This window comes from Pedobacter sp. KACC 23697, from assembly GCF_045348445.1.
GTDB lineage: Bacteria > Bacteroidota > Bacteroidia > Sphingobacteriales > Sphingobacteriaceae > Pedobacter.
On the sequence record NZ_CP157485.1, the window covers coordinates 3863990 to 3921660 of the forward strand.

The window sequence follows — 57671 nt, forward strand, 5'->3', positions numbered from 1 at the left end:
ATTGGTAATTAGTTTTTGATGATTGACAACGGCTAACTGTCTACTGCTCTATCGCATTCCGTAAAAATGCAACTAATGGTTGTACTGTTTTAAAAGAACTTATCAACTTATTAACGAGGTTTGCTTTTAAAAATTCTTCATCATCGATTTTTTGAGTGGCTTCGAAACTCTTCAGCTTTAAAAATTCGATGTTTGGATCTGCAGGATCGTAGCCTTTCGGAGCATTTTTAAGGGCATTATCAAATCCCAGTTTAAAGTTTTTCTTAAAATCCTTTTCACTGATAATTTCTTTAAAATCGCCTATATTATAATCAATCTCTTGTCTGATCAATTTTAAATGCGGTGCATCAGGCATCCAGTATCCACCGGCAATAAAGCTCTTGCCTGGCTGTATATGCAGATAATAACCCGGCTCGTTGCCTCCTCTGCTTTTTGCAGAAAACCAGATACCAAAGTTATTTTTATAGGGATCTTTATTTTTACTGAAACGGACATCACGGTAAATGCGCAACAGGCTTTTTTTAGGATCTGCCTCTGCAGAAAGCAATGGATCAATCTTCGCCAGTTCGGGAATAAGCGTACCTACCAAAGCCAAAACATCAGCTTTTGCTGCCTCATAAAACTCTTTATTCGCAGCAAACCATTCGCGGTTGTTATTTTCCGCAACATCTTTTATAAAGTTTAACGTTTCTTTTTTAAGCATATCTTGAGGTTCATTCGTTCAATGGTCATTTGTTAATTGGTAACTGCAAATTGCGAACTGCCAATTGGTTATTTCCCGCCAAACGCTTATTCGCTAACCGTTAAAAAACTGCCTATTTGTCGTAATAAGGCTTATACTTAATATTTGGCGACAAAACATGAAGCAATATGATCCTCGAATAACGGTAATTAAAGGGATAAAGTACAAAACAACCGCTAAAAATAACAATCAGGTAAGGCCAGAAAGTTTCATCGGTAAGCGGGCCAAAAATTAAATAGGTGAGAAAACTTGCGAAAAGCATTTCAATCACATTCATGGCATAGCTAACATACATGGCTGCGTAAAAGTAACCCGGTTCAATTTCTATCCGTTGTGCACAATGTCCACAGATTTCTTTGGTGTGCTGAATGTTCCAGCCGTACATACTGCCTGTAAAAATATCTCCCCTGCGACAATGCGGGCATTTACAATGTACAATGGCATAGAGTTTTGAGGTGGTTTGAACAGACATACTTTTAATTTAAATTAAAAGGTTCTTTCTTCATGTTGAGCTGGATATTTTTTTTTCGGTATTTTTTATACCACACCACCCCCACAATTACCGCCATTAAATAAGGAAGAGATAAAAGATACAATACCCCAGTATTTAGTCCTGCAGTTTGCGTATTGCCGTTTTTTACCCCCTGTTCGGCATTAATGGTACACATGGAACATTGTGCGTTAACATTAGGACTTACAGCAAAGGTAAATACCAATACAAACAGGATCAAAATGGCTTTCTTCTTCATGGTTTACAAATATAGGAATAAACGCATGGAGGGGTTTAAAAATTATGTCATAAAAAAACCTCACTTTTTTAAGGTGAGGTTTTAACAGTGTATAAAACCGCAAATCCCTACGTATTTCAATTTTGATGTACATAGGGATTTATAGTTTTATGCAGGGGAAAGAAATTTTGGTCTTCTATAACTTTATTCCATCCGTATTTATTACAAATGCATTTTACTCTAACTTATTTATCTGCAACTATCCTTGCACCTTTCCAAACACTACCATATTTAGCGATTCCAAAAATCGAAGCTCTCGTTATCGTAAACTTTAAAGGTGCATAACCTACACTTGGCGGCCCCTCAAAACCCCATGACACTTTAAATCCGACTGACCAATCCAGTGTTTTATTGATACCTTCGGTATTATAAGAGATGATTTCATCTCGATCTAAAATTGTACTAATACTGTGTAAAGCTCTATTACTCCAAACCCTGTATGCATAATTTTCATCCCTATCCGTTTTCGGTTTAAGCCCTGGAACACTAGGCAGAAATTCATGTATTTTTTTTATCCCCTTCTGTAAGTTTTCATTTTTATCAAAAGTTATATTATAGCCTAGAAGATCGACCTCAACATAATCCTTGGTTAATTTAGGTAAGTCTAATTTTGAAAATCTTTGAGGAACTGATGATACTGGAGCACTTGGAGGAGCTGGAGCATCTCCACAATAATATTCCATAGCGTCCCATCCCAATCTCAATTCATTTGCTTCAGTTCCCGACCAACCAATCCAATTTTTCTTCTGCATTTGAACTGAAATTCCAACTGATGAATACACCACCCACGATGAATTATAAAATGTAACCCTAACACGTCTTTTCGATTCAAAGTTATCCGTGTAGATTTCATCGCGTCCCCTAATAGATTCGAATAGTTTTCCAAACCAAGTTTTACCTCCATACTGGATAGTGGGTATACCATCATATATCCATGCATCAGCATCTGGCCTATATTGATATATAGAGCTGTAAGTTACCGGATAGTCTTGAACATTTATTCTATCATCTTTTTGATCATTTACCGCTCCATAAGTGTCGTATAACCGAATAGGCTTGCCAGAAATTTTGAAAAATGATTCGCCATCATTTATAACCATATCATCTAGGGTTAATATTCCATTATTTAGTTGATCAACTAAATAATCAACTTCGGGTTTATCTTCTGGTGCTGACATAAAAGTACCGTAACCAGTAACTTTGTAGACGGTATTCTCAACCTCTATTTCCCCTTGCGGATTAAGCATGCTCGCAAAGTATGGGTCTTGGACTAAGCTGTCTAGGGGAGTCTCTTCTAATCCAGGCCCAGCAGGAGGGGAAAGATCATCATTATTAGATTGCAATGGAATTCTACCGGGAAAAAGAGACATTGAAAGTGATTTTTTTAATGAGACTGCACTTAATTTTCCCGTTTTAGAAAAAATAATAGCCTCCTGTCTTAATGAGATAAAACTCTCATGTCCAGTTAAATTGCTGACAAAGTTATTTATTAAATCAGTTGATTTGCGTTCATGAGCCCTTTGCATTAAATCCTTAAATGAATTTTGATGTGCAAAGACTAATCTGCCATCTTTAATACTGACCTCTTCTTTATCAGCCGTTTTAGAAGAATGATTGCTTTCTTTTTTACAACCACTTAATATTAAAAAAATTGTGATTGTAAGAATTACTGGTTTGATAAGCGCTTTTTTTAGACTGTTTTTTTTCATTATTATAAGATATTTACGTTTTAACAATAGGATAGCTTTAGGGTATGCTTATTTACAAAGTAAGCTTTATATCTTTTTAAAGCTGATCTTTACGTAACTTAAAAATTAAGTAAAGCCTCCAATCTATCGGAGGCTTTGAGAATACTTAAATAAAATTACTGTAATGCACCTGTAAAGGTAAACCCAGGATTTTCTACACTTTTAAACTGACCAAGTAAGGCTCTGGTAGTAGGGTGTGTAAAATAATCAATTGTAAAGTTATCTGAATTTAATCGCTGAGTGGTTAGTGGCGCCATATTACCAACAATTAACGCAGCATTACCAGTAGGTGTTCCGGCTGTAAATTTAAATACTCCTGCCGTTGTTTTGGTATACGTATAAGGGAAATCTCCCACGAACCTAGATGTACCTTGATAGATATCTACCGTAAGTACCATCGTTTTTTGAATAGAATTGAATTTGAAAGCCATCCTATCAAGTCTTAATCCATATGGTCCTGCCAGCATTGCCGCTGCCGCAGCTGCTCTTCTAGTTTGAAAATCAGTTGACCAACCCGGATAAGTTGCCGCGTTTGGTGCGGTTATGGTACTGTATTGAACACCAAGGATGGTATGTAAAGGCAAAATAGGGGTTACCGAGGTTTTGATTTCAATACGGGTTCCATTTACCATAGTAAAATAAACTTGCTTAGCTGTATCCCAGGTGAATTCACTGAAACTTTTACCTTTATAAATCAATGGTTCCTTGAGAACAATTCCGGTAAGGGTAAAAGCAAAACCTGTAGAAGTTGTTTGTACCTCCCCGTTTTCTTCCCAAACCAAACTAAAAATTTTGTTATTGTAATCAAAAGAAGTTTGGATTCGGGTTCCAGAGTCATCAGGCTGGATGTATAAATTTGGATTGGCATCCAGATAATTTACCTGCGCCATAATAGAATTTAATAATCCTTTTTCGTTATATGATTTTTGTTCAGCCTGCGATGCTTTTACTAAAATCAATTTACTTTTTAGCAATTTACCTGTAAGCATAATGGAATCACCAGAAAGTTTATCGAAAGTAAACTCAAAATCTGAGTATACGCCCCAACCCGCAGCACCGCCAAAGGTTGCCGGATTTGGATCGGCAAGTATATGCATATAGCTGTAAGTATCGAAAGATAGTGTTGGGTTTTGCAACGCTCTTACCTTATAGGTGCTTTCCTTACTGGTTTGGGCAGGATCTATATCAAGGTCGGCATACATGGTTACTTTGTTATCTTTACTGAAGTTCAGATAAAAAGAGTAACCGCCACCACCATCAGGGTATAAAAAAGCTTTCCAACCAGTTGTACTTCCTGTTAACGCATTGGTGTATTTTGTTACTGCTTCAGTAATCCGCTCTTCCGGTCTTTGTCCATCAACCAAAACCTCTTCTTTTTTACAGGCAGCAAATAGGGTTAAAGACAATAATGAATATAATAATATTTTTTTCATGTTGGTTTCTTTTTAATTAATTACCCATTGTTCCATAAAAGTATGAGTTGGCATTTGTGGTTTTATAGAATGCACCCAATGAACCCAAAAATCCAATTTCTCCCGGGATAATCTGATTGATCCAGTTTATTCTAAAGGATCCTGTCGAAAAATAACTATTTACACCAGCCATTCTTGCATTAATTACACCCATGTTAGAATACGTCGTACCAGTAGGTTGAGTAGTTAATAAAGTAAATGTAGTAACACCAGTTGTAGTATTTAAGGCCATATTATAATCTGCATCTGCAAAGTATGTTGTTGTGCCGGCAGCATTCGTAAATGTATATCTTAACGTCATCACACTATTCGCTTTAAATGTCATTGCAAAATCTTTCAAAACGAATCCTCCCGCTGTCATTGACGTTTTTGCAGTATTCCATAATCCCAAAAATTCTGCAGATTGGTTTGAATCTGTTGATGGGTTAGCATAAAGCGTTGTGTAACCTACACCTGGTCCAATCATTCGATGTAATACTGGAGCAGAAACTTTAAACAATGCCAATTGTACTTCTTTTTGCAGTTTGTAAAAGTCAATGTTGAATGCTGTTTTAAAGTAATCCACTACATACTGTTCTTTTTTCTTTAATTTCACTTGTGCATCAGCTGGTACAGTAGCAACAATACTGTTGTATTGTACCCGGCCCATCATCAACATGTTTGATGACTGCTCTGCAAAATCTTCAACAGGAGATACCCTGGCATATTGCGTAATGAATCCTAATGAATAGGCTTCTGATAATGGTCTTTGCGTCCAGTTGGCTTCATAACCACCACGCGATACGGTTTGATACTCAGGTGTAAAATCGACAGTCTGGTTTAGAATGTGCGTATACTCATGCTGTATTACCTGAATCATTTGCTTCACCGATGAGATGTTTGTTTTATCAAAAGAATTGATCACATAAAGCACAATTTTACGTCCGCCCTCTGCCGTACCCAACGTGATAGATCCGTTACTGTTATACTCGGCACTACCTGCCAATACAAACTGCCTTGGCGCAATACGCTTTATGAAATCGGCACCACCTGCTGCTTCGTATGGCTTAATCCATACATCGCGCACCATTTCCATCGCCGGAATAACCTGATCTACCAATGGAGGCGTAATATTTTTTCCAGATGGAAGCTCAAAACGGTCAAATCTATATTTCGTTTCGATATTATATGGGTTCAAAAAATTCTGATCTAACCAGATATCTGTAGAATTTTTATTTTTAATAATGTTCTGATCGATGGCATCTAAATTTGCATTTAATGTACCCTCTCTTTTGCAAGATGCCAGAATTGTTAGCGCACACATTGCTACAACTCCCTTATTGAATAGTTTTCTCATAACAATCATCTTAATTATCTTGGATTTTGTGCTACACCGGAAAGTGTAACTTGTGAAGGAAGCTGAAATAATTTACGGGGATCTTCTGCGGCAAGTGTAATCGTTTTAAATGAGCCGTTTACCGCGAAAATTTTATGCTCTACCGGTAATTTATATCTTAAGATATCAAACCACCTCAAACCTTCCTGGGTAAATTCTTTCTTTTTGAAATCTAATACAGTAGCAATTAGTCCGGCCTTTGGATCTGTTGTGCCATAAAAGGCAGCAATTTTAGCTAAAGTAACAGCATGTGTGGTGGGGCTATAGTTTAATATACGTGTACTGCAATAGGTGTTTAAATCAGCAAGTGCCAGGGTGTTCTGTCCTAAAGCAGCATAAGCTTCAGCCCTGTTTAACAAAGTCTCATCAGCCGTTAGCACGGGCACGATTGTATAAGGAAAACCAATCGTGGCATTAGGACTGGTTTTAACAAAATACTCATTCCATTTTAGCATACTGTAATGTGGCTGACCATAATATGCTGATTTGTAACACCAACGTGCTCCCGTTACATTAGTGGTAAAAACTTCGTTATTGATCACCTGGCCATAACCATAGCGCGGGGTACGTGTTCTAGCCCATGATGAAGCAGTTTCTATCAGAAGCAGGGTTGAAGGTTCTGATGCCTGCGTGAAATATACATACATTTCATCCAATGTATAGGTATTGTACCTGGTATTCCAGGGCCTTAAAATTGTGGCGAATGAATTGCCAGGCGACACTGCACTTGCATATTCAATTACTTTCTCGTAATTCTTTTTGAAAAGATAAAACCTGGCTGCAAACGCATTAGCTGCCGCCACAGTAAAATGGTATTTTTGTACCCTGTAAGATGAGTTTTTAATTAAGGGCAATCCTTCTAAAAGATCTTTCTCAATGCTAGCATATACAGAGGCAACCGTACCTCTACTATATTGACCAACAACAACTTTTTCAGGATCAGTCATATATGGTATTCCCGGCGAATCGTTACTGGTAGCGGGATCATATACTTTAGAAAAAAGGTTCACTAGCATAAAATGCGCATAAGCCCTGGCCAGCAATGCCTCTCCTTTGTAGGGCAGCGCAGCATTACCAAAGTTATGCGTATTTATGGCTTCGAGCGCTGCATTTGCCGCCGCTATCGCTTCATAACTCGAATTCCAGTAAGCTGTTGGAGTATCACTATCGTTGTCATCATTATCCAACCAGTAATAGGGCTGCGTAATGGTACGTGATTCGTTGCCAATCCCAGGCCCTTTATCTTCCACATTGTCGGAAGAAGTTTCAATAAAAGGAATATAATTTGATTCTGGATAAGCGCTTGTGAGTAGTTCTGCAACTTTCTCTACACTATTTAATTGCGTTCTCTGGTCAGGGGCTTTCTCCAAAAACTTTTTACATCCTGAAGTGGAGATGAGCGCCAATGCAAAAATTGATATATATAATTTTTTCATGATATAAAATTTAGAATCCAACTTTTAGTGATAAGGTAAATTGACGTGGAATTGGCAATGCCACACCTCCAGACCCAAAAAATTCAGGATCCTGGCCATTTAATTTTTTGTCAGAATAGATCAGGAATAAGTTGTTGCCAACAGCACTGATGGATGAATTTGTTAAGCCAAGTTTCTTGGTATACTTAGCTGGTATGTTATAACTTAAGATGATCTGTTTCATTCTTACAAAGCCACCATCTGCAACACGTTCAGTTGAATAATTGTAGTTATTGTAAGCATAGTTACTGCCAAAAGCCTGTGCCTCTAAAACATCTAATATAGATGGAACATTGGTTTTCAGTTCATCACCCTGCATTTCCCAACGACTTAAGAATGCTTTTGGCATAGCATCAAGATCGGTATAGCTGGTTTTGAAAGATGGTGATAATCGAACTTTGTTACCCGCTGCAAAAGTGACTAGTGCAGACAATGTAAAATCCTTATATTTAAAGGTATTGGAAAAACCTCCGGTATATTTTGGATCAATAGGGCCCTCATATTTGAGATATTTAACCACATCGCTCTGTAAATATACATCTCCACTAACTTCACCTTTATCGTTAATAAACCTAGGCGAACCATTCTTTGGATCTAATCCCTGAAAATCAAGTGAGAATAAACCACGTTGTGCGTAACCCTCTAAAGGCCCACCATCCGCACCGATTAAACCGAAAATAGATGGCTGATTTTTAAGATTGGTGATCTTATTTTTATTGAAACCGAAAATAAGTTGGGTTGACCAGTTAAAATCTGTGGCTTTCAAAACCTTTGCACCCAAAGAAGCCTCTACACCGTCAGATTTCATATCAGCATAATTGGCAAATTTAACCGCTTCACCACCTATACCACCATTTCTAAAAGCTCCGATCAAATCAAAGCTCTTTCTTTTGTAAGCATCAACAGTTAAAGTTAATTTTTCATTAAACAAACCTAAATCTAAACCTACGTTTAACTCGTTCAGTTTCTCGAAAGTAAGCTCAGAGTTTTCTAAACCAGAGATGTAAAGTTTTGTTTCTTTTTCTCCAAGATAAGGTCGGCGTGTACCCATGCTTTGTAAAACCAGGCTAGAATTGGTGGCCGAACCCATACTCGCAACTAAACCATAAGTGGCGCGTAACGTAGCACGGTTTACAATTCTTTTTACCCTTTCACCCTGCATGAATTTTTCGGTATCGATGTTCCAAGCTCCCGAAACGTTCCAGGTTGGCAACCACCTTGCGGTTGGCGATTCTCCCAGTAAATTAGAACCATCATAACGGCCTGTAGCATTGATACTATATTTGCCTTTGTATGAATAGGCTGCTCTCAATGAATAGTTTAAATAACGTTCATAGCGATAGCCCATACTGTAGTAGTTAAAACCACTCTCTACATTCGATTTTACAATATTCGGATCAATAAAAGGAACTCCCCCTTTATCATACTGATAACCATATCCGTCAAATACCTTATTCTGACGGTCGATATAGCGCATTTCCTGGGTGGCGAAAAAGTTTACCAAATGATCTTCGTTAAACGTCTTATCATATTCTAAACTGTTACGTACATAATAGTTCACAATATTGTCATCATTTGTTTTATAAAAACCGCCATAAGGTAGAACTGAAACTGGAAGTGCATTCGGATCATCCGGATTGCGATATAAAAATTTATTATTTCCCCTGATAGTGGCGTCATTTGGGCTTATACCAGCACGGTAAGCCTGAGCCATATTAGAATTTTCGGTAATTTTATGTTCCTGGCTCGTTTTTGCGTAACGATAAGCACCATCAAAAGCGTATTTCAGGTCTTTTGTAATTTTATATTTTAAACCACCCTGTACTTTAAAATCTATTAAATTCAATTCTAAAGTATTGTTTTCTAACTCGTTTAAGATATTGAAAGGCGCATAGTTTTGGGTAAAAAACTCTCTATTACCATTTGCATCATAAGCGGTTAAGGTACGGCTTGTATTAAGGGCATAACTAAATGGATTGATATCAAAATCACGATCATATGTACCGTAAACCGGGTTTCCGTTTCTACCTAAGGTACCTGGCGCTCTTTGATCGCGGATAGAACCCTGGGTTATCAACTCTAAACTTAATTTATCGCTGATATCGAAATTACCCCTAACGTTCCCTGTAAAACGCTTTACATTATCTCCAACAGTCCAGCCATTATCCTGAAGATAACTGGTAGATGCATAAAATTTTGATTTTTGTGTTCCGCTCGACACACTTAAGGAGTGCTCCTGCATGAAAGACTGCTTAAACAAAATATCAAACCAATCCGTATTACTATCAGCATAGCGCTGTAAAAATTGCTTCTGGCTCTGCGCATCATTTCTTAAAGCATAGGTACCGGTTGCAGGATCATAAATATACATTTGATTGTACATTTTGGTAAAAACACCACCATTGGCACTGCGTGAAGAGCTGGAGTGATTTAACCAACCTTTATTTTGCATCTCCAGATAAACATTCATCTGATCAGCTGAATTAAGGATATCAAAGTTATTGTAAGAAGGTTTCATGTAACTCGAAAAGTTCCCGGTATAGGAGAAAATCGGTTTACCATCTGTATTCCTTCCTTTTTTGGTGGTAATAATCACAACACCGTTCATTGCCCTTGCTCCATACTGTGCAGTTGCGGCTGCATCCTTTAAGATATTGAAGCTTTCGATATCATCAGGGTTTAATCCGGCTACTGATGATCCAACTAAAGTTGATGGATCTCCTGTTGATAACTGCTCGTTGGAAATATTCACAACATCCTCTAAAATAATACCATCCACAACCCATAAAGGTTTGTTATCGCCTGAAATAGAAGTAGCACCACGTACACGGATTTTAGGAGCAGCTCCAAATGTTCCTGAAACGTTTTGTACAGAAACACCGGCAACCCTTCCTTCAAGCATCCTGCTTACATCGTTAATACCATCGCGTTTTACATCGGATGCTTTTAAAGAAGTTGCTGCACCAGTAAAAAGTTTTTTATTCAGCTCCTGATAACCTGTTGATACAACGTTTACCTCTTTAAGTTGGGCGGCATCTTCCGCCAAAGTAACATTGATAGTGGTTTTAGTTCCTACCTCAATTTCCATTGTTTTATAGCCAACATAGCTAAAAACCAAGGTAGCACCTTCTTTAACCGAGATCGTAAAATCTCCGTTACCGCTGGTGGATACCGCATTAGCAACTCCTTTCTCTCTTACACTTACTCCAGGTAGTGCCACTCCGTTTTTATCGCTCACTTTTCCGGTTACCTTTACAGCGGCAAAATAGCTCAGCATTTTATCAAATACCGATTTTTCTTTTAAAGTAATCAGGACCGTTCTATCTTCAATAGTATAGTTAAGATCTCCGCCTGAAATAATTTTGTTCATTACCTCTTCAATTGTTGAGTTGTTAAAATCAACATTTAAAGTGGTTGAAGTTTTAATTTTGTTGGTAGATAAAAGAACATCATAACCCGATTGTCTCCTTATCTCTTTAAAAACTTTTTCTAATGTTACATTTTTTTCTTTCAATGTAACCAATTGTCCGAATGAAGCTGCACTCACCTGCATTAACGAGGCCAGCAGAACAACCGTAATTAACTTCATCATGAGTAGCAATTTAGGTATGTAGCGTCGATGCGTACATAAAATTTCAATATAAATTTTGTACATTTAATAGTCTGTTTTTGTGCGAATCGCAATGAAGTTTGGACGCTAAAGAGCGTTTCGCGGGTTATCCAAGAAATAATTGATTTTAATCGATTCCGGTTTACGGAATAGCTAAACAGATATAAAAGGGGTGTTAGAAGCACTCCTTTTTTATGCGCTCAACTTTGGATCGTCAGGAGTGTTGTCGAAGTTTATTCATGGCTGTTAGGTTATGGTTGATTAATTAGTTGTTTCTTTTTTATAGATAAAGGTTAGTTACTTCTTCATCTTTTTCCCTTTATTCTTTGTAGACAATTACTTTATTGCCCTTAATGTCAAAGCGTACTTCACCAGTTTGCTCAAATTTTCTAAGCACTTTTGATATTTTTTCGAACCGGCTTACTGTACCATAGTACATTACATCTTTGGCTTCAGGATTGGCATACTCTATTTCTACATTATACCACCGGGCCACCTTGCGTAAAATGCTTTCCTGCTTTTCGTTGTTAAACATGAAATAGCCCTTTTTCCAGGCAATAGCTTCATCAACATCTACTTCTTTTACGTCCATGCCCGAAATGGTTACCAGCGATTGTTCTCCAGGCTTAAGCACTTCGCTCTCATTGGTATTTTTATGAGAAACCCGCACACTACCTTCCAATAAAGTCGTTCGGGTTACCTTTTCATCTTTATAGCTATTAATGTTAAAGTGCGTACCCAATACCTCAACCGCCTGTCTATCGGTTTCTACAATAAAAGGATGTGCTGCATTTTTAGCCACTTCGAAATAAGCTTCCCCTTCCAACTTGACCACACGCTGTTTTGCAGTGCCCATATTTAATCCGTATTGAAGTGAAGAAGCCGCATTTAGCCAAACTGTAGAACCATCAGGTAACCTGATCTGCCACTCACCACCATTTGGGGTCGAAATGGTATTTAACCGGTTATCGTTTACATTTTCAGATTCAGCAACATTGTAAACCAACTGGCCATCGTCAGTTTTGGTAATGGAGAAACCAGCTTCTTTTGCCACATTGCCTTTCATGGCATCAGAAAGAGAAATTTTCCGCCCATCAGCGAGCGTAAGAACAGCTTTGTTTTTTCCAGGGGCTATATCGGTGGTAAAAACATGCTCTTTCTTTTTCTGTAGAGAAAGGTAAGCCGTTAAAGAAAATACAACAAACACCACAGCAGCGGCAGCCCATTTAAAGCTATTCATCACGATCCGCTTCGGCGACCGGATTGGTTTATCTACCATCAGAATTTTATCGAGAACCGGATTCCATTTTTCCACATTAACACTAAGCGCGTTTTCTTCTTCTGATGTAATCATTTTCACAATTTCATCAGAAAGTAACGAGGTGCTGTTTTCTACCAAAACTAAAAGTTCTTCCTTTTCGGCCTGACTTAAAGACTTTGCTGTAAACTGCTGTAATAGATAATGTATACGTTCTTCCATAAAGATTCTGATACTAAGAAGCAACAGAAGAAAATTAGGACTATCGGAAAAGCATTTTTTTCTATTTTATTTTCAAAAAGAAAAAAACAATAGGAAAAAGAAACACAATACCATGCTGATCAAGGTGTATACGGATCGATTTTAAGGCAATTACAAGCGCATTTTTAACCGTATTGGGAGAAATGTTGAGTATTTCGGCAATTTCCGGAATAGTTTTACCATCACGTCTGCTTAATTGATATATATTTTTCCTTTGTTCAGGTAATTTATCTATTGCAACAGCAATAATTCTCGTTACTTCATTTAAATTAATAGTTTCAATGGTACTGTTATGGCTATTTTGTTGTTTGGCGGTAAATGCATCAACTACCCGTTCTTCTTTTAATTTTTTACGCACGAAGCTTAAACATTCGTTAGAAACATATTTATATAGATAGGCCTTTACGTTCTCCACTTCAGCCAATTTATCACGATTTAACCAAACTCTTAAAAATGCATCCTGGATAATTTCTTCGGCGACATCATCAGATTTTGTAAATTTAGAAGCAAAAATGTGGAGCGCAGGAAGATATTTGAAAAACAAAACAGAAAATGCTTGTTCGTCTCCCTCCACGATTTTCTCAATCAGGGCGCGCTCTTTATCCACATTACTTACCGCCATAAATTAGTTTGTTAACCGTCCTGTTACTATGATCCAAGACTTAACTGATAGATGAATAGATATGGTTAAGCTAAATGGATTTAGTTTAACCATAATACAACTTTATAATCAAATATACAGATTAGTAAATTTTGTGCACTAAAAAAATGTATTAAAAAAATGAAAAGCCTTACTTTTTAAGGTAAGGCTTTATTTATATTTTTTAAAGGTTTCTTAATCACTTAGTATTGATAATATGGCGAAATCATCAAATAAACCACCACACCAGTTATGGCAACATAAAGCCATAATGGAAATGTAATGCGCGCAATTTTTCTGTGACGATCGAAACGTTTGGCTAAAGCCCTTACGTAAGTAACCAAAACCAAAGGAATAATGGCAATTGACAATAAGATATGGGTTAATAAAATAAAAAAGTAAACATACTTTATCGCTCCATCTCCTCCAAACTTAGTTGAAGGTGTGGTCATATGGTATGCGATGTACATTACCAAAAATAATAAAGAGCAGCCTATGGCTGTTTTCATTAAATTTTGGTGCAATTGTATTTTTCCATTCTTTATTGCCCAAACTGCAACAACCAACAATACCGCTGTAATTCCGTTGATTGTAGCATATATAGGAGGTAAAAAAGGCAAGGTTGGCGCATCAATACCTAGATCTTTTAGCTTTACTACAAATAAAAAAGCTACAGCCAATGGTATGAAAATGGAGAGAATAATGATCCACCTGTTATATTTCTTCTCGATCGGACTATTTTCCATGAGTATTAATCTTTTATAATTATTATTTTGCTTCGAACCCGACTAGAGACTCCGGACTAAAGACTATCTACCGTCTTTAACGTTTCTTAAATATTCGGCTATAAGCACTTTTATTTCATCCTCTAACTTAGCGTTTGCACCTGCATCGTCCGCATCATAAATGCCTCGGATGCGATGTAAATTATCGATCAGCACAATTTTATTGCTAAATATGAAGTTGCTATTTCCTCTGCTGCCATTTGCTACGACATCGAGCAACAAACCTTGCCTGATTAATGGATAAGTTTGTGCAGTATCACCTGCTAAAAAATCCCATTTACCTTCTTTTGCGTTGAAATTGGCGGCAAAATCTTTGAGTTTATCTACATCAGCCGGATCTACAGACAGGCTTAAAAATTTAACCAAGGGCTTTTGTTCATAGCCATCAGATAATTGCTTGATATATTTAATTGCTTGCTGGCTCCTCGCTCCTGATTGGAATAAGTTTAATACTACAATTTTGTTTTCAAATGATTTCCAGCTAATGGTATCGCGATGCTGATTGATGAGTCTAAAATCAGGAACCACGTGATAAATGGTATCGGGTATCTTCTTTCCCTTAACACTATGGAAAGTGGTGGCAACAACCTTTTCACCAAAGATAGGCAAACTCTTATATCTGTTTTTCGCAAAATGCGGCAATAAGTAAAAAAACAAAAATCCCGGTATAGCTAAAATGCTTACCAGGATTAATACCTTTTTTATCGGGCTTCTTTTCATTAATGGTTCATCATGTGGATGTTTAAAAACCCACCTTCTATCAGCATTAAAACAATAAAGTAAATAATGAAAATGAATGATACCGTTAAGGCTAACTGTAGTCCCAGTTTCTCATACTTTAAGTGCATAAAGTAAGCCACGATATAGAATGCCTTTAACAATGTTAAAACGATATAAACGTAGTTACCGATGTGCTGGGTCATGTATCCTTTAGGGATTAGAACCAACGCGATGATAAACTCAATTACGGTAATTAATAAAAGAATTCCGAAAACCTTCCAGATTTTACCTTTTGATAAACCTGCGTGATCATCGTGCCCGTGTTCTTCTGTTGTATGTGTGTGCTGTGACATAGAAATATTTTTATATATGATAAATTAAACCAAATAGAAGAATGTAAATACAAACACCCAAACTAAATCAACGAAGTGCCAGTATAAACCAACTTTCTCAACCATTAAGTAATGGCCTCTTCTTTCGAAAGTTCCATTGATCGTCATAATTAATATAATGATGTTAATGACAACACCACTAAAAACGTGGAAACCGTGAAAACCTGTAATGGTGAAAAACAAGTTTGCAAATTGTTGTGCAGCTACTAAAGAAACATCTTCAGGCTTAAGGAAAAAATGTTTTAACTCCTCGGCAGAAGGAATATGTCCCCACCAAAAACCATCGTGGTGTAAGTGAGTCCACTCAATTGCCTGACAGCCTAAGAACATAAAACCACCAATAATGGTTGCAATCATCCAGCCGATAACTTCTTTTTTAGCACGTCTGTGACCAGCCTCAACAGCTAAAACCATAGTTACCGAACTCATGATTAAGATAAAAGTCATGATACCTACGAAAACCAAAGGTGCACCGTGTTCGGCAATACCTGGAATTGATTGGAAAACTTTATCTGGAGCTGGCCAGGTTAATTTAGAAAAACGCTGAGCGCCATAGTAGATCAATAAAGATGAAAAGGTAAAAGCATCTGATAATAGGAAAAACCACATCATGATTTTACCATATTCTACCGACCACGGAGAACGACCACCATTCCATGGTCCGGTTTTAACTTGATCTAATTGTGATACTGCATTCATTTGGAAATAGTATAATAGTTTGTTAACAAATTTAACGGTTCAAAAGTAAAAAAACATACAGATATATCCATAATATATCTATAAAATGCCAAAAAATAGAAGCGATTTCCATTCTGTATTGAACTTTGGCAATAGGTAAATTCTTATAGCTACCGGCTAAAGCACTAATAATTAAGCCAACACCAGCAATAATGTGCAAAAGGTGCATGCCAGATACCACGTATATAAATGATATTGCGGCATTATTTCCTACCAGAGTAGCTCCGGTTCTCACCATACTTCCCCATGCATTAAACTGCATTACACCAAAAGCAACAGCCAGTATTACGGTAATCCAAAGCATGTTACGCTGTAAACTAAAATTAAGTTTCTTTAAAGCCCTGGAAGCTAACACCAGAGTGATGCTGCTGGCCAGAATAACCAAACTGGAGTAAATAAAGGCATCGGGTAGCACCAAACCGTGTCCCTTCCCTTTTGAAGCGGCAAATACCAGATAATAACTGGTAAAACCTCCGAACATGATTGTTGATGATACGACAAATAACCAAACGATAAATTTTCGTGGTTTTGGGTCAAACGTATCCTGCATCTTTTCCATTGTTAGCACCATAAATTATTTTGCTATAAAATTTAATAATAAGCCCAGCTGTACAGCCGGGATGTAAAAAAATGAGCAGAACATCACTTTTCTGGCATCGGCCAGTTCTCTGCTTTTTAAAAGTTTAAATGCCAGCCAGCTAAAAATAAGTCCAGCGATTAAAGATAAACCGGCAATGTAATAACCACCAAAACCATAAATGGTTGGCAATAAACTTACCGGAATTAAAATCAGCGTGCTTAAAAAAGTTAACAGTGCCGATGTTTTATCTCTTTTTTTGGTAGGCAGCAACCTGAAACCTGCTTTCTTGTAATCGTCATCCAAAACCCATGCAATTGCCCAGAAGTGAGGAAACTGCCATACAAACTGGATTAAAAACAAAATTACAGCAATGTAATAATCAATTTCATGAAACATCTCGGCTTTTAAACTGCCAAACGCAGCTAAATAGCCAATAAGTGGTGGTAAAGCTCCTGGAATTGCACCTACAAATACAGCAATCGGCGATTTTCTCTTTAATGGCGTATAGGCAAAAGCATAAAGCAAAATTGAAAACACCGATAATAAACCGGTCTCGAGGTTTAAATGTCCCAATAACCATGTACCTAGAAATGCCATAAAAACACCTAAAATCAATCCCTGCCCGGTTGTCATTCTTCCTGCTGGCATCGGACGATCTTTAGTCCTCGACATTAATTTATCCAGATCTTTTTCAATAATCTCATTAAAACAGTTTGCTGCTGCAGTAACCAAAAATCCACCGGCAATCAATATTAACCAGTTACCCCAATCTATGCTAGGGATATGGCCTCTGCCTACCTGCATTTTCTGCCCGATCAAAAAGGAGATCGATGCCGAAAACACTACCGTAAACGATAGCCTGAATTTGATTAGTTTAGAAAAATCTGAAAGATATTGCTTCAATTTTCTTAAATATTATTGTTTATATGTACTTGTCCGGTAAACCAGCAAGTACAGGTAAAACTGTAAACTAAACAACAGCGTTGAGAACAAAATATGCAATGCCTGTGCTGCTGGTGGAAAAGCAATATATGCTAAAGCTAAACCACTTAATAACTGAACTAAAAGCGTGATTAAAATAAACCTGGCTGTTAGTAATGGAGCAGCCTTACCACTAAAACGGTCAATAACCATTTTATAAACTATACCATTCGCAATAATGACCAAAATTGCTAAATCGCGGTGATAAGAAAAAATACTGCCTACCTTTGAAATCCATGTTGCCTTTCCACTATAAGCCAAAGATTTTGCAATTACATCAACAGCTTCCCTTACTTCGGTACCCAAAATAATCTGCGCAATACTAACCACCAGTGTAAAGAACAAAAACCCCTTTAGCCACAATATTTTGTACATGATTACTGAAGGTGCCTTGTTAAGCTGTTTTGCGTAATTGTATGTATAGATAGATATAGTCAGAATAACCAGCGCCAGAAGCATATGTACTGTTACCACCCACTGCGCCAGATTGGTTGACACCACTATAGATCCCAGCCAGGCCTGATAGCCTACCACGAAAATATTGATTATGCTTAGTACAATAATTCGTTTAGCAGTTTTCCGATAGGTAAAAGAATAAATGGCAGTAAGTAATAAAAAGATTCCGGCAGCTACACCGGCCAAACGGTTCAGGTATTCTGTCCAGGTTTTGGCTGGATTGAATTCTTCTGGTATAGTGATGCTTTTATCGTGCCTGATGCTATCGGCAAGGGCAACTTTGCCCATACTCTTCAGATATCTGGCAAATTTTTCATTTTTCTTTAACCTACCAGCCACATACTTCTCTTTATAGTTGGCCGGAAGTTGCGATACATCAGTTGGCGGAATGTAACGGTCGAAACATTTTGGCCAATCCGGACACCCCATGCCAGATCCTGTACTGCGCACAATACCCCCGGCAAGTATAACCAATAGCGTAACTATGATGGTTATCAGATTAATTCTAATGAAACGCTGTTCTGATCTGCTGACCATATATCTGTTAAGATGAAAAGGGTATCCGGATAAGCAGAAACTTAATCAGATACCCCTTTAAATTTTATGTTAAGCTTTAAACTAGCCTTTGTTTTCTATAACAGGATTGGCTAGTTCCCAATCTTGCTGAATTTTTTCTGCTTCTGCATTTCCTTCAAAATCGTGAGGCAAGTTAGAACTCATGGTTTGAGAGAAAGGAACAGTTTGAGGAATAAAGTCTGCATCATGGCCTGGTTTGCTATAGTCATAAGGCCATCTGTAAACTGTTGGGATTTCGCCTGGCCAGTTACCGTGGATGTGCTCAACAGGTGCAGTCCACTCTAATGTATTAGATTCCCATGGGTTTTGAGGAGCTACTTTTCCTTTAAAGATCGAGTAGAAGAAGTTAAACAAGAACGCTACCTGAGCAAGTGCGGCCATAATAGCTGCCCATGTTACAAATACGTTAACGGTTAACCATTTTTTCATAAACTCAAACTCGGTAAATGCATAGTAACGACGTGGTACACCATCTAAACCTAAGAAGTGAAGCGGGAAGAATACCAGGTAGGCTGCAATGAAAGTTAACCAAAAGTGCAAGTATCCCAATTTAGCATTCATCATTCTTCCGAACATTTTAGGGAACCAGTGATACACACCTGCAAGCATACCAAATATTGCTGCAGATCCCATTACCAGGTGGAAGTGGGCAACAACAAAGTAAGTATCGTGTAAGTTAATATCCAAAGAAGCATTTCCTAAGAAGATACCGGTTAAACCACCAGAGATAAAGAATGAAACTAAACCAATAGCAAATAACATCGCTGGAGTGAAACGGATATTACCTCTCCACAACGTAGCCAAATAGTTAAATGTTTTTACTGCAGATGGTACCGCAATAATTAATGTAGTGATCATAAATACACCACCTAACAATGGATTCATACCCGTTACAAACATGTGGTGACCCCAAACAATGAATGATAATACGGTAATACCAATTAGGGAGTATACCATGGCATGGTAACCAAAGATAGGTTTACGTGCATTTACAGAAATAACCTCAGATGAGATACCCAATGCTGGCATGATTACGATATACACCTCAGGGTGACCTAAGAACCAGAATAAGTGTTGCCATAAAATTGGTGAACCACCTTCATTTGGTAAAATATCAGTACCCATTACGATATCTGATAAATAGAAACTTGTTCCGAAACTGCGGTCAAATACCATTAACACTACACCGGCTACAAGAACCGGGAAAGATAAGATACCCAGAATCGCGGTTAAGAAGAAAGCCCAAATGGTTAATGGCATTTTCCAAAGGTCCATACCTTTGGTACGCATATTTAAAATGGTACTTACATAGTTGATACCCCCCATTAAAGATGAGGCAACGAAAAGCACCATACTAATCAACCACAAAGTCATACCTAAACCTGAACCTGGCATAGCCTTAGCTACCACAGATAGTGGAGGATAAACTGTCCAACCACCTGATGCTGGTCCTGTTTGGATAAAGAATGATGACATCATGATCACACAGGCCATAAAGAAAAACCAGTATGAAAGCATGTTTAAGAATGGCGAAGCCATATCTCTTGCACCAACCTGAAGTGGGATTAATAAGTTACTAAAGGTACCACTTAACCCGGCGGTTAATACAAAGAATACCATAATGGTACCGTGAATGGTTACCAAAGCCAAATAAAAATCTGGTTTAATACGACCGCCTTCTGCCCACTTACCTAAGAAAGTTTCCAAGAAAGGGAAATTCTGATCTGGCCATGCCAATTGAATACGGAATAAGATTGATAAGCCCATTGCAATTACCGCCATAATAATACCGGTAATCAAAAATTGCTTGGCAATCATTTTATGATCCATACTAAAGATATACTTTGAAATCAAAGTCTCTTTATGATGCCCATGATCAGCGTGATCGTGATTGTGTTCGTCGTGTAATGCTATTGTTGACATAATTCGTTCGCTCCTGCTTAATATTATTTATTTAAAGCCATTTGGTTAGTTTTCACAGCTGCTGAATCTTTAGCTGCTGAATCTGCTACTGATTTTACAGGTGCAGGTGCCACTGGCAAATTAAATTGTTTTCTTAAATCGTCGTTTAAGTATGTTTTCTGTTCTGCAATCCAGGTTTTGTATTCGGCTTCTGATACTACACGAACAACTTTTTGCATGTTGTAATGCCCTGATCCACAGATTTTAGCACACAAGAAAAGGTAATTAAAGTTAGGATCGTTAGTTTCTTGCTGCATTTCTGCAGTAGTTTTTGTAGGCGTAAACTCAAATATAGTTCTCATACCTGGTACGGTATTTAACTGTACCCTGAAATGCGGCATATAAAAACTGTGAATTACGTCTTTACTGGTCAAAATAAGCTTAACCGGTTTGCCTACAGGAAGTACCATCTCATCTGCCATTTCATCATCACGAGAGTTGACATCTTTAAAATCAATACCCAATGTATTAGTTGCAGTAGTTAACTTGTAATTTTTGTTACCCACTATTCCATCAGCTCCAGGATAACGGATAGACCATTTAAACTGCTCAGAAGTAACTTCTATCTGTAACGGCTTGTTATTTGGATCTTCAACTTTGAAGAAAATAGATCTCCAGGTTAAGAAACCCATTAAAACCAAAACAGTTAAAACTAAAGCAGGAACAATTGTCCAGATTTTTTCGATGGTATTATTGTGTGGGTAGTAGTAAGCCTTTCTTTTGGCAGAGTATTTATAGATGTAAGAAAATCCGAATAACAGGATGTGTGTAACTACAAACACAATCGTGGTAATGATTAATGTTAAATTAAACATCCTATCAATTTTCTTTCCGTGCTCAGATGCTGCATCAGGAAGTAACATTGATCCATGTACGGTGTATTCCCAATATACCCCATATAAACCGATCACTAAAAACAGCGCAAATAAACTTGCGTGTACCCTGTTCCAGTTGATGCCAACAGGTTTACCTTGTGCTTCGCGGCTTAACTCATATACTTTTAATGCTTTACCAATAATGGCAATAAATAAGCATACTGCAAGGAAAACCAGAATATAAAATATTACCGATTTATAAACCTCGCCCATATCAACTTTCGGTGCCGCGGCAGCACCTGCTGCTGCATCTTGCGCAAATACGCTAGTGTTTGCAAAAACAGTAATCAATACTGCTAAAGCTGCGGTCGTTTTATTCGTTATAAACTTTCTTAAACTCATTTTCTTAAAAGTAGTACGCTGTACTGCTAATTATAATAATAATTAAATATTTGCTCTATCTTATCACCACTATAGCTGATGATGCAAACTTTCCTGTAATAATGGGTGATTCTTTGCAATTAAAGGTTTTTTGCTCAATGATGTTAACACCGTAAAGGTAAACAATCCTACGAAACCTAATGCAATACCGATCTCTACAATTCCAAAACCATTATGACCGTCTTCTACTGCACCTGGCATAATCATTTGGTAATAATCTACCCAATGACCTAATAATACCACGATAGAAACAAATAACAATTTTGCATCGGTTCTTTTGTTATCTCTATCCATTAATAATAATACCGGCGCTAAGAAATTCATGGCAAGGTTTAAGAAAAACCAAAATTTATAATATTCAAAGCGTTTGTAGAAATATACAGTCTCCTCGGGCATATTTGCATAGTAGATCAATAAAAATTGAGCAAACCATACATAAGTCCAGAAAATAGAGAAACCAAAAATAAACTGACCTAAGTTATGCAAGTGGCTATTATTAACCCATTGCATATAACCTGCTCTTCTTAATAAGATCAGGATAATGGCGATAGTAGCCAGACTACTTACCCACATTGCAGCGAAGTTATACCAGCCAAACATGGTAGAGAACCAGTGTGCTTCTAAAGACATAATCGTATCAAAAGCAAATACCGGTGTGGTAAAGCCGTAGATTACTAAGAAAATACAAGCGTTTTTAAAGCTTTTTCTATATGAATTTAAACCACCTGCTAAATCTTCATTATAAGAAAACTTAACAAACATGATCGAAAATATACTGTAGATACCTAAGAATACCACCTGGCGGCCTAAGAAAAAAGGTACATTTAAGAATACAGATTTACCTGCAATAATAGAATCGTAATTGGCACTTTTTGGATCTGTTAATCCATCAGCATGCCAGTGGTGATATAAATTATGTGTGTATAAACCAGCTGAAATAACTAAAACAAGTATAACAGCCGCAATAGGCAAAGTTTTTGCCATAGCCTGCGGTACACGTAAAATTGATGCAGACCAACCTGCCTGAGCTACGTATTGAACAGCCAGGAAAAATGTACCAGACATACAAACGCATGCAAAGTAATATGCCATAAGCAACAGGTTAGCAAAAGTACGCTCGTGCATTACTTTATCGCCGGCTAAGAAACCGAACAACACAGCCGCAATACCGATAACGATACCAACAATGCTTAATGTTTTTACTTTACCTGTAAACTCAAACTGTTCACTAAAATTAATATTGTGAGTTCCCATTTATATTTGCTTTACTATTGTCCTTTTTGTAATTGTTGAACATACATCACCACTTTCCAACGATCTGTTGGTGAGATTTGCGAAGCATGTGAGCCCATGTTATTTACACCGTATGTAATAGTGTGGTAGATTTTACCTGCGGTAAGATCAACCATGTTACCACCTCTGGATGATGAACCTGTCTGATAAGCAGGTACACCACTAAATTTCTCAATTTTAACTAAGTGTCCCTGTCCGTCACCTTTTTCTCCATGGCAAGGGCTACAGAAAACGGTAAATAAGTGTTTACCTTGAGCCAAATTAACAGTATCAACCGGTAAAGGGTTTACCATACTCACTCCGGCTGCCTCATATCCTTCTTTTGTATTAGGATACTCATCATATTCGGTAAAACCTACTGGTTTGGTATGTGCAGGAGGTAACTGAGCTGTTTTACCATCCTTAAAATTTTTGTTTGGCTGATCCGGATTGTATGCAATCGGATCATACATGTTTCTGGCATATTCTAAGCCAGTACTGCGTTTATCTTTACAAGCAGAAAAGGTAGCTGCAAAAGCGATAGCTAAAAACGCTGTGTAAACAAATTTATTCTTATTCATAGCTAATGTACTTCCTTTCATTATACTTTATTTCTAAAGCACCTGCATCTTTTAATAATCCATCAATTACAGTATGTTCCACATTGTCTTTTGCATCAACTGCAATAACAAAACGATCATCAGTAGCCCGTAAATCCATTACTCTTGGTGCTCTTCCCGGAAATAAGTGAGTAGATGCATAATAGGTTAATACCATACCGAAAGCACAGAACAATACAGTAAGCTCGAACATTATCGGAATAAAATCCGGTAATGCGAACGATGGTTTACCGCCTATATTTACTCTCCAATCGATTACTGCGCAGAAATAAATCAAAGCGAATGCACAGCAAGTACCAGTAATACCAAAGCAAAATGCTGCGATATCGATTCTAGATCTTTTAATTCCTAATTTGGCTTCTATTCCGTGTATAGGCATCGGTGTATATACATCATAAATGCTGATGTTATTTTCCTGAAGCTTTTCGATGCCGTGCATCATTTCGTCAGGATCGCCAAAGCTGCCTAAAATATATTTGATATCACTCATTGTTATATTTTTGCGTAATCTTCTTGTTTAACACTATCAAATTTTTCTAAAGACTCTATGTACTCCGCTACATATTCTTTATTCTCATGCCCTTCTTTAATCTGTTTCATTTTAGCTTGCTCACTTGCAGTTTTTAATAATAATTTAACCTCTGCGATAGCGATTGAAGGCAATACCCTTAAGAACAACAGGAATAAGGTGAAGAATAATCCAATCGAACCTACGAATACACTGATGTCAACCCAGGTTGGATAGAACATCGCCCAGCTTGATGGAATATAATCGCGGTGTAATGAAGTAACGATAATTACGAAACGCTCGAACCACATACCCACGTTTACCACAATTGATAAAATCCAGGTCGCTTTAATGCTTAAACGGATCTTTTTGAACCATAATAACTGTGGAGAGATTACGTTACAGGTCATCATCATCCAGTACGACCACCAGTATGGACCGGTAGACCTGTTGATAAATGCATACTGCTCATACTCTGAACCTGAATACCAGGCAATAAAGAACTCAGTTAAATAAGCCACACCTACTATCGATCCGGTCAGGATGATGATTTTATTCATCGACTCAATATGGAACATGGTGATGTAATTCTCTAAGCCCAATACTTTACGCGCAACCAATAATAAGGTTAATACCATCGCAAATCCTGAGAAAATCGCCCCTGCCACAAAGTATGGCGGGAAGATCGTTGTGTGCCATCCCGGAATTACCGATGTTGCAAAGTCCATGGATACAATGGTGTGTACAGAAAGTACAAGTGGCGTAGAAATACCAGCTAAAATTAACGAAACGGCTTCGAAACGTTGCCATGTTTTAACACTTCCACTCCATCCAAAAGAAAAGATAGAATAAATTTTTCTGCGTGTACCTACCGCACGGTCGCGGATGGTGGCAATATCTGGTAATAAACCGGTGTACCAGAATAATAATGATACAGAGAAGTAAGTAGAGATCGCAAACATATCCCACACCAACGGTGAGTTAAAGTTTACCCAAAGTGATCCAAACTGATTTGGTAAAGGTAAAACCCAATAAGCTAACCAGGGACGGCCCATGTGAGATACCACATAAGTTGCGGCACAGATAACGGCGAAAATAGTCATCGCTTCTGCCGAACGGTTGATGGAGTTACGCCAGTTCTGACGGAAAAGTAATAGTACTGCTGAAATTAGTGTTCCAGCGTGACCGATACCTACCCACCATACGAAACCGGTGATATCCCAAGCCCAACCAACTGTTTTATTTAATCCCCAAGCACCGATACCATTCCAAAAGGTATAGCTTACCGCTACTACCCAAAGTAATGCACCCAATGCGGCAACGATGAAACCAATCCACCAAGCCTTGTTTGGCTTATTTTCTACCGGCATCAAAATATCATCCGTAATTTTTGCGTACGTGATATTATCGCCGGTAATTAATGGTTCTCTAAGTATTGATTCGTTATGTCCTGACATAATTTGTATTTTCTTTATACTAAAGCTTACGCTTGTACTGTTGTATCTGTATTTCTAATTTTTGTCATGTAGCCGATACCCGGTTTCACATTGATCTCTTCTAATACGTAGTAGATACGCTCAGAACGTAATGCTTTTGAAACTTCTGAATTTGGATCGTTTGCATCACCAAATACAATCGCATTTGCTGAACAAGCTTCCTGACAAGCCATTTTAATATCTCCATCTTTTAATGGACGTTTCTCCAGTTTAGCTTGTAATTTGCCACCTTGTATACGTTGAATACACATCGAGCATTTTTCCATTACCCCTCTTGAACGTGTAGTTACATCAGGGTTTAGCACCAATTGGGTAAACTCGTTATTTAAATAGTTGTCGAAACGTGAATCGTTCCAGTAGTTAAACCAGTTGAAACGACGTACTTTGTACGGACAGTTATTTGCACAGTAACGTGTACCTACGCAACGGTTGTAAGCCATATGGTTTAAACCATCACTTGAGTGTACTGTTGCCAAAACCGGACAAACCGTTTCGCAAGGTGCATGATCACAGTGTTGGCACAACATCGGTTGGTGAACCACTGAAACATGATCTAAGTCTTCTAACTTAGCAATTTCTTTCTCTTTGGTTACATCACCATCCTTGGTTTCGTAGCTGTAATAACGATCAATACGGATCCAGTGCATTTCACGACGACGGCGAACCTCATCACGGCCTACAACAGGAATATTATTTTCTACGTTACAGGCAACAATACAAGAACCACAACCTGTACAGGCATTCAAATCGATTGCCATTACCCAGTTGTTACCTGGTTTTTCGTATTGATCCCACAGATCGTAATTTTTATGCTCACCTTTTTCGTTACCTGCACCGGCATTTTTTAAGTATGCTGCAAAAGTAGCTTCTTTAATTACCGCGCGGCCTTCGAAAGAGTGGTGCGTTTGTGTTTGTGCAAGCTCATAATAACCACCTGTTGGAGTAATGGTTACGTTTGTAGCATATTGCATGGTTCCATTTACAAAAGAAACAAAAGGGAAAGCATTTTTACCCACATCGTTACCTGCTTTACCAGCTTTGGTACGGCCATAACCTAATGCAATAGATGCAGTTCCCTGTGCTTGCCCTGGCTGGATCAACACCGGAAGATCAACTGAATAACCGTTACTTCCTTTAACAGACACTACATCAAACTCTTTAACTTTTAATTTCTCTGCGGTTTTAGGGGCGAGGGCAACAAAGTTATCCCAGGTTACTTTTGATACCGGATCAGGCAACTCTTGTAAAAATGCGTTATTGGCATTTTTACCATCGCGCATAGGTACATTTTCATAAACCTGTAACTCAATCTGATCGCCACCTTTAAAGGCTTTGCTGCTATTTGCAATTGAAGTAGCAACCTGCGCTAAAGATTGTGTGAATGAATAAGCACCAGCAGGTTTAGCGGTTGAAGTAACCACACCTTTTTCCAGAACTTCTTCCCATTTCAAACCAACAGCTGGTAACATTTTAGCTTCCCAGTTGCTCCGAACAAACTGATAGTAGTCTTTAACAGGCGCATCAGCCCAGGTTAATAAACTTTCTTCAGCCTGGCGGCTGTTGAAAACAGGATTGATTGTTGGCTGAACGATAGAGTAATAACCTTCGTAAGCGTTCGCATCACCCCATGATTCTAAATAGTTATGGTTAATGGCAATAGCATCACAAGCAGTAGCGGTTTCATCTGCACGATCAGAGAATGAAATTTTAGCAGGAACTTTAGCTAATGCATCAGTAAATGCTTTTGCATTTGAAGCATCGTAAACCGGGTTACTATTTAAAAATAAAACAGCACCAACTTCACCACGATTCATTTCGGCAACTAAACCGTTAAATTCGGCATCGTTACCCGCATATAAATAACAAGGGTTATCTAAATCAATGGTAGTACCATAACTTCCGATAGCGGCATTAATGGCATTTACCAGAATTTGTGTAGAAACATCATTTGAACCACACACTACAAGGCCTTTACCTTTAGCTTGTACCAATTCTTTAGCAACCAACTTAATTACTTTATCAGCAGTAGCATTGTTCCCCAATGTTCCGCCAGGTAAAGCATTACCGGTAATGGCGTTGTATAAAGCAATTAAAGCAGGTCCTTCTTCCGATAGTTTAACCGGAACACGGGTATCTGCATTGGTACCTGTTAAGCTCATGCCACTTTCAAACTGAATGTGGCGGCTCATTTTTTTATTTTCTAACGATTTATAGTTACGGTTAGCCGTATACTGAGCCGTAAATTCTTCTCCGCTAATCCAGGTACCTAAGAAATCGGCGCTGAAACTTACAATTAAATCGGCCTTGTCAAAATTGTATTTAGGTAAAACGGCTTTACCGAAACTGTTTTGGTTGGCCTGAATAATACCCGTATAAGAAACTGCATCGTATTGAACCAATTTAGCTGCAGGATATTTTGCAATAAATTGCGTAAGAACCGCATTGGTTGATGGGCTATTTACTGTTGAGGATACAATGCGGATTTTCTTACCACCTGCCTGTGCTTTTGCCAACTCGCCTTTAACAAAGCTGTCGATTTTTGCCCAGGTAGTTTCTTCCACTTTTCCGTCTTTTACTAAAGCAGGTGCTTTTAATTTAGATACATCATATAAATCTAAAACCGACGCCTGCGCTCTCGCATCTGTACCGCAGTTAAACTGACCCGCATTTGGATTTGGTTCAATTTTAATTGGCCGCCCCTCTCTGGTTTTAACTAAAATACTCTGGCCATTAAAGCTCGAAGTATAATAGTTAGGAATACCCGGAGTAACCTCTTCAGGTTTTACCAGGTAAGGAATAGATTTATGAACAGGAGCAGTTTGACAGGCTGCTAAAGTTACTGCACCTAAACCAAAACCTAACGCCTTTAAAAAGTCGCGGCGTGGGGTAACGGTACTTAACCCTGCTTCATTTAAAACATCTTCTATTGGAAGTGGCTCGGCGAATTCGTTTTTGTTATTTTTAACAAAATCGGGGGTATTGTTATACTCCTCTAAGCCTTTCCAGTATTTTTTGTTGCTTTCCATTTAAGCTATATTACTGTTTATTCGAACGTTCTTACTAAACTCTATCTATTAATAGTGGCATTTACCACACTCTAAACCACCCAATAACGCTGGTGTAATTTTCTCGCCTTTTTTAATTTTCTCATGCGCCTCGATCACCTTAGCGTAGAAAGCATTATTTTTCTGACCAGAAATATCAGTTTCTTTATGGCAGTTAATACACCATTTCATGGTTAACGGAGAATATTGGTAAATTTCTTCCATGGTATTAACCGGACCGTGACAGGCGAAACATACAGGCTCAGTTGGCTGTAATCCTTTTGCTTTACGGATGGCATCTTCTGCAACAACTACGTGCTGCGAGTGATTGAAATAAGCAAAATCAGGAAGATTATGTACACGTACCCACTCCATCGGTTTAGCTTTACTCTCATCATATTTCTGTGTTTCAGGATCGTAACCTAAAGCATTGTAGATTTTTTTGATCTCAGGAGAAACCTCACCATCATATTTATCTCTTGCCTGTACCGCTTTATGGCAGTTCATACAAACATTTAAGGATGGGATAGATGCATTTTTAGATTTAAACGCACCAGAGTGACAATACTGACAATCGATCTGATTGATACCTGCATGCAGCTCATGAGAGAATTTAATTGGCTGAACTGGTTGATAACCGGTGTGTACACCTGTATTCCACATGCCCATCCAACCGAATGAACCTAAACAGATGATTAAACACAAGATAAAAAACATGACAAATTTCTTGTTTTTGAACATCTTGCGCACACCTACTTTTAATGGCACATCCTCTTCAATCTCAATACCTTGTTTCTGCAGGATCAAACGCTCTAATAATTTAGAAGCACGACCTAAGATCACTAAAATAACGATCGCCAATACAACAATGGCCACAATACCAGCAATCGATAAACCTGATGTAGATTCGTCTTTTGCGGCAACAGCACCACCTGCAGGAGTAGCTGCTTTTGGTTCACCCTCTTTAATGTAAGCTAAGATATCTTTTACTTTAGTTTCGTCTAACTCAGGAAAAGAGGTCATCGGAACTTTTCCGTTTTCGTTAAACAATTTAACAGCCTCAGGGTTACCAGAAGCTACCAGGCCTTGCGAATTTGGAATCCATTTTAAAAGGAACTCTTCCGAGTGACGATCACTTACACCTTTTAAGGCCGGACCAACTAATTTAGCATCTAATGCGTGGCACGAAGAACATTTTGCTTTGAAAAGCGTCCTTCCTTCTTTAGCATCCTGCGCATTTACGGTAGAAACCGCTATTACGGAAATTGCTGAAAATACGAATAACGACTTCCAAACGCTTTTTAAAATCATCGAGATATCTCTCATAATGAACACTTTATACTTATTTAATTTACTTTTAGTTGTGAAATTGATGCTGAACTAGGGGTAGCCCCACCAAAACTTGAACAAAAGTATAACTTATTAATAAATCCCATGACATAATAGTGACTTGAAATACAATTTATAATCATTCTAAACAAATGTCATTTCAAGCCATTCAGCCCATAAAAATGCCCATTTTTGACAGGTTATCTCCAATGGGCATACCACAAACCAATTTGGTTTATTTATTTTTTCTGATTATTGTTTTAATATCCAGGCAAACATTAACGGTGCTACAATTGTAGCATCACTTTCTACGATAAACTTTGGCGTGTGGATATCCAGTTTGCCCCAGGTAATCTTTTCGTTTGGTACGGCACCAGAATATGAACCATAAGAAGTGGTCGAATCAGAAATCTGACAGAAATAGCTCCAGAAAGGAATGTTTTCCATTTCCATGTCCTGATAAAGCATCGGTACTACACAGATCGGGAAATCGCCGGCAATACCCCCACCAATCTGGAAGAAACCAATTCCTTTGCCCCCACTGTTTGCAATATACCAGTCGGCCAACCAGCCCATATACTCAATACCGCTTTTCATGGTAGTTGCCTTCAATTCATTTTTCATGACGTAAGAGGCGAAAATATTCCCCATGGTAGAGTCTTCCCATCCCGGTACCACAATAGGTAAATTCTTTTCTGCCGCAGCCAGCATCCATGAGTTTTTAGGATCTATCTCATAATATTGCTCCAAATCGCCACTTAAAAGCATTTTATACATAAACTCATGTGGGAAATATCTTTCACCAGCATCATTTGCATCTTTCCAGATTTTGTGAATGTGTTTCTGTAAACGGCGGAAAGCTTCTTCCTCCGGAATACAGGTATCGGTAACACGGTTGTAATGGTTTTCTAAAAGATCCCATTCATCCTGCGGACTTAAATCCCGATAGTTTGGTACACGTTTATAATGAGAATGTGCGACCAGATTCATAATATCTTCCTCAAGGTTTGCACCTGTACAAGAAATAATAGCCACTTTGTCCTGGCGGATCATTTCTGCTAGTGAAATTCCCAATTCTGCAGTACTCATTGCACCGGCAAGTGTGATCATCATTTTACCACCTTCATCTAAATGCGTTTCGTAACCTTTAGCCGCATCCATCATTGCAGCAGCATTAAAATGGAGGTAATTACGCTCCATAAACTGAGATATCGGTCCTCTTGTATTGCTCATTTCGTTTTGTATTGTTTGCCGCAAAAGTAGGTATTTAGGCCGAAAGGTGAAAACGTAAAAGTGTTTAGTGTTTGGAGCATAGCGTTTGGCGGGTAACGTTGGTTAATCCAGAGTCCTCAGTCTGTAGTCTAAAGTTGATTAATACATAAAAAATGCTTTACCAGTAATCTTCATTCTGAATTTGTTTCAGGATCTTTCATGCAGACAAGCCATCACATCTTTTTTTGGAAAGCAATTGCTGTAGCCACTATTAAAAGGTAGTCCGGCTTTACGGTACAAGTCCTCGGTTCGTACCTCACCTGCGGGCTTTTCCCTTTAATCCGGTTTAGGTGGCGGCGGGCATTGCATCAAATCCCGGCGATCGTCATCTTCGCAGAGTCGAAGGAATTGTTTGTTAAAAGCCAATAGCATTATACAAATGCAACAATCCCACTCCAGATCGTCATCCTGAACTTGTTTCAGGATCTTTCATGCAGACAAGCCATCACATCTTTTTTTTTGGAAAGCAATTGCTGTAGCCACTATTAAAAGGTAGTCCGGCTTTACGGTACAAGTCCTCGGTTCGTACCTCACCTGCGGGCTTTTCCCTTTAATCCGGTTTAGGTGGCGGCGGGCATTGCATCAAATCCCACTCCAGATCGTCATCCTGAACTTGTTTCAGGATCTTTCATGCAGACAAGCCATCACATCTTTTTTTGGAAAGCAATTGCTGTAGCCACTATTAAAAGGTAGTCCGGCTTTACGGTACAAGTCCTCGGTTCGTACCTCACCTGCGGGCTTTTCCCTTTAATCCGGTTTAGGTGGCGGCGGGCATTGCATCAAATCCCAGCGACCGTCATCTTCGCAGAGTCGAAGGAGTTGTTTGTTAAAAGGCAATGGCATTATACGAATGTAAAAATCCCACTCCAGATCGTCATCCTGAACTTGTTTCAGGATCTATAAAAAGCAGATTGATAATAGAGTGAATTGAATTTCGGATTTGAAACCAATTTAAACAATTAATCAATTAACCAACTTCTTACTAAATTTCCTTTTCTTTGCGGTAATGAAACCATCATGAGCAAAAATACTCACAATACGAGGATATGCTCATGATAGCTTCGCCGCCTATAAAATCAAAAAACCCTGATGAAAAAATATTATCTGGTTATTTTACTTGCGCTTGTTTCTGGAAGTGCTTTCGCACAAATGAAACTGATCAGGAAAATGCTCTCGAACGAAAAAGATACTACACGTAAGGCCAGCTTTTTACCTTTGCCGGCTTTTGGCTATAGCCAGGAAACTGGATTTGAATTTGGCGTTGGTGCGATTTATTCCTTTTATGTAGACCGTAAAGATACACTGAACCGCAGCTCCAATTTCGCGTTGAACACCACCTACTCTACCAAAAAGACAGCTAATTTTATGCTAAAAGGCGATATGTGGACTAAAGGAAACAAATACCACTTTATTGGCGATATCCGTTTCAAAAACCAGCCCTTTAATTTTTATGGTATCGGCAACTACACTACAAAATCAGATGAAGATAAGCTAGATCAAAGGGTTTTTAAAACACTTTTCGATGCCGAAATGAATACTTTACCAAAGGCTTATACGGGTGTTTCATTCGGTTTTGAGAATTATCGTTTTATAGACAAGCAACCGGGAGGCGTTTATTCCACTAACCCAAAAATTTTAGATAGAGACGGTGGTTCTGTAGCCTGGATCGGTGCATCGCAAAGTTATGATACCCGCAATAGCAACAACTACCCCACTAAAGGTTTTTTCGGGAGGGCAACTTACCAATATGCGCCTAATTTTTTTGGCGGAGAAAGCTTCAGCGGTTCACAGGTTAAGCTCGATCTACGTGGTTTCTTTAGTATAGCACCGAAAATAGTTTTAGGTGTACAGGGCATTTACTACACCATACAGAGTAAAAGCACGCCATTTTATTTATTGCAGCAACTAGGAAATGACCAAATGATGCGGGGTTATTACAGTGGCCGCTACCGGGATGAGAACTTAATGGCAGCACAGGCTGAAATACGCTACCGTTTTATGAACCGTTTTGGTATTGTAGCTTTTGCAGGCACTGGTAAAGTATTCACCAATGGTCAGTTCAATACCGATGGACTAAAGCCTAATTATGGTCTTGGTGGCCGTTACTTTTTCGATCCGGCAAAAGGTTTGAGTGTACGCCTTGATTATGGTATTGGCGAAAAATTATCAAATGAAAAACGCCAGGCAGGATTTTATATCAGTTTAGCAGAAGCGTTTTAGGGGATGGATGATTGAAATACCTTCCAGTCTTGTCATTCTGAACGTAGTGAAGAATCTTTATAACAAGATAGCATCAGTTCCGATTACGGAGATACTATTCTCCACATTAAAAACAATCCGGTCGATCTTTTTTTCGATCAATGCTTTTTTAGCATTAACCTGAACATCTTTCAGGGTATTTGGGATTACCTGGAGTTGGATATTGATGATGGTGTCGCCTGTTATTGTAACTAACCGGCCTACGTTTTTAAAATTGATTGCGGAAAAAACAGTCGAATATTTCCCTGCCTGTAATTTGAATTGGTAAGTGCCTAAACTATCGGTTTGGGTATAAAATATGCTATTCTGAAGTCCAGAAATTTTAACCGTAACAAATGGTAAAGCTTTAAACCCCTCATCGGTTACCTTGCCCGAAAGATTAAACTGTGCTTTGCAATTGATGATAATAAAAAAGAGCGCGAGAAAGCCTAATGCTTTTATCATTCAAACTATTTATTACCCTGCCAAACCTCAGCTTTTCCATTAATATCAAATTCACCATAAGAGCCGAGCATTGTTATTCCGGTTACTTTATTACGAAGGGTAAGATTTTTAGCTGTTATTTTTTCTGTATTTCTATTATAGCTAGCTTCATCTGCTGAGATGCTAAAATTCTTATAATCCAATTTTGCTTTGCCATAAAGCGTTACAATTGATTTATCCTTACTCATTTTAACAGAATCCTGGGCACTGTAACTTACAATCGTATTCACTTTATTATCTGCCTTTGTTAAAGAGTCTCTCATTCCCTGCAACATCTTTTGGTCAGGACCAAGCCCTTTAAAAACTTTAATAGCCCCATTGCCATTTTCGGCATTATAGTTTCCATTTCTCAAATTAAAAACAATAATTTTAGCAGTTGCAGATCCACCTTCTTTAGCTTTTAATACTGCATTTTTGGCGATCATTTTACCATTAAGTTGATCCAATTCTACATATTCGGCCTCTAGTCTACAGTTCACAATATCGATAACTGCATTTTCCATGTAAGAAACTTTATGCTGCACATCACCGGTTATTTTAGAAAACGAGATGATTTTAGGCGTAACCGGTTTGGCAACTTCAGTGGGTTGATTTTTTACCGCAGCAACTTTCTGTTTCCCATCATTAAAATAAAACCGGCTGTAAAGTGCTTCATTTTTGATCAGGTATTTTTTAGGTTCAGAATAAAGTACGATCATTTTATCAGTCGCATAAGTATTTTTTGTCACCAATTTTTCGCCGATAAATTTAACCAATACCTGGTCGCCTACTTTAAAGTTATCATCCTTTATATTTTGAGCCTTAAGATTTAAGTTGATGGTAAAAAGCCCATCATTCAGAACGATCTTTTCAATCTTACCATTAATATCTGTCTCTATCGTTTTAATTTTAGATGAGGCAGAACGCGCTTTATTGGCTTCATACAAAAAAGCATGTTTTTCTATCTTTTGCTCATAAATTAAGCTTCCGGTTAAAGTAGTAACTTTTGTTGCGTTATAGATCAACTCCTTGGTTTCTGCGATAACTTTTCCGTTTTTATCTGTTTTTTTGATATTAAAGCCTTTACCTGATATATAAACGATCAGTTCATCGCCAACTTTAATCTTTTCTTTAAAAGTGGTGGCTTCAATCGGATAAATCTTTCCATTCGATAATAAATCGAATGTATAAAGACCTATAGTTTCTTTTTTAATGTTAAGGACTTTCCCCTTCAAGGCTCTTTCGTAAAAATCTTTCGAAGGTTTGCCTTCATCTTTTATATTTTGTGCATACACTACCTGAACGGCAAATAGCCATACCAATCCCACAACAACTGGGATGGCCAATAAGTAAGTTAATTTTTTCATGTTTTTAGATTTTGAGTGGAACAACATTTTAATGCGGTCTTTAATGGGGCTTTTCACAAAATTGTGGATCAAGGGGATATCACTTTTAGTTATAGCCAGTTTTAATAAAAGATTGGCATATGCCTGATTTCCATAACCTGTTGAAGTGATTTCATCTGCTTCATATTCATGCACCTGTTCTAAAGCTTTATCGTATAAGTAAACTATGGGGTTAAACCATAAAACAGATTTTAAAACCATTAAAATAATTTTATCTATCGAATGGTATTGCCTGGCGTGTACCTGTTCATGTTTAAGCAGAACAAATAAATCCGTTGCACTTAAATCCGCATCGTTTATAAAAACATAGTTAAAAAAGGAGCAGTTGGTAAAACCTTCTGTTTTGGTAATCAGCTTTAGACCACTACTATTTTGGGTATAACTTCCTGTATGTTTAAGCAAAACGAATAAGCGCCATAGGCAAAGGAGCAATAAAAGCAAAGCGATGCCACTATAAGCATAAGCCATTATGCCCACCCAATTAATTTTAGATGTCACCTCTGGCTGATATTCGACCATGATAGGCTGAATAAGTTGCACAGGGGCAGGTTGAATTGGTTTTAAATCAGGCATATCTACAAGCTCAGTTTCTAACATGGGCATTTTACGTTTGACCTCAAACTGCAAAGCCGGAATAATAAAACTCAAGAATAAAGAAGCCAGCAAATAAAAACGATTGATTTTGAAGAAGGTGAGCTTTCTTAAAACCACCAGGTAAAAACCAAAAAATAATGCCGTACAGGCAGTAACTTTAAGCAGATAGGTTAACCATTCCATAGTCCTGTTTTATTTAACATCCACGTTTAGAAAAAGCTACAAATCCGTCCAAAATCAAATTACTGATTCTCTGGATATTTTTTTCCTGATTGATATAGTGTAATGTTTTACCATCCGAAATATTTCCAAGTTCTATTAAAACAGCAGGTATTTTAGATTCGCGTAACAATAACAGATTCGCATTTTTTAGTGAATCTCTTACTTCCATCCCTTTAAGCTGTTTCAGCTTGCTTAAAATACCAGCGCCTAGATCTTCAGCAGTTTTAATATTGCTGTTCAGTTTCGAAACATAAACTTCAACGCCACCGAAAGGCACAGCCGCATTTGCAAGTGTTGCATTATGATGGATGGAAATAAATGCCGTAGCCTCCTGTTTCGGTAAACGATCTCTTAGTGATAAAAACTGATCGGTACTCCTGGTTAATATCACTTTTATCCCTCTTTTTTCGGCTTCTTCCTTAAGTATTTTTACAGCTCTTAGGTTTAAGTCTTTTTCTTTTTGTCCATCCAGTGCAGAAACGGCTCCATCTTTTCCGCCGTGGCCGGCATCAATAACCAATGTAGGCTCTACTTCATTAAAAGCAGCATTTGGATTAACCTTAATATTGCTGTTTAAGTAGTTCATAGCATAAACATTCGGCTTTATCGGTGCATCTGCAGACGCCTGATTCCCCGTCAATTTTTTCTCTAAAATAATTTCTTTGCGGTTTGTAAATGCCATACAGCAAATCATTAAAACCGGAATAATGGCTACATAGGCAAGCTTTTGCAACTTTGCATTTGGTTCTTTGTACATCATCATGATTCTATTTTTTAGTGGAAGTTTACTAAAACTATTAATGAGTATTTTTTTTTCAGGCATAGCCAGGTTTAAAAGTAAAAAAGCATAAACCTTCTTGTCTGCAACTTTTGAAGTCTCGCGATCTGCCAGAAATTCGTGGTTATGACCAATGGCATTTCGCCAGAAATAGATAATGGGGTTAAACCAAAGGATTGCCGCAACCAAATTGACTAAAAGTTTGTCTACAGCATGTAATTGCTCCACATGGACAGATTCGTGTTTAATGACCAGATTCTTTTCTTCATACTGTAAAGAGGAGTCGATAATAATCTGGTTTAAAAAAGAACAGTTTTTTATGGTAGATTTCTCATCAACCAGGATAACAGCTCCACTCCTATCAATAGCGTGTCTACGCAGTTGGATCTGAATACGTACCATCACAAACAGCATTCTAAAAACAAGAACGGCTAAAATTGAGCAATAACCGTACATAAGCAGTTGATCCCAGTTTAGGCTATTATTGGCGGCGCTACTTTCATCAACAAAATCCTGCTCAACAACACCATCGTTGCTATAGGCAATTTTGAACGGAATCTCTTGACTGGCTACCGTTACTTCGTGACGGTTTTCGATGGTAACTGCCGGAATAACAAAACTCAACACCAACATCAATAATAAATAAATGCGGTTCAGGTTAAAAAACGTGAGCCTGACCAGCAATAACTGGTAAGCGGCAAAGAACATTAGTGTACAGGCCGAAACCTTTAATAAGTAAATTAAAATCATGGCTTTGTATCCTGGTTAATGATCTTTTTAATTTCTTCTATATCCTTTTCACTTAGTTTTTCCTCTTTTACCATAAACGATAACAGGCTGGTTGGAGAATTATCAAAATACCCTGAAAACAATTTGGAGAAGGTAGTTTTGGCATATTCATCCTTTGTAATGGCCGGAAAGTACTCGTAGGTTTTCCCATAAGCCTTATAATCAACATAGCCTTTCTTTTCTAAAAGCCTGACAATTGATGAGATGGTATTATAAGGCGGTTTAGGTTCTTCTTCAAGTTCATCGATAATATCTTTCACAAATGCCTTTTGCAGTTTCCACAAAACCTGCATAATGCGCTCTTCGGCTTTGGTTAATTCTTCCATACCCAAATCTATAACTTACTTTTCAGTTTTACAACTACAAAACAAGTTATATTACTGAAAAATCAGTTTACAATCATAAAACACTGATTACCAGACAGAATAAATTAACAAACTTATTTTAATTTGAAAACGAAAGGCTTGTGGTTCTTGGCTCTTGTAGCCCCGCCATTCGCTTTATCCCGATTGAAAATCGGGATGCCCGCTGCTGTCAGGTTTATGACCAAACGGCTTACTCCTGGCATGTGCCCAAAAGCATTTAACCTTTGTAACTAAACCCGATCGAAGGGGTTCCGGTTTTTCACCGGAAAGAACGGAGAGCGGGACTGAAGCCTGCCAAAAGAACCGGACTGTTTATTTCCAAAAAACAGCTATAACTGTCTGGAATAAATCTTTTCACGGCACCTCCTCCTGTTAAAAGGTATGTTTTAAAGATCCTTCACTGCGTTCAGGATGAAAAAAATGTGGGATGACAGATCTCTCCACTTCGCAATGCTCCGGTCGAGACGATTCGTTATTTGCTCAGCCCTGCCAAGGCATTGATGGTTAGTGCTACAATAACCGTATTGAAGATAAAAGCGATTAAACTATGTAAAAGAGAAAGACGTCTGATCTCTCTATTCGAAATTTCAACATCCGATACCTGGAAAGTCATGCCCAACACAAAAGAAAAGTAGGCAAAATCGACAAAATCAGGTTCATCATTACCTGGAAACTCCAATCCCGAACCACCCTTTTCCGATGCTTTTTTCTTCTTGTCACCATAATACAAATGAGCATACCGCATGGTAAAAGTAGTATGCACCAGAAACCACGATAAAAACATGCCCATTATGGCAATCACCAGATCAAGTGGCTCAATATCTTTATTAATAAGCAGTAAAACTACCGCCAGCAAACCGGCAAAGGTAGAAACTACTACAATGGCAAAAATTTCGCCACGGGTTTCATCCTGCATTTTGGCTTTCAAATGCGTTTCGGCAGCAGAGGTATGAAAAAACATGTACCAATGCAGAATATTGAGCACAAGGCAAAAAATATCCCACCCCAGCATAATATGCGTAAGGGCATCCATTTTATAAAGGAACGATAGCAGGTAGGCTGCGAGGCCAGAGAAAAGGCTGAGCAGCAAAACAAAGAGTGCCGATCGTTTCTGGATACCTGCTAATTTCGGTTCCTGCATGTCTTTAAAACTTAAGTTTAAAATGTTCTTTGGCCTGTCCCTTTTTAAAATAAACCAAACCGATCCAAAACAAATCGATAGTTATGGTAACATCAGGGTGATTTTTAATTTCGCTCCAGGCTTCTTTCATCCCCTCACTCCAGTAAATATCGTCAAAAATGAGTAACGAATTTTCGTTTACTTTTGGCAGGCACCATTTAAAATAATTCAAGGTAGCATCTTTACGGTGATTTCCGTCAATGTAAACAAAATCGAGGCTCGGCTGCTGCGCTATAATATCGGGCAAAATTAAATCAAAATTGCCCACATGAAGTTCGATATTCTCTAAATTCAGTTCCTGGAAGTTTTTTCTGGCTACCTCTGCCGTTTGCGGACAGCCTTCTATCGTAACCACTTTTGCTTGGGCATCTGCTTTTGCTAAATAAGCTGTTGTAACACCTAAACAAGTACCCAATTCGATCGCACTTTTAGCTTTGGCGTTTTTGGCCAGCCGATAAATAAGCTTGGCTAATCTTGGGCTCTTTAATGCATTTTTGGCAATCTGACTTACCTTCTTTGTTCGGTTTTTATTAAGGTGTGAGCCCGCACCAAGGTCGGTAACAGTGATTATGGAATCGTCATTAAAAAGTTTTTTTCGCTGCTCCTCTATATTTTTGTATTCAGATTTGTCGTTAAAATCGTAAATTACCTCATCGGCGAGCTTGTATACAAATGGCGAATGCGTTCCATGCCTGCTCTTAGCTGTTAAACGGTGTTTAAGGTAATCTATAATAAATTGAAATAACATAATATTGCAAAAGTAATTAAACGCCGCAAACGTATGTATGTTTTATGGAAAATATCGCAGAGATAAGTGCTTTAGTTAAATTGTTGGACGATCCGGATGAGGAAGTGTACCAACATGTGGAGAAAAAACTGCTTGAATATGGTGGTGAAGTTATCCATTATTTAGAAAATGCCTGGGAACAATCATTCGATGGACTGCTGCAGGAACGTATTGAAAACATTGTCCATCAGATCCAGTTCAAAACAGTTAAAGAAGATTTAAATCTTTGGTATTTAAGCGGCGCTTTTGATTTATTGCAGGGCGCCCTGATTATAAACCGTTATCAATATCCTGATTTAGACGAGCAAAAGGTAATTAACCAAATTGAAGAAATCAAAAGAGATATCTGGCTGGGCCTGCAGTACGAAATGAGTTCAGTTGAGAAAGTAAAACTGATTAACCATGTTTTATACCAGCAATATGGCTTTGGCGGCAACACCAAGAACCACCACGACCCACAAAACTCTTACTTAAATCAGGTTTTAGAAAGTAAAAAAGGTAACCAGATTTCTTTGGCTATTATTTACTCTACCCTGGCCCAAAAGTTAGATCTGCCTGTTTATGGCATTAATTTGCCGCAGCATTTTATTTTAGGTTATATTGATGATAGTAAGCAGGAAGGTTCCGAATATGGTGTGCTATTTTACATCAATGCTTTTAACCGGGGCAACATTTTTGGCAAACATGATGTAGACCAGTTTCTACGTCAGCTTAACCTGGAGGCTTTACCTGAATATTATAAACCCTGCAGCAATACCGATATTATCCGTCGCGTAATCAGAAACCTGATTTCTGCTTACGAAAATGCCGGCGCAACAGAAAAAGTAGCTGAATTGAACGAACTCCAAAATATTTTAGCAGAAAAGTAGTCCTAAATAGCCTAGCCCCGTGTATAAAAAGATCAGTAATCTACCTGGAATTTGCCTGATAGCCTTAATGCTTTCCGCTGGCAGCCTAAAAGCACAAAAAATAGTTAAACCAAACGTTATTGCTTACTATACCGGACAGGGAGAATCAGTTATCGATAGTTTTCCGATTGAAAAGATCAGTCACCTGATTTACAGTTTCGGGCATTTAAAGGGCGATAGTTTAAACATCACGGCAGCTAAAGATTCGGCTTTAATTTCTAAAATGGTCGGGATGAAAAAACGTAATCCCAATTTAAAGGTGATGATTGCTATGGGTGGGTGGGGTGCCTGTGCTTCTTGTTCGGAGGTATTTAGCAGAGATGAAGGACGAAAAACATTCGTTAAAACCACCAAAGCACTATTAGATTTCTTTAAGGCCGATGGTATAGATATCGATTGGGAATATCCGGCAGTTTCGGGTTATCCCGGGCATCGGTATACAACAGATGACAAACACAACTTTACTTTATTGATTAAAGAACTGAGAAATAAACTCGGTAAAAAAGCAGAAATTAGTTTTGCAGCAGGAGGCACAAAAAACTGTATTGACTCTTGCTTTGAATGGGATCAGGTAATGCCGTTAGTAAACCGGGTAAATGTAATGAGTTACGATCTGGTAAGTGGGTATGCAACCCAAAGTGGCCACCATTCTCCATTGTACTCTACACCACAACAAACTTTATCTGCAGATTATGCGGTAAAAACATTAACCGGTTTAGGTGTACCCGCACAAAAAATTGCTTTAGGAGCCGCATTTTATGCCCGTATTTTTGAAAATACCAGCGATGCGAACCACGGCTTATATCAGCCAACAAAATTTTTAAATGGTATTGGTTATAAGGATTTCAATAAACAGTTTTCGACTGAAAATGGCTATACTTATTACTGGGATGAGACAGCCAAAGCGCCCTACTATTATAATCCACAAACGCGGTATTTCGTCACCTTTGATGATCCTAAATCAGTTTCTTTAAAAACCAAATATGTAATGGATCAAAACTTAAATGGCATTATGTTTTGGGAATTGGCTAATGATACCTATAGTAATGGCCTGCTGGATGTAATTGATAAAACGATAAAAGGTTATAAATAACTCCCGAAGGTTACTACCCAGTAATTTTGCGCCATACCGGCACCTGCTTCTTTACTCTTAGCATCCATCATGGCTTTGCAATGGCTTACACTGGCTTTCCACGCGTTAATGACCTGGTTTACTTCGCTATACCCCCTGGCTAAATTTTCTGCCCTGAAATCGCCTTTATAGCCTGCGCTTATTGCACGTTCGGCAGGCGTACCCCCATCTGGAGATAAATGATCAAAATAATTTTGCTCAGCCATATCTTTTGCATGCATGATAGCCGCAGTTTGTAACTGATTATTCAGGTTTAAAACAGGCACGGGAGCCATATATTCAACGCCACAATTACATCCGTGCTGTCTTATCTGGTTAATTTTGTTAACCAGGAGTACAAGATTATTTTCCGGTACGGCTATTTCATCCTTTTTGCACTGCACCGATAAAATACAGATTAAGGTAACACCAAACACAATGAGGTATTTGTTCATATATTATACTCCAATGGAGGCAACTGTAAGGCTGCCTCCAAAATGAATTGTTATTTATTATCTAAAAAGCCCTTTCCCTGCCCAGGTAAATATTTTTACCTGTATAAAAAGTATTGCCGGATGGGCCAGGTGAACCACTATCGCCCTCCATTTGCATGTTAATAATCAGCCACATCGGTTTATTTACCGAATTACTCATCGTATGCTTGGCTACCCAAACATTATCAATATAATAATGGCAATCTACATCAGTTGCACTTACTTTGTTATACCAGCATTTGTAATTATGATAAGAACCTGCATTAGAAACTGTTGTAAGTTTATTTTCCCAACCACCGTCATAAGTGTTTTGCCAATTGGTGTTGTTGCCTTTAAATTCCATAATGTCGCTTTCCGGTGGCCAGGAATTTACTCCGGTAATCCAGAATGCAGGCCAGGTACCCTTACTCGTAGGCACGGCAAAATCTCCTGAGATGGTATAACTCGGGAACTGATCGTTAATAAGCACCTGTTGCTTGGCATGGCATGCACCAGAATTATACCAAATGGCCACATTGGTAAAACCATTTGCTGTACTGTTTCCTGGCGATGATGCCAAACGGGTAGCTTTAATGGTTAATACGCCACCGCTTAAAGCGATTTGATTATGATTAGAAGAGCTGCCTACCATACGGGCCGAACCATTATGATCGGTACCCCAAGGATAGTTATAATTCCATTGGGCCTCAAAATTAGTGTAGCTCGCAAAAGAATTGCCATCAATTAAGGTTTCCCAGGCTTTGACCTGACCGCTATCAGATTTAACATCAGACTTATCTTTCTTACAAGATAAAAATCCGGTAAACAGGCATACCAACAGTAGGCACCATTTCATTTTTTCTTTACTCATTTTTTTTTGAATTAGGTAAATATTTGGTTAATTGTAAAGCAATTCACTTGATGTTAATTCATAAAAACTGAGATACAATTACGCTTACGTTCAAAATTGTAAACCCTTTTGTATTTTAACCCGGTATTTTCTAAATTATTAACAACTCACCAAGAGTAAAACTTACTTTAATGTAATCAAATATATACAAATCATATCCCATTTATAAGGGGGTAAATCGTAAAAATAGGGTGGTAAAATGAGCGTTGTAGTTTATGCTGAAATAAGTAAAAGCTATATAAAAGTAAAAGCCCGACCATTAATTTATGATCAGGCTTTTACTAAAGTTTAAATCCTATTTACAGTTATAAACTAAACTTAATGTGGTTAAAGATGCATCGGTTGCACTGCCACCGTTATTAGTATAGTTTTTGATCACAATGGAAGTTGCATTACCTTTACTATCAAAAACATAATTATATTCTTCTGTATCTACTCCAGATAGCTTATTAGAAGTTGTAAAAGTTTTTTTGAGTACATTTTTAGATGGTTTTCCAAAATAGTTCCCTGGCACATAATCTACAATGGCAGCAAGTGGATCAGCCATCTGGTATGCATTTACCGCCACCTCACCAGAATATTCATGAGTAATTGTCTCTACACTTCCATCTTCGGCATAGGTTACTTTCTCCTGTGTCAAATTACCACCTGTATAGCTAAGTTCGGCAGTTGAATTCAGAATATTTCCTAAATAGCTTTTAACAACCGTTAAATAACCATCAGCATTATAGGTATAGGTCCTCGTAGCACTTACCCCTGGGAAAAAATCAGACATATAACTGGAAACAGCCCTACCGTTTGCCAGGGTAAGTTCTGTTTTTTCACCATTTTCTAACGTACCGGTAATTTTAGTAGTGGAATAAGTATAAGTCATGGTTTCCCCATCACTCGTTGCACTGATCAATTTACCAGATGCATCATATTTATAGCTGATTTCAACTTCGCCCAGTGTACCAAAGTCGGTCTTTAAACTCGTCAGCTTGCAGCCATTTCCATTAAGATCAGGCCTGGCATTCCAGTTAATTTCTTTTTTACAGCCCGCCACTGCTATGGCAGCAACCAGGGTTACCATCACATATTTAATTGTTTTTTGCATTAAGATTTCCGGTTAAGAGGTTAAAATATCCAGCAAAGATATTAAAATTTCTCTTTTTTTATCCACTGCGCCAACAAGTTAAACCAGTCTACATCAGAAGTTTTGTTGATCAGGCCAAAGCCATGGGCACCTTTTTCATAGAGGTAAATATCAGTATCTATCTGATGTTGCTTTAGGGCTGCATTCATCAGTACACTATTTTCGTAGGGCACCGTTTTATCGTCTTTGGCATGCACAAAGAAAACAGGAGGCGTTTTTTGATTTACATTTTTATTGGCCGAGAAATAATGTTTTAAACTATCGGGAGGATTTGGTCCCAGTAAATTCTTCATGGTACCTGTATGCACCGATTCTTCGAAACTGATTACCGGATAAATTAAAGCAGCAAAATCTGGCCTCAGATTTATCTTTTCAGGGTTAGAAATTTTAAGATCATTATAATGGGTTACCAAAGTTGAAGCAAAATGTCCACCAGCAGAAAAACCCATAATCCCAATCTTCCTGGTCTTGATTCCATATTTTTTGGCATTCTTTCTAACCAGGTAAATGGCTTTTTGTGCATCCTGCAGCGGTCCGTAGGTTTTATCAACCATAATTTCATCGCTCGGCAAACGGTATTTTAATACAAATGCAGTAACACCAATGGCATTAAAGCGCCTGGCTACATCGGTTCCTTCATGGCTAAAGGCCAAAGCACCATAACCGCCACCCGGGCAGATAATTACGGCCGTTCCGGTGGCAATATTTTTAGGCGCTTCAAAAACCGTTACTGTAGGTATAGATACTTTTGTAACACTTAACGTACCATTTGAACGTACTTCTGTATTTTCTACATAGGTTGCTGGCGTAGGTTTTGCACCTGGAATGTCGCCAGTATATAATGGGATTACTTCTTGTGCATTCGAATAGCTAATTGCCATAAACAATAACATGATAAGGATTGATGATTTTGCCATTTGTTTTAGATTAAAACTCCATTAAATAAGCCTTTAAAAAATCATTGATATCACCGTTTAACACTGCATCGGGGTTAGAAGTCTGGTAATTGGTACGGTGGTCTTTCACACGCCTGTCGTCCAACACATAACTCCTGATCTGCGAACCCCATTCTATCTTTTTCTTCGATCCTTCGACAGCAGCAATGGCCTCGTTACGCTTCCGTTCTTCGATTTCGAATAATTGCGATTTGAGCAAACGGATGGCATTTTCTTTATTCTGTAACTGCGAACGCGATTCCTGGTTTTTAATAATAATGCCTGATGGTTTGTGGTATAAACGCACAGCGGTTTCAACCTTGTTTACATTTTGTCCGCCAGCACCGCCAGCCCTGAACGTTTCAAATTCAATATCGGCTGGGTTAATATCAATCTGAATGGTATCATCAACCAAAGGATAAACATATACCGAAGCAAAAGAGGTATGTCTGCGGGCATTGGAATCAAAAGGCGATATCCGTACCAAACGGTGAACACCATTTTCGCCTTTAAGGTAGCCGTAAGAAAAATCGCCGTCAAACTGGAGGGTTACCGATTTAATTCCTGCAATCTCCCCTTCCTGACTATCCTGTTCAGTAATTTTGTAGCCGTTTTTCTCGCCCCACATCAGGTACATCCGCATCAGCATATAAGCCCAATCGCAACTCTCGGTACCACCGGCGCCAGCAGTAATCTGCATAACGGCCGAAAGCTGATCTTCTTTACTGCGCAGCATGTTCTTGAGTTCGAGATCTTCTACAGCTTGTTTCGCGATGTCGAACTGCTCTTTCATTTCGGCTTCCGAAGCGTCTCCGGATTGAAAAAAATCGAACATCACAGCTGCATCCTCAACCGCATTATGGGTTTCGTTAAAACCATCAGTCCACTTTTTCTTTGAACTGATTTCTGCCAGAATTTTTTCTGCTTTTTTTGGATCGTCCCAGAAATCGGGCGCCATGGTTAATTTTTCTTCTTCGCTAATGGCGTAAAGTAGCTCATCAACGTCAAAGATACCTCCTCAGAGACGTTACCCTGTCTCTTAAATCCTGAACCTGTTCTTTTGTCATGGAAACAAATATAGGAAATCGCTTTGAGCATAGCGCATGACGGAAAGCGATTTCAATTGAAACCACTCCTTTTAATGTTTGTTAACCAATTTTATTTTCTTTTTAATCATTAGGCACCATGATTAATGAACCAATGACTATTGAACTAATAAACCAACGCTTATTTTTTCATAGCCATATAATCTAACGTTAGATTGGAAAGTAATTTAACCCCTAATACGAAACCACTTTCATCCAGGTAAAAATCTGGGGTATGGTGCGAAGCGGCTTTTAACGGATCTTTGCCTTTTGGCATGCCCCCTAAAAACACAAATAAGCCAGGTACTTTTTCCTGAAAGAAAGAGAAATCTTCAGCACCGGTAACAGGCGGTTTTAATTTGACATGATCAGCACCAGCAGTAGCCTGCATGCTTGGCAACATTTTTTCGGTAAGTGCAATATTGTTAAAGGTAACGGGATAATGGTTACTGTAAGGGATTTTCACTTCGGCTGTTGCGCCACCTGCCTCGGCTGTTTTGGTGGCAATGGTTTTTATCCGTTCGATAAACATGGCCTCATCTTCTTTACTGAAATTACGAACAGTACCGAGCATTTCTACTTTTTCAGGTATAATATTCGATCGAACACCACCGTTAATGGCACCAATGGTAACCACACCCGGATTCTCGGTAACATTTAAATTGCGGCTAACAATGGTTTGCAGGTTATTGATAATCTGAGCCGAAACCACCACGGGATCAATACTGCTCCATGGGTATGCTCCATGTGCCTGTCTGCCGGTAACCGTAATTTTCATATCGTTTACGGCAGCCATGGTACCACCCGGGCGATAGGTTACATCCCCAACCTCAGTTTGTGAATTGATATGCAGGCCAAAAATGACATCAACTTTAGGATTTTCGAGTACGCCCTCTTTTATCATTAACGCTGCACCACCTTCATCCCCCGCAGGCACACCTTCCTCAGCGGGCTGAAATATGAATTTCACCGTACCTTGAATATCTTTTTGCATCGATGCCAGCACTTCTGCTACACCCATTAAAATAGCCACATGACTATCATGTCCGCAGGCATGCATTACGCCAACCTCCTGTCCATTATATCGTGTCGTCACTTTCGAAGCAAACGGAATATCAACCCGCTCGGTAACAGGCAAGCCATCCATATCAGCCCGAAGTGCCACTACCGGTCCGGGCTTCCCACCTTTTAATACACCAACCACCCCGGTTTTGGCCACCCCCGTTTTTACCTGTATGCCTAACGATTCCAAATGTTTAGCAATAATACCAGCTGTTCTTACTTCAGTATTCCCCAGTTCAGGATGTTCGTGAAAATCACGTCTCCAGGTAATTACTTTTTGTTCTATGGCATCTGCTTTCTTCGAGACTAATGGCCTTAAATTTGATTTTTGCGCAAAAGCATTTAATGCCAGCAGAGAAAAACCGATCAGGTATATTTTTTTCATAATGGGTTAGTTTAGTTTAGGTGTTCTAAGCTAAACATTTTTATGGAGAGATGGAATTGAAACACCAAACAGGTACTTAGAAAATATTAAGCGGCTAAATAAAATATTGAATTGCCATACTTAGTCTTCCACAATGTCTGCCATAAAGTAAAATTCTTAATGATTTAGCACATTAAAAAGACCATTTTAAATTTTTGCTTTATTACTTTTACAAAAAAACAAAGATTATGTTACCTAAAATAAATTTCACAGAAACTGAGGCGTACAAGTATTTAGCCGATCATTTTATAGATATTAATCAAAAAAGCATTAAAGATCTTTTTGCTGAAGATGCAGATCGTTTCAATAAATTTTCTGTTTTTTTTGAAGATATCTTACTGGATTATAGCAAGAACCGCATCAGCGATGAAACATTAGCATTATTGATTCAATTGGCACGAGAGTGTAAATTGGATGAAGCCATAAAATCAATGTACAATGGTGATAAAATTAATGAAACTGAAGACCGTTCTGTGCTTCACATCGCCTTACGTAATTTAAGCAATACCCCAATTTTAGTTGATGGCAAAGATGTGATGCCCGAAGTAAATGCTGTATTGGCTAAAATGGAAAAGTTTAGCAACAGCATCATTAGCGGTGAATGGAGCGGTTATACCGGCAAAGCCATCACCGATGTAGTGAATATTGGTATTGGAGGCTCTGATTTGGGACCGGTAATGGTGACCGAAGCTTTAAAACACTATAAAAACCATTTAAATATTCACTTTATTTCCAATATCGATGGTACACACATCGCCGAAACATTAGCTGGTTTAAACGCTGAAACTACTTTATTCCTGGTCGCATCAAAAACGTTTACTACACAAGAAACCATGACGAACGCACACTCTGCCCGTAACTGGTTTCTGGAAAAAGGTGGCAAAGAAAGTGATATTGCCAAACACTTTGCAGCATTATCGACCAACGCGAAAGACGTTTCTGCTTTTGGTATCGATACCGAAAACATGTTCGAATTTTGGGATTGGGTTGGCGGTCGTTATTCTTTATGGAGCGCCATCGGCTTGTCTATATCGTTGAGTATAGGTTTCGACAACTTTAAACAGCTACTGGCTGGTGCCCATGCTACAGACAACCACTTTAGAACTGCAGAATTTGAAAATAATCTGCCCGTAATACTAGGTTTGCTGGGCGTTTGGTATATTAATTTCTACAATGCAGAAACGCAGGTCATTTTACCATATGACCAGTACATGCACCGTTTTGCCGCTTATTTCCAACAAGGTGATATGGAAAGCAATGGCAAACATGTTGATAGAAATGGTAATGAGGTTGATTATGAAACCGGACCCATTATCTGGGGTGAACCCGGTACGAATGGTCAGCACGCCTTTTATCAGTTAATTCATCAGGGCACGCGAATTATTCCTGCTGATTTTATTGCGCCGGCACAAAGCTTAAATCCATTGGGCGATCATCATCCTATCTTATTATCAAATTTCTTTGCACAAACTGAAGCTTTAATGAACGGTAAAACCGAAGAAGAAGTAACAGCCGAATTAAAGAAAGAAGGTAAATCTGATTCAGAAATTGAAAAAATTGCGCCATTTAAAGTTTTTGAAGGCAATCGCCCAACAAACTCCATATTATTGAAGAAAGTAACTCCTTATACATTAGGGAGCTTAGTAGCCATTTACGAGCATAAAATATTTGTTCAGGGGATTATCTGGAATATCTTTAGTTTCGACCAATGGGGAGTGGAACTGGGTAAACAACTGGCCAAAAAAATTCTTCCCGAACTGGCGGGCAGCGAAAAAGTTTCAAGCCACGATAGTTCTACCAACGGCTTAATTAACCAATATAAAACCTGGAGATAAAATAAGAAGCGAGCTTAATGCTCGCTTTTTTATTTTAATCCCATAGTGACCATTGTTTCAAACTCGTGAAAAATCAATTTATCTCTTCACCCGAACCTGGTAATTTTTAACTAAACTACCATCTTATAAACACCCAATCCCTGACCAATTCGTCATGCTGAACTTGTTTCAGCATCTTTTAGCCGGAAAGCCCCTGAAATGAATTCAGGGTGAAGGCCGATTAATAAAAAAAGATGGTATAAGCTAACGATAGGCAATATTAATAGAATTCAGGTTCTTAACAACTCAATCAGCGTTTAAACCCAAAAGTGTTAAGCTCCTTAAGCTTTAATTAAAGATACTAAAGTTAATCTGCCCTTAAAGACAAAAGATTTCATTTTGGCTAAAATATAGTTTATCCCGAAAGCCGTTCTGATGTAAAATCGGAACGGCTTTTTTATTTTTTTTCCAGGCAACCATTCCCGATCAACCCACGTAAAGGTTAAGATTTCAATAGAAATTACATAACCATGATGAATACGAAATAAGGTTATGTTTTTAAATAAGCAGAACATAAACTAAAGACTGGCCATCGGGCATAAAGATTTCAATTGCAGGCACAATCGAACATGAGGATATATAAAATGAATCCATCACCAATTTTACCCTTAATTAAATAGCTATGAAAAAACAAAATGCAATCTTTTCGTTAGTCACAATTACGGCCATACTTTTTGCCTGTTCTAAAAGACAAGCGGAAGAATTAAAACCAACAACACCAACGGGTCCAACCGCAGTAACCACTGCCAATGTAACCTATACCAATTTTGCGGGTGCACTTTTCCAAACCAAATGTAACAGTTGCCATGGCCCAAGCGGAGCAATTAAATCTGTTTGGTTATTTAATGGTATAGCCTCTGTTAAAAATGATAGCCGTGTAGCCAATAGTGTATTGGTTACCAAAACGATGCCCAAAGGAGGCTCTTTAACAACAAACGAAAGAGAACTGCTACAGGCATGGTTTGACAAGGGCATGCCGGAATAACCCATCTAATTTAACGCCGGTTTTATTCAAAACTTAAATACATTACAGATGCAAAAATTATTGTTAACATTAACAGCCCTATTTTTATGCACAGGCATAAAAGCACAGATCCTGGTAAGCAAAAGCGTTAATTCTTCGTTTTTTTCTTCTACACCTGTAGAAGATATCGACGCACAGAGCAAAACAGGTGCTTCTGCGCTCAATACCAAAACCAATGATGTCATTTTTAAAATCAACAATACCTCTTTTCAGTTTAAGAAAAAACTGATGCAGGAGCATTTTAACGAAAATTATATAGAAAGTGATAAGTATCCTACTTCTGATTTTAAAGGAAAAATTGTAGAACAAATCGATTTTTCAAAACCCGGCACTTATTCGGTAACGGTTAAGGGCAACCTGCAGATCCATGGCGTAACCAAAGCGTATACCACAAAAGGATCGCTGGTCATTACTGCTGATGAAGTGAAAGCCACGTCTACGTTTAATGTAAAACTGGACGATCATGACATCAAAATCCCAACGATCGTTTTTAAGCAGATTGCAGAAACCATCCAGGTAAAAGTGACTGCTATTTATCCATCCAAAAAATAAAATTTATGAAATTACATCTAAAATCTTTTTTGTACCTATCTGTTACCCTCCTGCCTGCTTTGGCTTTTGCACAAGATTCGCTCGAGAAAGCATTGCAAATGCCCACTGAAAAAAGGAATGTACAGGCTACTTTTAAAGCACCCAAACTCATCAATATCCAAACCAACGAAACCATTTATAAAAATGAACTGGATTTTAGGGTAGATCACCGTTTTGGCGATATTGCAGGCAGTGCAGGTGGTACCAAAAACTTTTTTGGACTAGATCAGTCAACAGATATCCGCATTGGTTTTGAATATGGGATCAGTGATAGGCTATCCGTAGGTTTAGCAAGGGCAAAAGGAGCTGGTGTAGTTACACAGCTTTATGAAGGAAACTTAAAATACCGCTTGCTGGAGCAAACTGCTGATGATAAAATACCTGTGGCAGTAACTTTATTCGGTAGTACCACCATTTCAGCTGCGAAAGCTTCAACAGATCCTACTGCTGCAAATGCATTTGGCGGATTTAAAGACCGCTTAACCTATGTAGCGCAGGCGGTGATTGCCCGTAAGTTTAATTCAAACTTTTCAATGCTGATCATGCCATCCTATGTACACCGCAATTTTACTGTTTTTGGTGATCAGAACGATATGCTTGCCTTATCCGTTGGTGGACGTATCAAAATCACCAAACGCATGGCTTTTGTAGCAGATTATACCATTCCCTTCAGGGATAAAAACAAAGAAGCTTATCTCGAAAGCACATTGGGCACAAAATACTACAAAACGCTTGGTGCCGGATTGGAATTTGAAACGGGTGGGCATATTTTTCACCTTAATTTCACCAATGCAACTGCCATTCAGGAATCGCAGTTTATTACCGACACCAATACTTCATGGCTTAAAGGGCAATACCGTTGGGGCTTCAGTATAGCAAGGAGATTTTCATTTGACAAAAAAAAAGCAAAATAGACCAAATTCAATAAAACTAAACGATTATGGAACGTAACGAATTTATTAAATCATTGGGACTGGGTGTTGCCATGGTTTGTACCGGAGCTTGCTTTTCTGCTTGCGGAAAAAAAAGTGATGCACTAGAACCTAACAACCCAAATGGTGGTGTTCCTTCAGGTACTACAGCAAGTGTTGACCTGAGCACACAATTATTAACTGTTGGTGCATCTGTCACGGTAAACAGCATATTATTTATCCGCATTGCAGCAGGTAATGCCAGTACTTCGTTTGTCGCCACACAGGCGGTTTGTCCACACCAGGGGGGAACACTAACATTTATTCAGGACAGTAATTATATTCAATGTGGTTTACATAGTTCGAGGTATACCACTTCAGGCAGCATTTTAGCTCAACCGAATGGCGGTGGAACTACCAGTGCATTGAAAGTATATCCGCTTACTGTTTCAGGGAATAAACTGACCGCAACAGCCTAAGCTTTTGATTTTAAGGAAAAGCAGTATCACAATGGGTACTGCTTTTTTTATGATTAAACCGTTACATTTTGTCCTTTAACATCAAAGGCATCCCGTAAACCTATTGCAAGCACATTAAAAGCATAAACCGTAAACATAATGGCTAAACCTGGCAAAACGGCAAGGTAAGCTGCATCCATAATAATGTAGCCATAATGCTCTTTGATCATACTGCCCCAGCTTGGCATGGGTGGTTGTGCACCAAAGCCCAAAAAGCTTAATCCGGTTTCCAGCAATATGGCCGATGCAAAATTAGAAGACGCAACCACCAAAATCGGACCGGCGATATTGGGCAATATATGCTTGATAATGGTTCTGGCTGTACTAAAACCCAGGGCCCTTGCCGCTTCTACAAATTCTACTTCTTTTAAAGCCATCACCTGCCCGCGTACCAGTCTGGCCACATCTACCCAGGTTGATAAACCTACCGCGATAAATATCTGCCAGAACCCCTTCCCTAAGGCAAATGAAATCGCAATAACGAGCAGTAACGAGGGTAGCGACCAAACCACATTCATAAACCAGCTGATAAAGGCATCTATCCTGCCACCAAAATATCCTGCAAGGGCACCTAAACTCACCCCGATAAAGAGTGAGATTAGAACGGCCATTAAACCTACAGATAATGAAACACGGATGCCTAAAATCAACCGGCTTAATAAATCACGTCCATAAATATCAGTTCCTAAAATATAGGTGCGTGTATAGATGTTATTTTCTTTAAAAAGCGCTTGTGATGTCCCTGTTTTTGAAGGCAAAACACAACTTGGGCACAAATCTTTCAGTTCATATCTGGTTTCTTTTGCTTTTTCGTCATCACCAATATATTCCTGAACAAAAACTGCATCGCCTTTTATCTGGTAAGAAGTGATTGGAATGCTTTTAAAAGTAGGCGTTTGCCCATTGAGCATTCTCTCAAAAAAGTTAACTTTTTCTACTTTGGGGTTCTGGCTGGTAATTAAAAAAGTAAAGGTGCTGCCAGGTTTCTTTTTGTTCAACTGGAGCGTTTGTACATTCGCATTTGGAGAATCGTCCGGCATAATCAAATAACCCAAAATACCCATTAGCATCAATAGTAAGATAAAGAGCAGCCCGCCGAAGGCCAGCTTATTCCGCTTAAACTTTAACCATACTTTTTTTGATGGGCTATTATCCATTATCTAACCATTCTGCCTTTCCAATTGTATTTACCACTATTTCCGGCAATGCCGATGTACACCATGTAAATTACATGAAGCACATTTAAAACAGGTATTAAAATAAGTAAACTGCGCCTCTTGGCAAATCCCGTTACATCCCATAAAAATAGTGTTTCTAAAACCATTTTAACCAACAACTGATAAAATGCGACGGCTAAAAACCCCGGAATAAAAAGTCCGGCAATAAAATTTGCGAGAATAGAAAGGTTAAAGATCCAAATCAGTACCCCTAATACGATAATAGCCTTATTTTTATAACGGGTACTCTTCGAAGCCCAGCGTTTACGTTGCTGGATAAATGCCCCCAATGTCTCTTTTGCGTGGGTATACACAATGGCTTCCCTATTTTTGAGGAAACCGATCTGATCTGGATATTTTGCTGCAATTTTATGCAACAGCAGTTCATCATCGCCCGATGCCAGATCATCTATCCCCTGAAAGCCCCCAACTTCATAAAAAGTTGTTTTTTCGTAGGCCAGATTTGCACCATTACAGGTTGATGGTTGCTTATTTCCGATGGTAGAGGCGCCTAAACCAATCAGATAAAGAAATTCTAAGGATTGTAACCGCTCAAAGAAACTCTTTTCCTGAAAATAAGCTACAGGTGAAGAAATCATTTTATAGTTTTTCTCTTCATACAGATTTACAATCGTAGCTAACCAACCAGATCCCATCCTGCAATCGGCATCTGTGGTTATAATCAAATCACCGGAGCAGGTACCGATAGCGGTTTGTATGGCTTTTTTCTTATAAGAGTTTAATGCCCGATCTTCATTTAATTTAATTAGTTTCACATTACGATCGGCATAACTTAACACAATTTCTGCTGTTCTATCGGTAGAATGGTCGTCAATAATGATAATCTCTGTCAAAGCTTTTGGATATTGCTGAGCAATCAGATCATCAATTGTTTTATTGATATTTGCTTCCTCATCCCTTGCAGCAACAATGATAGAAACCCTGGTTTGAGGATCAGATTTTTGTGGGGTAAAATAGATCAGGTTATGCCACCCTCTTATAAAATTAAGCACCAAAAACCCATAAATTAAGGTTAAAGCAGCAGAAAATAAACTAGTTAGATTTAAGACTTCCAAAAAAATTAAGTTTAAAAACGAAATAAGTGCCTAAGATAGCAGGAATTATAATATTAACGAGCCAAATACTGGCAGTACATGCAATAACTGCCGCATGCTGATCTGTTACATGTTTAAATAATTCAACCGCAGTTACACTCCTGATGCCTACATCAAAAAGATCCAATGAAGGTAATGCCGACTGTACCAAAAATAACAAACAGGTCATCATTACAATATCCGCATAATGCAATCCCGGCACCAGCCAAACAAAAAGAATAAAATATTGTGAACTGAATATCAGGTAACGGGCAAAACAGTAACCAATAATTTTAAAGAGTTCTTTTTTTCGGTACCTGGCTAAAATACTGTAAAATTTCTTATATTTTCGGGTGAATCTGAAAGACAACAAAATCCCATTCAACCAGCGGATATTAAAATAAAAGATCAGAAAAAACAGACCAAAAATTACCGCAAAAAAAACCAAAGCAATAAATAGTACCTTATCAATCGGAATAAAGCGGTATAAGAAAAAACAAGCTGCAATAGTTCCAAAAACGTTGGTCAGCACCAATTGACCGATACTACCCACACTCATCGCAACTATCCCGACAATTCTTCTGCGAGGGGAAAGGAAAAATACGCGACCACCATATTCACCCAGTCTATTGGGCGTAAAAATTGCAAGCGTTAAACCACAAAAAACAGATTCGATAGCCCTGTAAAAACTGATGGGTTCGATATGACTCATCAGGTATTTCCATTTACCTGCCTCTAAAAACCAGTTTACAAACATCAGGAGCACGACTATTCCGATTACCGTAATCATTTCTACCTGAGGGATCCCCTTTAGTAAAGTACTGAAATCTTGAAGGTTTTTATTTGCAACCAGTTTATGGTAAATAAACCAAAAGGCAAATATTACAATTGCAACTTTGATAAAAATCGATAATATTTTCTTTTGCCTGCCTGTCAAGATGCTCCTTTTATTTGCAAATATGCTTAATATTGCTGTAATGTTGAACGAAAAAAAGGAACGGGTAATTATGGGCATCGATCCGGGCACTGCAGTGATGGGTTATGGCGTAATTTTGGAAAAGGGAAATAAAACAGAACTGATCAGTTTGGGTGTAGTTAAAATGACCCATTTAGACGATCCTTTTCTTAAACTTCAGCGGATATTTGAAAAAACGGTAGTGTTGATGGAACAGTATAAACCTGATGTTCTGGCTATAGAAGCCCCATTTTATGGTAAAAACATCCAGGTACTACTAAAACTCGGCCGTGCACAAGGCATTGCCATAGCAGCCGCACTATCCAGAAATGTGCCCGTAACCGAATATTCTCCACGGAAGATCAAACAATCCATTACAGGCAGCGGAAACGCCACGAAAGAGCAGGTAGCCGCCATGTTGCAACGTCTACTCAATTTTAAAGAAACACCCGAGTTTTTAGATGCGACTGATGGACTGGCTGTTGCGGTTTGCCATTCCTTTCAGAAAATTACCTCAGGTGGTAAATCTAAAACCTATTCGGGCTGGGAATCTTTTGTAAGCGATAATAAAACCAAGGTTAAAGGTTTAGCAGCTAAGACGAAAAAATAATCTTAAATGAATTTTATGAGGCTGTCTCATAAATATCGAATTGCCATCCTGAGGGATAATTTATTGTATAAAAATCGATCTGAATGACAGTAATTAATCTTCATGTAAAAATTCCCTCATGTTACCGTCATGTCAAGCGGACCCGATAGCAATCGGGTGCAACACAGTCGAGAACCCGAAGGCTCTGCGAAGCAAAATCTAAATCAATAGATCTCTCCACTTCGCCTTGCTCCGGTCGAGATGATGACCATTCTAACGGAGTCTGTCAATGGTAGCGTAGTCGATGGACCTGTTTTAAATATTTTACAGGTCGTTTTGCCAGGCTCAACATGACAAATCCGTTTGAAGGCGTCCTCTAATTCTTTATTACGAACTGAAGCGTGGGATGCTGGCAATGGGGTGAAGCAATCCTATAAAATGGTTCGTGCGGACACGAACCACTGTACAAAGATTCTTATTGCCTGGCCCGATCGATCATGTTTTTAGTCGCTTCATCCATTGCCAGTTTATTCTTCCGGATAAAATGTTTTATCACAAAAAACACCACAACACCCACCAATACCAACATCCATAAATTAGAAATAGCAATAATAATCTCTTTAAAAATCGTCCAGCCGTTTACAATTCCCAACCAAA

General features: G+C 38.4%; 51 protein-coding genes (1 of these 51 cut by a window edge). 9 read left to right on the forward strand and 42 right to left on the reverse strand.

The window, feature by feature from the left end; genetic code table 11:
• Positions 1-40: 40 nt before the first annotated feature.
• From ABEG20_RS15450 to ABEG20_RS15575, 26 genes are all read right to left on the reverse strand, one after another.
• Positions 41-703, reverse strand: coding sequence for a DUF2461 domain-containing protein (locus ABEG20_RS15450; RefSeq protein ID WP_406824185.1), 663 nt, complete (start codon positions 701-703; stop codon positions 41-43).
• A gap of 112 nt (positions 704-815) precedes the next feature.
• Positions 816-1214, reverse strand: coding sequence for a DUF983 domain-containing protein (locus ABEG20_RS15455; RefSeq protein WP_406824186.1), 399 nt, complete (start codon positions 1212-1214; stop codon positions 816-818).
• A 4-nt stretch (positions 1215-1218) separates the two neighbouring features.
• Positions 1219-1491: a hypothetical protein gene (locus tag ABEG20_RS15460; RefSeq protein WP_406824187.1), complete on the reverse strand. Its 273-nt coding sequence runs from the start codon at positions 1489-1491 to the stop codon at positions 1219-1221.
• Positions 1492-1715: 224 nt separating this feature from the next.
• Positions 1716-3239 carry a hypothetical protein gene (locus ABEG20_RS15465; protein WP_406824188.1) on the reverse strand — a complete coding sequence of 508 codons (1524 nt, stop codon included), beginning with the start codon at positions 3237-3239 and terminating at the stop codon, positions 1716-1718.
• Between the two features lie 155 nt (positions 3240-3394).
• Positions 3395-4711 (reverse strand): DUF4302 domain-containing protein, encoded by a 1317-nt coding sequence (locus tag ABEG20_RS15470; RefSeq protein WP_406824189.1) that lies wholly within the window; start codon positions 4709-4711, stop codon positions 3395-3397.
• 16 nt (positions 4712-4727) lie between these two features.
• Complete coding sequence (locus ABEG20_RS15475; protein ID WP_406824190.1) at positions 4728-6086, reverse strand: putative zinc-binding metallopeptidase; 1359 nt, start codon at positions 6084-6086, stop codon at positions 4728-4730.
• A 14-nt stretch (positions 6087-6100) separates the two neighbouring features.
• Positions 6101-7561 carry a RagB/SusD family nutrient uptake outer membrane protein gene (locus ABEG20_RS15480; RefSeq protein WP_406824191.1) on the reverse strand — a complete coding sequence of 487 codons (1461 nt, stop codon included), beginning with the start codon at positions 7559-7561 and terminating at the stop codon, positions 6101-6103.
• A 10-nt stretch (positions 7562-7571) separates the two neighbouring features.
• Positions 7572-11192 (reverse strand): SusC/RagA family TonB-linked outer membrane protein, encoded by a 3621-nt coding sequence (locus ABEG20_RS15485; protein ID WP_406824192.1) that lies wholly within the window; start codon positions 11190-11192, stop codon positions 7572-7574.
• A 337-nt stretch (positions 11193-11529) separates the two neighbouring features.
• Positions 11530-12690, reverse strand: coding sequence for a FecR family protein (locus tag ABEG20_RS15490; RefSeq protein ID WP_406824193.1), 1161 nt, complete (start codon positions 12688-12690; stop codon positions 11530-11532).
• A gap of 61 nt (positions 12691-12751) precedes the next feature.
• Positions 12752-13351, reverse strand: coding sequence for an RNA polymerase sigma-70 factor (locus tag ABEG20_RS15495; protein WP_406824194.1), 600 nt, complete (start codon positions 13349-13351; stop codon positions 12752-12754).
• 221 nt (positions 13352-13572) lie between these two features.
• Positions 13573-14115: a DUF420 domain-containing protein gene (locus ABEG20_RS15500; RefSeq protein WP_406824195.1), complete on the reverse strand. Its 543-nt coding sequence runs from the start codon at positions 14113-14115 to the stop codon at positions 13573-13575.
• 63 nt (positions 14116-14178) lie between these two features.
• Entirely contained in the window at positions 14179-14874 is a 696-nt protein-coding gene (locus tag ABEG20_RS15505; RefSeq protein ID WP_406824196.1) for an SCO family protein, read from the reverse strand.
• On the reverse strand, positions 14874-15227 hold the full coding sequence (locus ABEG20_RS15510; RefSeq protein WP_406824197.1) for a cytochrome C oxidase subunit IV family protein: 354 nt from the start codon (positions 15225-15227) through the stop codon (positions 14874-14876). Before ABEG20_RS15510 ends, ABEG20_RS15505 begins: the two co-directional genes overlap by 1 nt.
• 24 nt (positions 15228-15251) lie before the next feature.
• Entirely contained in the window at positions 15252-15965 is a 714-nt protein-coding gene (locus ABEG20_RS15515) for a cytochrome c oxidase subunit 3 (RefSeq protein ID WP_121283995.1), read from the reverse strand.
• 31 nt (positions 15966-15996) lie between these two features.
• Positions 15997-16563, reverse strand: a complete 567-nt coding sequence (locus ABEG20_RS15520) for a heme-copper oxidase subunit III (RefSeq protein WP_406824198.1) — start codon at positions 16561-16563, stop codon at positions 15997-15999.
• A 15-nt stretch (positions 16564-16578) separates the two neighbouring features.
• Entirely contained in the window at positions 16579-17487 is a 909-nt protein-coding gene (gene cyoE, locus ABEG20_RS15525) for a heme o synthase (protein WP_406824199.1), read from the reverse strand.
• A gap of 12 nt (positions 17488-17499) precedes the next feature.
• Positions 17500-18558: a COX15/CtaA family protein gene (locus tag ABEG20_RS15530; protein WP_406824200.1), complete on the reverse strand. Its 1059-nt coding sequence runs from the start codon at positions 18556-18558 to the stop codon at positions 17500-17502.
• An 81-nt stretch (positions 18559-18639) separates the two neighbouring features.
• Positions 18640-20520, reverse strand: coding sequence for a cbb3-type cytochrome c oxidase subunit I (locus ABEG20_RS15535; RefSeq protein WP_406824201.1), 1881 nt, complete (start codon positions 20518-20520; stop codon positions 18640-18642).
• A gap of 23 nt (positions 20521-20543) precedes the next feature.
• The gene (locus ABEG20_RS15540) at positions 20544-21776 is read right to left on the reverse strand and encodes a cytochrome c oxidase subunit II (RefSeq protein ID WP_406824202.1); all 1233 of its coding nucleotides are present in this window, start codon (positions 21774-21776) and stop codon (positions 20544-20546) included.
• A 69-nt stretch (positions 21777-21845) separates the two neighbouring features.
• Positions 21846-23069 carry a quinol:cytochrome C oxidoreductase gene (locus ABEG20_RS15545; RefSeq protein ID WP_406824203.1) on the reverse strand — a complete coding sequence of 408 codons (1224 nt, stop codon included), beginning with the start codon at positions 23067-23069 and terminating at the stop codon, positions 21846-21848.
• 14 nt (positions 23070-23083) lie between these two features.
• Positions 23084-23689: a cytochrome c gene (locus tag ABEG20_RS15550; RefSeq protein ID WP_090498417.1), complete on the reverse strand. Its 606-nt coding sequence runs from the start codon at positions 23687-23689 to the stop codon at positions 23084-23086.
• On the reverse strand, positions 23661-24197 hold the full coding sequence (locus ABEG20_RS15555) for a DUF3341 domain-containing protein (RefSeq protein ID WP_090498415.1): 537 nt from the start codon (positions 24195-24197) through the stop codon (positions 23661-23663). The genes ABEG20_RS15550 and ABEG20_RS15555 overlap by 29 nt, the downstream gene beginning before the upstream one ends.
• Before the next feature lie 2 nt (positions 24198-24199).
• Positions 24200-25672, reverse strand: coding sequence for an NrfD/PsrC family molybdoenzyme membrane anchor subunit (gene nrfD, locus ABEG20_RS15560; protein ID WP_406824204.1), 1473 nt, complete (start codon positions 25670-25672; stop codon positions 24200-24202).
• A 26-nt stretch (positions 25673-25698) separates the two neighbouring features.
• On the reverse strand, positions 25699-28737 hold the full coding sequence (locus tag ABEG20_RS15565) for a TAT-variant-translocated molybdopterin oxidoreductase (RefSeq protein WP_406824205.1): 3039 nt from the start codon (positions 28735-28737) through the stop codon (positions 25699-25701).
• Positions 28738-28785: 48 nt separating this feature from the next.
• Positions 28786-30081 carry a c-type cytochrome gene (locus ABEG20_RS15570; RefSeq protein ID WP_378935219.1) on the reverse strand — a complete coding sequence of 432 codons (1296 nt, stop codon included), beginning with the start codon at positions 30079-30081 and terminating at the stop codon, positions 28786-28788.
• 255 nt (positions 30082-30336) lie between these two features.
• Entirely contained in the window at positions 30337-31317 is a 981-nt protein-coding gene (locus tag ABEG20_RS15575; RefSeq protein WP_406824206.1) for a deoxyhypusine synthase family protein, read from the reverse strand.
• A 1128-nt stretch (positions 31318-32445) separates the two neighbouring features.
• On the opposite strand from ABEG20_RS15575, the gene ABEG20_RS15580 reads away from it, so the two are divergent.
• Positions 32446-33576, forward strand: coding sequence for a polymerase (locus ABEG20_RS15580; RefSeq protein ID WP_406824207.1), 1131 nt, complete (start codon positions 32446-32448; stop codon positions 33574-33576).
• A 57-nt stretch (positions 33577-33633) separates the two neighbouring features.
• Here ABEG20_RS15580 and ABEG20_RS15585 read toward each other — a convergent pair whose 3' ends face one another.
• The 6 genes from ABEG20_RS15585 to ABEG20_RS15610 all read right to left on the reverse strand — a co-directional run bounded on the left by ABEG20_RS15585 (position 33634) and on the right by ABEG20_RS15610 (position 40159).
• Positions 33634-34059, reverse strand: coding sequence for a carboxypeptidase-like regulatory domain-containing protein (locus tag ABEG20_RS15585; protein ID WP_406824208.1), 426 nt, complete (start codon positions 34057-34059; stop codon positions 33634-33636).
• A gap of 5 nt (positions 34060-34064) precedes the next feature.
• Positions 34065-36260, reverse strand: coding sequence for a M56 family metallopeptidase (locus ABEG20_RS15590; protein WP_406824209.1), 2196 nt, complete (start codon positions 36258-36260; stop codon positions 34065-34067).
• Between the two features lie 13 nt (positions 36261-36273).
• Positions 36274-37827: an N-acetylmuramoyl-L-alanine amidase gene (locus ABEG20_RS15595; protein ID WP_406824210.1), complete on the reverse strand. Its 1554-nt coding sequence runs from the start codon at positions 37825-37827 to the stop codon at positions 36274-36276.
• Entirely contained in the window at positions 37824-38192 is a 369-nt protein-coding gene (locus tag ABEG20_RS15600) for a BlaI/MecI/CopY family transcriptional regulator (RefSeq protein WP_265850994.1), read from the reverse strand. Before ABEG20_RS15600 ends, ABEG20_RS15595 begins: the two co-directional genes overlap by 4 nt.
• Before the next feature lie 511 nt (positions 38193-38703).
• Positions 38704-39372, reverse strand: a complete 669-nt coding sequence (locus tag ABEG20_RS15605; RefSeq protein WP_406824211.1) for a DUF1345 domain-containing protein — start codon at positions 39370-39372, stop codon at positions 38704-38706.
• A 4-nt stretch (positions 39373-39376) separates the two neighbouring features.
• Positions 39377-40159 carry an O-methyltransferase gene (locus ABEG20_RS15610; RefSeq protein WP_406824212.1) on the reverse strand — a complete coding sequence of 261 codons (783 nt, stop codon included), beginning with the start codon at positions 40157-40159 and terminating at the stop codon, positions 39377-39379.
• 44 nt (positions 40160-40203) lie between these two features.
• Between ABEG20_RS15610 and ABEG20_RS15615 the strand changes: the two genes are divergently transcribed.
• Positions 40204-41067: a transglutaminase-like domain-containing protein gene (locus ABEG20_RS15615; protein WP_406824213.1), complete on the forward strand. Its 864-nt coding sequence runs from the start codon at positions 40204-40206 to the stop codon at positions 41065-41067.
• A gap of 19 nt (positions 41068-41086) precedes the next feature.
• Positions 41087-42199, forward strand: a complete 1113-nt coding sequence (locus tag ABEG20_RS15620) for a glycoside hydrolase family 18 protein (RefSeq protein WP_406824214.1) — start codon at positions 41087-41089, stop codon at positions 42197-42199.
• Here the strand turns inward: ABEG20_RS15620 and ABEG20_RS15625 are convergent.
• The 6 genes from ABEG20_RS15625 to ABEG20_RS15650 form a co-directional block, all read right to left on the reverse strand.
• Entirely contained in the window at positions 42190-42672 is a 483-nt protein-coding gene (locus ABEG20_RS15625; RefSeq protein ID WP_406824215.1) for a CAP domain-containing protein, read from the reverse strand. The two genes, ABEG20_RS15620 and ABEG20_RS15625, sit on opposite strands and share 10 nt — an antisense overlap.
• Positions 42673-42733: 61 nt before the next feature.
• Complete coding sequence (locus tag ABEG20_RS15630; RefSeq protein ID WP_406824216.1) at positions 42734-43561, reverse strand: glycoside hydrolase; 828 nt, start codon at positions 43559-43561, stop codon at positions 42734-42736.
• Positions 43562-43895: 334 nt separating this feature from the next.
• Complete coding sequence (locus tag ABEG20_RS15635) at positions 43896-44696, reverse strand: hypothetical protein (protein ID WP_406824217.1); 801 nt, start codon at positions 44694-44696, stop codon at positions 43896-43898.
• 41 nt (positions 44697-44737) lie between these two features.
• Entirely contained in the window at positions 44738-45652 is a 915-nt protein-coding gene (locus tag ABEG20_RS15640; RefSeq protein WP_406824218.1) for an alpha/beta hydrolase, read from the reverse strand.
• 10 nt (positions 45653-45662) lie between these two features.
• Positions 45663-46737, reverse strand: a protein-coding gene (gene prfB / locus ABEG20_RS15645; RefSeq protein ID WP_406824219.1) for a peptide chain release factor 2 whose coding sequence is annotated in 2 segments (ribosomal slippage) — positions 45663-46676 and positions 46678-46737 — 1074 coding nt in all. Because the reading frame shifts where the segments join, the coding sequence is not laid out codon by codon here.
• 160 nt (positions 46738-46897) lie between these two features.
• Positions 46898-48202, reverse strand: coding sequence for an amidohydrolase (locus tag ABEG20_RS15650; protein WP_406824220.1), 1305 nt, complete (start codon positions 48200-48202; stop codon positions 46898-46900).
• A gap of 227 nt (positions 48203-48429) precedes the next feature.
• Between ABEG20_RS15650 and pgi the strand changes: the two genes are divergently transcribed.
• From pgi to ABEG20_RS15675, 5 genes are all read left to right on the forward strand, one after another.
• Positions 48430-50076 (forward strand): glucose-6-phosphate isomerase, encoded by a 1647-nt coding sequence (gene pgi, locus ABEG20_RS15655; protein WP_406824221.1) that lies wholly within the window; start codon positions 48430-48432, stop codon positions 50074-50076.
• Between the two features lie 661 nt (positions 50077-50737).
• On the forward strand, positions 50738-51100 hold the full coding sequence (locus ABEG20_RS15660; protein WP_406824222.1) for a hypothetical protein: 363 nt from the start codon (positions 50738-50740) through the stop codon (positions 51098-51100).
• Between the two features lie 48 nt (positions 51101-51148).
• Entirely contained in the window at positions 51149-51691 is a 543-nt protein-coding gene (locus tag ABEG20_RS15665) for a YceI family protein (RefSeq protein ID WP_406824223.1), read from the forward strand.
• 5 nt (positions 51692-51696) lie between these two features.
• Complete coding sequence (locus ABEG20_RS15670; RefSeq protein WP_406824224.1) at positions 51697-52644, forward strand: DUF5777 family beta-barrel protein; 948 nt, start codon at positions 51697-51699, stop codon at positions 52642-52644.
• Positions 52645-52670: 26 nt separating this feature from the next.
• Positions 52671-53120, forward strand: a complete 450-nt coding sequence (locus ABEG20_RS15675) for a ubiquinol-cytochrome c reductase iron-sulfur subunit (protein WP_406824225.1) — start codon at positions 52671-52673, stop codon at positions 53118-53120.
• Between the two features lie 53 nt (positions 53121-53173).
• Here the strand turns inward: ABEG20_RS15675 and ABEG20_RS15680 are convergent, their stop codons facing one another.
• From ABEG20_RS15680 to ABEG20_RS15690, 3 genes are read right to left on the reverse strand one after another with little or no spacing between them, the layout of a single operon-like run.
• A complete protein-coding gene (locus ABEG20_RS15680) occupies positions 53174-54316 on the reverse strand; it encodes an ABC transporter permease (protein WP_406824226.1) in 1143 nt (380 codons plus the stop codon).
• Entirely contained in the window at positions 54316-55452 is a 1137-nt protein-coding gene (locus tag ABEG20_RS15685; protein WP_406824227.1) for a glycosyltransferase, read from the reverse strand. Before ABEG20_RS15685 ends, ABEG20_RS15680 begins: the two co-directional genes overlap by 1 nt.
• The gene (locus ABEG20_RS15690) at positions 55430-56407 is read right to left on the reverse strand and encodes a lysylphosphatidylglycerol synthase domain-containing protein (protein ID WP_406824228.1); all 978 of its coding nucleotides are present in this window, start codon (positions 56405-56407) and stop codon (positions 55430-55432) included. The genes ABEG20_RS15685 and ABEG20_RS15690 overlap by 23 nt, the downstream gene beginning before the upstream one ends.
• 40 nt (positions 56408-56447) lie before the next feature.
• On the opposite strand from ABEG20_RS15690, the gene ruvC reads away from it, so the two are divergent.
• Positions 56448-57035, forward strand: a complete 588-nt coding sequence (ruvC, locus tag ABEG20_RS15695) for a crossover junction endodeoxyribonuclease RuvC (protein WP_406824229.1) — start codon at positions 56448-56450, stop codon at positions 57033-57035.
• Positions 57036-57489: 454 nt separating this feature from the next.
• Here ruvC and ABEG20_RS15700 read toward each other — a convergent pair whose 3' ends face one another.
• On the reverse strand, positions 57490-57671 hold the end of the coding sequence (locus tag ABEG20_RS15700) for a DUF4349 domain-containing protein (protein WP_406824230.1). Its footprint extends 709 nt past the window's final position; 182 of the gene's 891 nt are visible here — the last part of the coding sequence; its start codon lies beyond the right edge, outside the window — the gene reads right to left on this strand; its stop codon occupies positions 57490-57492.

Excerpts from the sequence above, each read along its gene's own strand:
- ABEG20_RS15450 (WP_406824185.1), bottom strand. The coding sequence starts at position 703 with ATGCTTAAAAAAGAAACGTTAAACTTTATAAAAGATGTTGCGGAAAAT.
- ABEG20_RS15455 (WP_406824186.1), bottom strand. The coding sequence starts at position 1,214 with ATGTCTGTTCAAACCACCTCAAAACTCTATGCCATTGTACATTGTAAA.
- ABEG20_RS15460 (WP_406824187.1), bottom strand. The coding sequence starts at position 1,491 with ATGAAGAAGAAAGCCATTTTGATCCTGTTTGTATTGGTATTTACCTTT.
- ABEG20_RS15465 (WP_406824188.1), bottom strand. The coding sequence starts at position 3,239 with ATGAAAAAAAACAGTCTAAAAAAAGCGCTTATCAAACCAGTAATTCTT.
- ABEG20_RS15470 (WP_406824189.1), bottom strand. The coding sequence starts at position 4,711 with ATGAAAAAAATATTATTATATTCATTATTGTCTTTAACCCTATTTGCT.
- ABEG20_RS15475 (WP_406824190.1), bottom strand. The coding sequence starts at position 6,086 with ATGAGAAAACTATTCAATAAGGGAGTTGTAGCAATGTGTGCGCTAACA.
- ABEG20_RS15480 (WP_406824191.1), bottom strand. The coding sequence starts at position 7,561 with ATGAAAAAATTATATATATCAATTTTTGCATTGGCGCTCATCTCCACT.
- ABEG20_RS15485 (WP_406824192.1), bottom strand. The coding sequence starts at position 11,192 with ATGATGAAGTTAATTACGGTTGTTCTGCTGGCCTCGTTAATGCAGGTG.
- ABEG20_RS15490 (WP_406824193.1), bottom strand. The coding sequence starts at position 12,690 with ATGGAAGAACGTATACATTATCTATTACAGCAGTTTACAGCAAAGTCT.
- ABEG20_RS15495 (WP_406824194.1), bottom strand. The coding sequence starts at position 13,351 with ATGGCGGTAAGTAATGTGGATAAAGAGCGCGCCCTGATTGAGAAAATC.
- ABEG20_RS15500 (WP_406824195.1), bottom strand. The coding sequence starts at position 14,115 with ATGGAAAATAGTCCGATCGAGAAGAAATATAACAGGTGGATCATTATT.
- ABEG20_RS15505 (WP_406824196.1), bottom strand. The coding sequence starts at position 14,874 with ATGAAAAGAAGCCCGATAAAAAAGGTATTAATCCTGGTAAGCATTTTA.
- ABEG20_RS15510 (WP_406824197.1), bottom strand. The coding sequence starts at position 15,227 with ATGTCACAGCACACACATACAACAGAAGAACACGGGCACGATGATCAC.
- ABEG20_RS15515 (WP_121283995.1), bottom strand. The coding sequence starts at position 15,965 with ATGAATGCAGTATCACAATTAGATCAAGTTAAAACCGGACCATGGAAT.
- ABEG20_RS15520 (WP_406824198.1), bottom strand. The coding sequence starts at position 16,563 with ATGGAAAAGATGCAGGATACGTTTGACCCAAAACCACGAAAATTTATC.
- ABEG20_RS15530 (WP_406824200.1), bottom strand. The coding sequence starts at position 18,558 with ATGGTCAGCAGATCAGAACAGCGTTTCATTAGAATTAATCTGATAACC.
- ABEG20_RS15535 (WP_406824201.1), bottom strand. The coding sequence starts at position 20,520 with ATGTCAACAATAGCATTACACGACGAACACAATCACGATCACGCTGAT.
- ABEG20_RS15540 (WP_406824202.1), bottom strand. The coding sequence starts at position 21,776 with ATGAGTTTAAGAAAGTTTATAACGAATAAAACGACCGCAGCTTTAGCA.
- ABEG20_RS15545 (WP_406824203.1), bottom strand. The coding sequence starts at position 23,069 with ATGGGAACTCACAATATTAATTTTAGTGAACAGTTTGAGTTTACAGGT.
- ABEG20_RS15550 (WP_090498417.1), bottom strand. The coding sequence starts at position 23,689 with ATGAAAGGAAGTACATTAGCTATGAATAAGAATAAATTTGTTTACACA.
- ABEG20_RS15555 (WP_090498415.1), bottom strand. The coding sequence starts at position 24,197 with ATGAGTGATATCAAATATATTTTAGGCAGCTTTGGCGATCCTGACGAA.
- nrfD (WP_406824204.1), bottom strand. The coding sequence starts at position 25,672 with ATGTCAGGACATAACGAATCAATACTTAGAGAACCATTAATTACCGGC.
- ABEG20_RS15565 (WP_406824205.1), bottom strand. The coding sequence starts at position 28,737 with ATGGAAAGCAACAAAAAATACTGGAAAGGCTTAGAGGAGTATAACAAT.
- ABEG20_RS15570 (WP_378935219.1), bottom strand. The coding sequence starts at position 30,081 with ATGAGAGATATCTCGATGATTTTAAAAAGCGTTTGGAAGTCGTTATTC.
- ABEG20_RS15575 (WP_406824206.1), bottom strand. The coding sequence starts at position 31,317 with ATGAGCAATACAAGAGGACCGATATCTCAGTTTATGGAGCGTAATTAC.
- ABEG20_RS15580 (WP_406824207.1), top strand. The coding sequence starts at position 32,446 with ATGAAAAAATATTATCTGGTTATTTTACTTGCGCTTGTTTCTGGAAGT.
- ABEG20_RS15585 (WP_406824208.1), bottom strand. The coding sequence starts at position 34,059 with ATGATAAAAGCATTAGGCTTTCTCGCGCTCTTTTTTATTATCATCAAT.
- ABEG20_RS15590 (WP_406824209.1), bottom strand. The coding sequence starts at position 36,260 with ATGGAATGGTTAACCTATCTGCTTAAAGTTACTGCCTGTACGGCATTA.
- ABEG20_RS15595 (WP_406824210.1), bottom strand. The coding sequence starts at position 37,827 with ATGATTTTAATTTACTTATTAAAGGTTTCGGCCTGTACACTAATGTTC.
- ABEG20_RS15600 (WP_265850994.1), bottom strand. The coding sequence starts at position 38,192 with ATGGAAGAATTAACCAAAGCCGAAGAGCGCATTATGCAGGTTTTGTGG.
- ABEG20_RS15605 (WP_406824211.1), bottom strand. The coding sequence starts at position 39,372 with ATGCAGGAACCGAAATTAGCAGGTATCCAGAAACGATCGGCACTCTTT.
- ABEG20_RS15610 (WP_406824212.1), bottom strand. The coding sequence starts at position 40,159 with ATGTTATTTCAATTTATTATAGATTACCTTAAACACCGTTTAACAGCT.
- ABEG20_RS15615 (WP_406824213.1), top strand. The coding sequence starts at position 40,204 with ATGGAAAATATCGCAGAGATAAGTGCTTTAGTTAAATTGTTGGACGAT.
- ABEG20_RS15625 (WP_406824215.1), bottom strand. The coding sequence starts at position 42,672 with ATGAACAAATACCTCATTGTGTTTGGTGTTACCTTAATCTGTATTTTA.
- ABEG20_RS15630 (WP_406824216.1), bottom strand. The coding sequence starts at position 43,561 with ATGAGTAAAGAAAAAATGAAATGGTGCCTACTGTTGGTATGCCTGTTT.
- ABEG20_RS15635 (WP_406824217.1), bottom strand. The coding sequence starts at position 44,696 with ATGCAAAAAACAATTAAATATGTGATGGTAACCCTGGTTGCTGCCATA.
- ABEG20_RS15640 (WP_406824218.1), bottom strand. The coding sequence starts at position 45,652 with ATGGCAAAATCATCAATCCTTATCATGTTATTGTTTATGGCAATTAGC.
- ABEG20_RS15650 (WP_406824220.1), bottom strand. The coding sequence starts at position 48,202 with ATGAAAAAAATATACCTGATCGGTTTTTCTCTGCTGGCATTAAATGCT.
- pgi (WP_406824221.1), top strand. The coding sequence starts at position 48,430 with ATGTTACCTAAAATAAATTTCACAGAAACTGAGGCGTACAAGTATTTA.
- ABEG20_RS15660 (WP_406824222.1), top strand. The coding sequence starts at position 50,738 with ATGAAAAAACAAAATGCAATCTTTTCGTTAGTCACAATTACGGCCATA.
- ABEG20_RS15665 (WP_406824223.1), top strand. The coding sequence starts at position 51,149 with ATGCAAAAATTATTGTTAACATTAACAGCCCTATTTTTATGCACAGGC.
- ABEG20_RS15670 (WP_406824224.1), top strand. The coding sequence starts at position 51,697 with ATGAAATTACATCTAAAATCTTTTTTGTACCTATCTGTTACCCTCCTG.
- ABEG20_RS15675 (WP_406824225.1), top strand. The coding sequence starts at position 52,671 with ATGGAACGTAACGAATTTATTAAATCATTGGGACTGGGTGTTGCCATG.
- ABEG20_RS15680 (WP_406824226.1), bottom strand. The coding sequence starts at position 54,316 with ATGGATAATAGCCCATCAAAAAAAGTATGGTTAAAGTTTAAGCGGAAT.
- ruvC (WP_406824229.1), top strand. The coding sequence starts at position 56,448 with ATGTTGAACGAAAAAAAGGAACGGGTAATTATGGGCATCGATCCGGGC.